Below are 57,671 nucleotides of genomic sequence, written 5' to 3'. Positions count from 1 at the left end.
TACTCCCATTTTGATATCCATATACAGTAGTTATTCACAGGGCGACATGATTTGATGGTAAACGTTGTTTATTTCAATTGTTATTAGGTGAAAATTGGCACGTTAAGGCTCTCACTTACCGCTAAACAGACTTTAATTACTGTTATTTTTGCATTCGGGCAGGGTAGGGCACCGTCAGCTAGACGGTTCTCTTAGAAGGGGGCTTAATGTGTTTTAGGTTGTGAGAATCCCTGCGAGAAGAACATATCAGGGGTAAAGCGTTGTTTGTTTGGCAGCTGGCGTTTGTATACTCGCCAAGTGAATGACAATCCCTTAGAAATAGCTCTTTGATATGCTTGTTTGATCTGCGCTCTTATCGTGTCAGAGTAGGCACCTATCGCTTGCAAAAAGCGTGAAGAAAGCCATTTGTAAGCGGCCACCGAACGAATAGTTTTTTCCTCGCCGGCTGCGCTGTTATCTTCGATTGCAATTTTAACTTCTTGTACAGTGAAAACACCTGACTTTTTAAGCATATCGATGTATCTATACCAAGTAGAGCTCGGGATCGCTTCACCCCAACGTTTAGCATGAGCTAACATCAGCGAGTCATGGCTAGTTGTATCGAAACCGATATTCTTGGCCATACCCACTTGGCCGGTCAGTAGATCGCACGTAGTAATCATAGTTACAACGATTTCAAACAGCTTGCGCTTAGTGCGTTCAGACATATTTCTAGATATGCCGCCGTCGTCAACTTCAAGCTTTCGGCTGTAAATCAATTTGCGGGCGTTATTGATCACTTCGTTAAAATAGCGAGGTAAGCGAGCACCTTTAGCCTTAAAGCCTTCAAGACTTGCTTTATAGGCATTTGAGCCAACCGCCGTTTTGTGCGTTTTAACGTGCAGTGCCGCTTCGCGTTTTACTGAACGTAACTTCTGGCGCTTGATTCGAGCTTTATCAGCTTTAGATTTTTGCATGACACATGCCCGCAATGCAGTACAGCTTCGGAGATCGAATGATCAAAGCATGACTTAAGCAAAGTGGTCGTATGTGTCTATAGATTAGGTGCTGCAAATGGCAGCCAAAAAAAATAAATGGCATTTTATAGGTTCCGAATGTTGTAGGTGTTTGGGTGACTAATCCAAACGATGGATCTAATGTAATGGAAACGATCGCAAAGATCAATGATCTTAATTTACTGAATTTTGGACACAAAAAAACCGCCCCATTCGGATAAGGCGGCTTTCTTGTCGAATGCTTCACGCCAAGAGGTCAGTCTCAGCACACTCTAATTCTTGGTGTAAACGTACACCACATAACTAACGTTAATGTGGTGATAGCAAGCTATGTGCTGCACTCTCACCTCAAGAACTGTATTTAGTCTATCTAACTCTTACTTGTTTTTCAAATCTTTTAGGTCAAAAAATTCCCTAAGTGTCAAATCATGGAGAGCTGGAATAGCATTCACACATTCACCAACAAACTCTATGGACGGAATAGAGCGATTTACGTTCAATCTATTCCTGAGAGTTTGTAGCTGTTCAATACTTGGCTCTTCACCATCATTCAGCAATTTATAGATATCACGTAGCTTTTGAGATTTCTTTATTTTATCCAATGCAGCTGTTGAATATATTTTTTGATTTGAATTCATTTTTTTCTTGACAAACCTCGTATTCAAAGGAACAATTCAAATCACATATGATTTGAATTGTTCCTCCTGTATTTTTTAACATTTATCTGCCCAACTTATACAAGGAGTATGTATGGCAGCATCACATACCAAGGATCTAATTACATATTTCAAAAAAAATCCACCTCAGAACGTATTTGAAATAGTTGAAAAACTATTCTCAGAACTATCAACAAAAGAAGCTCAAGCCTTATATTGGTTTGCATGTGGTATGCATACTGGTGAAGTATCTACATTAATGAGAGCAAACCACAATACAGTTAAAACCTATATAAGTAGATGTAAAATAAAACTAAATACTGAATCATCTACCGACTTACGAATAATTTTCCATAGTCGATTTCACAGTTTCACACTTGCGTCAGCATTCAATTACCAATTCCCTTACATAATTTAATGTGATCTAAGTCATGTGATTTTGTCACCTCTCAGGGTGACATACTTTTATAAATTTTTTACACACAATACATCTGCAGCACAAAAGACTCATAAAAAACATTTTTAGTTTGTTTATGAGCATAAAGGGGCTTGATTCCGTTATTCACCCATAAACAAGAGCACCGATACGAGGCGTTTATGCATGCCTAACCAATTAGTTCGAAAAACCTCTGAAGGTTTTCCATCTGTAAAGGTTACTGTGAAATTGTCAGGCCGAAATAACAGAAAAATTCAGGAATTTCAGTTAGATGGCAGTGGATTAGAGACTAAAGTGCAGATTGCAGAAAGATTATTAAACCAATATTTAGACACATTTCCGCTCAAATCGTAGGTCGCGGACTGACTACCCGTTAACCAACAGTCACTTGTCCGCGGAATGATTAAGTCTACTCATATCAATTTGACAGCCTCTACAAAAAATAATCGATAGTCAAACTCAAGCTCGATTAATCGACCATCTCAACCGCTTTGATGAGTTGAGAATGGGAACCAAGGACAAGGAGAAATCGTAAAAAATTTTTTCAACAACGATCCCAAAATAGGATCTCAGTACTAAGGAAGTAACTATGAATGCTAAACCCCTACAACCAAGTGCACAACAAGCTGAAGTTAACGAAGAGCTCTTACGACTCGCCAGACATATGCCAAGCGATCGATTCATCTTTTGGATGCGCGTCATTGGCCTGTTCATTATTTGTGTCGTTGCAACGTTAATTCTCTCCTGGGATGTACATGCAGCCGATCCATTTGCACCGGCTAAGTCCGAAATAGTTGACACCGTTGGTACAGGTTCTACCGCTCAATTCGCGCTATTAGTTGTTGGTCTCATTTCTGCCGCCATTGTCGGCTTCTTGACGAAGAACTGGGGCGCAGCCATTGGTGGATTCATCGTCGGTATGATCTTCATCAACGTAGCATTAAAGGTCGTGGGTTTATAAGACGTGGATAATCCCACTCAGTTTTATAGCATCCCCAAGCATCTCAATAACACCACCACGTTGTTAGGATTTGCCATTGATGAATTAGGCCCTGCGCTGGTGCTATTCGGGATCCTGTTTATGGCTAACCATGCCCTGATCGGTATGGCACTCGCGGCAATCTGGTTCTTGGGGATGCGCCGCATCAAATCCCAATACGGCATGTGTATTTTAAGGCTCACGGCCTATTGGTATGCACCCTCGGAATTTAGTTCGTCATTTCTAAAACGCACACCAGCGGCATGTCGCCGGTATTGGTTACGCTAAATGATGTGAGTTAGGGGGCAGGGCCCCCTTTTAGGAAGCCCCATGCTCAATCGCAACAAAATTGATTTTATCAGTCTCGCTAAGTCTCTCAACACACTACTACTCATTGGATTTGTGCTCGCAATGGTCGCTAACACCATTCTCGCGGGTGTCGCATGGATGGCCTATTTCAATAAGAGTCGCACGCTAGTACCTCCAACGATTAGTCAGAAATTTACTGTTTCAGATGGTGCGATTGATGAGCCCTATCTGCAACAGATGGCGGAATACTTTGTGTTTCTAAAACTCAATGTCACACCAGGTTCCGTTGACCATCAATACAAACAGCTGGCGAGTTACATCAATGAAGCCGATTGGCATCAGATGCAACCGCTGCTCGTTGATGATGCGATGACCATGAAAAAACAAAACATCAGTAGTCATTTTGCCATTGAACAAACACAAGTCGCGCTAGATGAGCGTCTCGTCAAAGTCACCGGCACGCTCAGTAAATATGTGGGAAAACGCCCACTCGAACCCGAAACCCTCAGTTACATCATCGATCTCGATTACACCCATGGCCAGTTATCGCTCAAAGCCATCAAGAAAGTGCCACAAAAGGAAGCTCAATCATGAAAAAAGCCCTCATAACAGCATGCGCGCTTTTGCCCATTAGTGGTGCGTTTGCTGCCAATACGCCGCCCAAATATTACGCATTCAATGACAGCGAAACTGTGCCCATTGAGCTATCCAGTGTCGATATCAACCGCTTAGTGGTCGAAGGGGATAAAATCACTTCAATAGACTGCCCTGAAGGATTTTGTGTGGTCACAGGCACTAAAACCGACAAGTCAGGCTCTGCCCGAGTCAATTTAAACCTTGCGATGCCTTTTACCGCGTATGTATCAACCGAAAAGGGCAGGCATTTTGGATTGTTCATCAATCCCAAAGCCATCCCCGCCGTCACCTCCATTTTTACGCCTGAACGTTATCGTGAAGAGCAACCCTCCGTGTTTGATAAGAAAACACCTTATCCGACGATGATCACCGAGTTCGTCGCACAAATGATCCGCTATCAAAACACCAGCAATCCGATAGACGGATATCGGGTGCATATGGTCAATGATGGCGCCGAAACAGCCAACATTGACAATGAGCCTAGAGGGACTGAATCGTCCATTGATGAGGCGATGTTTACGCACTTAAACGCACAAATGCCAAAGCCCACCGGACTAACAACAGAGCCCAGTATTGTGTTCAGTGGCAAATATTTCGACGGCATCATCTATCGCCTCACGAATCATTCATCAGCCCCCATCACCTTAACCACGGCCCAGTTTTATTCGCCTACCACTCGAGCTGCAGCACTCTCGACCTATGAACTGGCACCGAATCAAACTGGCCATCTCTTTATCGTGTCAGGCGGGGAGGTGATGTAATGAAAAACTTCTTGGATTACTTCAAAAAAGATCCTGAAGCTCACTTTGAAAACGGGCAATCCTTAAACGAAGCTAATAGCAAACGTAACTGGCTAGTCCTCGGTATCGTCACCACATTGGCGGGTATTACCTATTTGGCCGCAGATGCATATATGGCCAAACCAGCACCGAAACCCGCCACAGCCCTTGTCAACAATAACCATATCGACTTTGGCGCAGTCATCGATAGCGACTTTACCCTCAAAGACAATCAAAGCGCGTTAACCGTGCAACAACTTGCCCTGGATAAACAGCAAAAAACTATTGATAGGCTGCTCAAAACCATTGAGAGCCTAGAGCAGAGCAATGGAAACAACCAAAAGGAAATAAAACGCAATTTTGACAATATGCAGCAAGCGATTAATGACCGGATTGACGCCAAAATTGAGGAAGTCAGCGCCCAATGGCCTCAATCAAATGGGGATCAAGGCTATGATATGACGCCATCGGATAGTGATGCATCCGCGTATCCGGTTAGACAGGCGTCACGTTATCTCGGTGAGCAAACCTTACCACCTCGCCCAAGCGTCTCTGATGGACAAGGGTACTCATCCTATCAAGGCGGTGCTATCACGCCCCCTGCAACCCAAAATGGGATCGACTCTTTTGCCCTCAATTGGGAAACCCCTGAAGATAACTTACCGAAAAAACGTACCCCCGAGAACTATGTCCCCGCGGGTTCGTTTGTCACCGCAGTCGTCACCGGCGGCGCAGATGCGAATGCAGGGGTCAATGGCCAAGGCGATACCGTCCCGATGGTGTTTCAGACCATTAACCAAGGCATCCTCCCAAACGGCAAGCCCTCAAAGCTGAATAACTGCACCATATTAGGCGCGGCATACGGTGAGATTTCATCAAGCCGAGGCATTGTGCGTACCACTCGTCTTAGCTGCATTTTTGAAGATGAAATCATCGACATTCCAGTCGAGGCGACCGTGTTTAACTATGGCCGCAATGGTATTCGTGGTACCGCGATTATGAAAAACGGAAAAATCGTTCAAATGGCAGGTATTAGCGGCATTTTGACTGGACTTGGTGAGACTGGCCAAGCACTTAGCCAAACAACCTCTAACTCTGCACTCGGTTCCACATCAACGGTTAACGGCAGTGATGCACTGCTCAATCTTGCCGGTAGCGCCAGTGCCAGTGTCGGCAGCAAGCTTGCAGATTACTACATCAAATTAGCAGAGCAATATCACCCAATCATTGAGCTCAATCCTGGCAATACCGTCAACATTGTATTCTTAAAAGGCTTTCCGCTCGATCCGGTTGGTATTAAGGAGTACGAGGAAGCCCTCGCACAACAAGCACAAACACCCACCAGTGCGACCGCGCAAATACTCAATACCATTAGTAATCCACTGATGGAACAGATGCCCGCGAACATTGCGCCATCCTCGCCAAAGCCATCAGCTTCGCAGCAATATAACCAGCAAGGGCAACGCCCTCCAATGCCGGTAAATACCGATAATTCCCCCTTTGGCAGAGCTAACTAAGTCAGGAGTCCATTTTGAAAACACACATTCAAACCCCATTACGTCAGCTTATCAGTATCAGCCTATTGACAGGGTTGTTAGGCGGCTGCGCCGCTGGATTAGACGGTGATTACGCCTGTGATAAAGTGGGCGGCATCAATGGTTGCACCAATATGATGGAAGTCAGACAGTTGACTGACAGCGGGGCATTTAACCAACCGCAAACGGTGAGCCCCTCCGTGGCCGCCATCACCAATCAACGCACTGCGTTACCTAAACAGGCAAGTCCACAACACGATTTTATCCCTTTACCACGCCGTGACCGCCGAGGCGCACCGCAGCGCACCTCTGAGTCAGTCCAGAAGGTCACTATATTCCCTTATATCAACGAACGCGGGGATTATGTGGATATCAGCGATGTGTATATTGTCGTCGACAAGAGCCGTTGGACGGGCCGTCCTGCACAGTACATCAAGCAGGATTAAGCCATGACACAACCAACACATGACCTCAAACGCTTTTACGCCGCCAGTAAACAAAAACAGAATCACCTGCATCATGAATTGCCATACCGCTTTTTTGATGATGTTGAACAAGTGTTTGAGAACGCCAACTCTCGCGGGTTTGCGTTTTCCATTTCACTCTTTGGTGGTGCAAATGATGATTTGATTAAAACCCTCAATGCGCTGATTTGTACCCTGCCTGAGGGCGACAAATGGTGCTATCAATTCGTCATGGTCGGTAATAACCAAGTTGGCGAGCTCATCGAGCAGAACCAAGCATTGCTCACTGGCCGTAATGCGATTTGTGACAAATTTGCCTCTAATGAAGCCATTTATGCCAAACACTGCGCAACAAAAGGCTTTTCAACCAAACTCAGCAGCGCCTATCACTACGACTTAAAAAATGCCAAAGGCTTTTTCTTCGTATCAACGACGGAAGACATGACCGCACTGCTCGATATGCGCTTAAGTATCGAGTCAGAGCTGGCACAAACGGGCATGCACGTTCGGCGGATGTTTGCACAGGAGCTGATTGAACATTGCCGTGAACACCTGAATTTATCGCTAAGTCAGGACAGGGTAATTCCTGCAACCTATAACGAATATCAACCGCTCAATAGCCAAATTTTGAGCCCCGACAGTGAATTCATCATCAACCGTGATTCCGTCAATATTCGTCACACACCAATGGCGTCAGAGGAAAGTGTCGAAACCACCTTAGTCAATTTAGGCCTAAAAGGACTCCCACGCGATTTTAGGCTCTACAGCTTCCCCAACTGCATCGCCTCGCTCAGTTACACCATGAACAGCATTCCGTGTCCATACCGCGTGAGTGTCGCGTTTTACGTCAATAAAACGGGCGATCAAACTATTCGTAATGACAGTAAAATCTCCTCGCTCACCAAGACCGTAAACTCGCCCATGCGCTTACTCATTCCAAGTGCCGCAGAGGAACTGGAAGAGCGGCAACAGCTACAAAAAGGGCTGCGTGAACATGCCTTCAAAATCACCACCATGACATTAAATGTCACCCTATACACCACCACGAAGAAACAGCGTAATGATACCGCCAAAGCGGTGGCAACCTTTCGCACAGCGGGGATAGATCTCTTTCGAAATCACATGCTGCAAGGTCAATGCACCCTGTCTACCTTACCTTTTGCGATGAGCGAAGGGTTTATGAAAGATGTGCAGCATGCCGGCTTAAGCTTCATGATGACGTCATCCAATCTGGTGAACTTCTTACCGATTGTGTCCGACTATAAGCGCCTCTCAGCGGGCTTGTTGTTACCAACAATGCGCCATCAAATTAGCTATTTCGATCCGTTTAACTGCGGTAGTGATAACTACAACATGGCCATCACTGGCGGCTCTGGTGCGGGAAAGAGTTTCTTCATGCAAGCCTTAGTGAAATCCATTTTTGCTAAAGGCGGCAAAGCGTGGATTTTGGACAAAGGCCAAAGTTATAAAAAGCTCACTCAAACCCTTGGTGGGGTTTATCTCGATAGCACGCAAATATTCCTCAATCCCTTTACCCACTTGGGTAAAGTCCAAAGTGTTCGTGATGCCGGCACGTTTGGCCGAATTGTTGATAATGATGGCCATCTGATTGATCCAATCACCGAAGTGCTCGGCAATATCACCGCCCTGATTGCCACCATGGCATCACCCGATGAAAAACTCACCGGTTTTCAAACTGCACTGCTCGGTGATGCCATTTTACGCGCATGGAAAATGTGGGGAAATGACACCCTTATCGATCACGTGCAATCAGCGCTGTATGAGATTGCCCAAGAGAAAAGCAATGACACGCGCATCAGTGATATCGCGGCGCAGCTTAATAAGTTCTGCTCGACGGGTATTCATGGCGCCATTTTCAACAAGCCCTCGATGCTCGATCCCAATATCGATATCACTACCCTTGAACTCGATGGTTTTAAAGGCGAGCTACAACGTCCCGTCATCTTTGCGCTGATGGTGACGATTAGCCAACAAATGTACCTCTCTGGCCAACGCTCTACGCCGAAAATCTGTGTAATTGAGGAAGCCTGGTCACTGATGAGCGGCGCCAATGCGCAAAGTAAGGACTTCATTAACGAAGGCTATCGCACAGTACGAAAGTTTGGCGGCTCCTTTGCCACCGTCACCCAAGGGATGAACGACTTCTTTGCCAATGCCGAGGCAGAAGCGGCCCTCAACAGTTCCGATATTCATATCACCTTACGCCAAGGGGATGGATTCGGGGATTTTCTCGCGCGTCATCCTGATCATTTCACGCCATTTGAACAGCACATGATCAAGTCCTTCCCACGCGCCAATGATGCAGGGCACTCCTGCGTCATGCTCAAAGCCGGAGGACTGGTGTCATTTCACCGTATTTTTGCCGATCCATGGTCTCGCGCCATGCTCTCAACAGAGCCGAGGGAGTTTGAATATTGCGAAAACTTGATTAAAGGCGGCATGCCGTTACTCGATGCCATTGAGCAAACAGCCCAACATTTCTATCCCGATGATATGGTCCGTTTTGACGCCATATTAAAAGCTGCCACCCCCATGGAGACCGCATAAATGGCCAAATATTTACCCGCTATATTAGGAACCACACTGATATTGACCGTTGGGTTTGCTTTGTTTTCACCTGTCACACGTCAGCCAAGTATCGTTGAATATGACATGAATGAAACCGTAGCCCGATTTCATGAATCGATTGGCCAAAGTGAGTTAACCGATGACCAACGGGCACAAGAAATCGCACGATTTAGCCAAACACTTGATGACGTGGTACGTGAGTATGCGACAAATAACCATGTTGTCGTTTTCGTCAGCCCTGCCATCGTCAGCGGCGCGGTAAATGCCACTCAAGAGATTGAGCAGTTACTCCTGCAAGCACTGCAAGCCCAAAACGACGCAAAACGTGCCCAACTGAATGAGACCACGCAAAAATGAACAAATTCGCGCTGGCCTTGTTAACACTATGCCCGCTATTGCCGCTTAATGCGGCGTCACTTGGCACTGTTGGCCAAGTCTTTCCCATTGCCGAAATCGACATGTTGCAGTGGATAGAGAACCGTCTGCAAACATTTGAAAAAACGGGTGAGCTAGACAGTATGCGCGAGCAATTTCAAGAGAATGTCAAAGCTGGTGTTAAACGCCCTCGTCCAGTGGGACTTATCACTACGAAAAACCCAGAAGTGTTTCTTGTCGATCCGACCTTAACGCTGGCCAAAGATATTAATGATGCGAATGGCAACCTGATTTACCCCAAAGGCACACAGGTTAATCCATTTGATACAAAAACATGGCCAGCCTTACAAAAAGCCAACATCGGCACCTTTGCGTTTAGTAAAACATTGGTGTTTTTTGATGGGGATGATGTGCAGCAGGTGTTATGGGCCAAAGAGTTTGCAAAAGCCCATAAAGCACCCCACACCATCAAATGGATTTTAACCGGCGGCGAACCTGAAACCCTGCATCACCAATTACACGCTCGCATGTACTTTGACCAACAAGGCAACCTCAGTCGCGCCTTAACACTCAAGCGTGTTCCGAGTGTGGTTAAGCAAGAGGGCGTGATGTGGCAAGTCAGCGAAATCGATGTATCGCATTTTCCGGTATTCATGGAGGAAACCCACCATGTTGCGAATTAACTCAGAACGCCTCTTTGCCTTATTCATATGGATGGCAATGATGCCCTCACAAGCCAACGCACAGGCGGCGTGTACCGGAACATTCGTCAATCCCCTGACTGACATTTGTTGGTCCTGCATTTTCCCAATGACCATTGGCAGTGTACCGGTGATCCCTGGGAGCCTACCCGATACCCGCAACCCTGTATCCCCGATTTCATTTTGCCCCAAACCGCCGCCGATTTTTATGCAAATAGGCCTGAATATCGGCTACTGGGAGCCTGATACCTTAGTGGACGTGACACGCGTACCTTATTGCATGGTCAACATGGGCATGAAGCTCGACAACAGTAATTCACCTCAAATTGGTGGACGTGTGACTAACCGTGATAACGATGCCAGCGATGGTGCGTTCTATCATGGCCATTGGTACAAGTATCCGGTGATTTACTGGCTGCAACTCATGCAAAGCTCGGCATGTATGGCCACCGACAATTTTGACATTGCGTATTTAACTGAGATTGATCCGCTGTGGGATGACGATGAGTTGTCATTTATCCTCAACCCTGAAGCCATCCTCTTTGGCAATGTGACATCACAATTAGCCTGTGCGACAGAAGCCGTGGCCACGTCAACAAATAGCGTACTGCCCTTTGACGTGCTGTTTTGGTGTATGGGTTCACAAGGCAGCGCCTACCCGCTCACGGGCACCACCAATTACCGCGACACCCCAATTCAAGCGGGAACACTGATTTTAGAGCGTCTGAACTACAAATTGCATCGCCAGGGCATTGTATGGGAATCCCACGGTGAAGATGGCGCCATTTGCTATCAGACACCAATGCCCCTGATGCCCAAATCACGCTATCGCTACCAAATGACGAACACCATTCCTGATGCACTGTGGGCCCACCCCTACACCACCACTACGGTGATCTGGGAAAGTGGCCACGACAATCCCGTATCGGGTGACAACTTTGGTTTTATCAACTTCAAAAAACGCAATTGCGTGTTTTTGTAACCATAAGGACGGGGATTTTGATGAAAATATTTGAGACCAAATTATCAACAACATATACCGCTTTATGCACAAAAAATGTGGATAACCGTCTATTTTCACACCCATTCAAGAGCTTCGCCCTGCTAGTGAGTGTCTGGTGCTTTGGATCAATTTCACCGGTATTGGCTCAGGCGGATTACAGTGTTGATGAATTAAACGCGCTGTCGATGCGAGAGCGCCAGACATTATCACCGCTTAACCTCGGCCAAGCTGCGCTGCTTGATAAAGCCCGTCAGTTCGAGGCGCAAAGTAAAGGTCAATTAGCGGCCGCATTATCGCCATTACTGGATGCTAAACCCAATCCAAGCGCCAACGCGAATGGCGTGATGGTGTTTGTGTCGCTGGGGATGCCTGACACCAGTTTGCAACAACTATTGATGCAAAGCGCAGACTTACAAGTGCCGCTCATTGTGCGCGGGGTTCTACCGCAAGGCTTTACTGCCACGGTGAAAAAAATGAACCGCCTTATCGATAACAAAGGGCAAACCATTCAGAGCGGCTTTGCGATTAACCCCCAATGGTTTACGCAATTCGGTATTACCCAAGTGCCTGCCTTTGTCGCGGTAAGACCCAATAAATGCCAGGCAAAACAGCCTTGCAGCAGCGATGACTTTGACGTGATTTACGGCAACGTGTCGCTCTATGACGCGCTAAACCTGCTTGCACAACACGGCAGCATTCCCGATGTAGCGGCGAAGACATTAGCAAAGGGGGCAAAATGATACCGTTCACTAAAACGCGAATACTCAGCGCGCTCCTCACATTGATGGCCTTACCGGTGTTGGCCGCTAATAGCGAAAAAGACTATCGAGACAATGTGCAATGGGCCAAAGACAGTATCAAGCAGAATCAAAATAAAGCCGGTTTCACTGGGTTTGATGTTAACTCGCTCTGTAAAGACATAGCATGTCAGCAAGGCGTGACAGCTCCAGCACAAAGCCGCTACTACAACGATCCAAGCGCCATGAACAGCGACAAGATGCAAGGGATGAGCAGTGATGACCAAGCGCAAGCGGTGACAACGGGGTTTAATAATGGTCGCCCGACCATCGATGAAAATGATCTCGCGTACCGCACAGCGGTTGGCTATCAAAATGATGCATACAATATTAGCCACGGCATTTCCTCTAAATACCATGACTGTGAAAAAGGACTTGTCTGTGAGGTCGATTCTCTGCCGCGTTCTTGCACGTTACCCACCAACAATCCGGTGCAATGCTACCTGACACCCTTTGTTAAAAGCACCTCGACACGCGAAAAAGAACACTCGTTCAGATTGTCTGGCACGCCACCCTTTAGCATCACCTTGCCAGATCCCAATGCAAAAATTAAACGCATCCGATTCAACGGCGATTATATGAGTTGGAGTGGGCCGTACAAACTTGAAATCAAACTCAATGACTTCTTTATCGGCCATATTCCGACACAGCGCATCCCAGGGAACTGCGTAACCAATGGCATGTGTGCCTCAAGCGTCAATGCCACATTAAGCACAGAGGCCTATCAAGGCAGTACCTCACCACTTTCCGTCAATATTGGCAGCATATTCGGGGGCGACTGGGACTGGCCATTTTACTTACCCGTAGAAAATCTACCCATCACCTTTGTGACCACAGAAACACACGTTGAAATTGGCTACAACAATAGCTGTGGTGCAGTGCTGCCCGAATGCCAACAAGTCAAATCCCAATGCATTGAGGGTAAAGAAACCCGCGTCATCAATGGCATCTCCGTCACCTTAGATTGCTGGAAGGAGCAAACTACCTATCAATGCGCGTTTCCTAATACCTGTGCCGCCCTTGCAAATTGCAGCATTCAATCGACCAGTTGTGATACCCAACTTGGCGGTGTTTGCATCAAAAATAAACAGCAACGCTTATGCGAAACCCAGCAATGCAGAGATACGGGCCTCATCTGCGGTGAAGATAACTTTGCCTTAAGTGGCGACTATTACGAACCTACCGCCACCCGTACCACCGACTTTAATCAAGCCGCAGCGGGACTCGCTGCGGCAAGTGATGCCGCCAGTGATGTGAAAGATAAAGCCAACATCAACGAAAACAGCCCCATCATTTTCAAAGGCACTGTCATGGAATGCAGTGACAAGGCGCTTGGGATTAGCAATTGCTGTCAAGACAGCGGTTGGGGTAACAGCATTGGATTAACGTCCTGCACCGAAGAAGAAAAAGCACTGGGCACGGCCAAAGAGGACAAACTGACCGTTTCCTTGGGGGGATATTGTGCTGAATCCGTACTTGGCGCGTGTATTCGTAAAAAGAAAGCCTATTGCGCGTTCGATAGCAAACTGGCTCGCATCGTCCAAGTCGAAGGCCGAAAGCAGTTAGGAAAAAATTTCGGCAGTGCCAAACACCCTGATTGCAGCGCATTTTCACCCAATGAGCTGCAACGTATCGATATGTCATCCATGGATTTTTCCGACTTTTATGAGGATATGTACGACGCCATGGCATTACCAAGCACAGATGAAATTCAAAAACGCTTACAACAATCTGTCGGAGGAACCCAGCCGTGATAAAGACAACTCACTTCATCCGCTATTCTGACAATGGCGCTGCCAATACGCCGGTTTTTCGGTGGTTAATATCGGCGCTGTTTGCCGATTTATCCACAAAAACGGTGCGTATTAAAGCCAACAAGACCACGCTTTTTGTGGTCGCGTTAGGCTGTTTATCGGTGGCCGTTCCTGCTAGCACGTCCTTTGCGGCCGATGCACCTGGTTGGCGCTGGTATAACGATCCCATGTTACCCAAAAAGACGGCCCCTAAAAAAACGGATGCGCCCAGTGTGACACTGACGCGCACCCAAACACTGACGCCGACAGAGCAAATGGACTGGTTCCATCGTTATTATCAAGACACGCTCAATGACGCGGCCATTAACAGTCATGATGCAAAAAAAGTCGAAAAAGCCATGCTCCTCAATCAGTACGTCAGCAACAAATCGTCTGAATTTGGGATGACATTCAAAAAGGTGTTGCTCGATAACCCTGAGCTTTCCTACACCAAAGATAGGCCGACTGAACAAGCCGCAAGGAGTACCTATTTAGCGGCTGAGCGCACTAAGAAAGTCCGTGCAGTGCGCAGTCTGGCACAAAGTGGTTGGGGCTTATTTTTCGTCTATAAAGGGACGGAAGAAATCGATCAAACACTGGCGCCCAGTGTTCAACAATTTGCCACAGAGCACGGCGTCGAATTACTGGGAATAACCCTTGATGGCGTGGCCCTTCCCTCGATTATCCAAAACCGCCAAAACGAGCAACATATCAATGTGCCTTTTAGCCCCGCGTTGGTGTTAGTCAATCCTGGTACGGGTGAAATGAAACCGTTGGCCTACGGCTTTATTTCACAAGAGGACTTACTTGGCCGTTTCCTCAATGTTGCCACCAACTTTGCCCCAGACTTCTAACAAGGACTTTCCTATGACACGCATTATTACCCTATTGCTATTGACGACATTACTGGCATTTCAAACCCATGCCACTCCAGTCAGAACGCACAACGCCGCCAATCCTGCCGATTATGCCTTAGTGTTTTTCTTTCGTTCTGATTGCCCTTACTGCCATCAATTTGCGCCCAAATTGCAGCAACTCTCAATGCAAACAGGCACATTTACCTATGCCTTTTCGCTCGATAACAAGGGGATTGCAGGCTTTGAAGTCCCTATCCCATCGACACCCGATATTGCGGCAACCTTCTTTGAAAACCCGCGCAGCGTGACAGTACCCGCCACGTTTTTGATTAATGTTCACACGCGTAAGTTCGTGCGCTTAACGGTCGGAGATGTCACCACAGCCCAGCTCCAGCAAAGCTATTTTGAATCACTCAATGATCCCCAAGTCATTGCCAGCATGAACTAGGAGACCGTCATGGACACGATGTTAATTGTTAATCTGTTAATCGCGCTGAGCATTTTTAAGTTTGTTGTTACCCCCATACATACCCTGATAAGTCAGGCCATTCATCGCAGATTAATAAAACGAGCTGCGAAGCAAGGAGAGCGCACATGAACGGTTATGTACGCACGATGCTAAGTCTGACAATTGCCCTGACATTAACAACACCCGCTCATAGTGCAGGCGTTTCCGGCTCACTAAATGATTTTTTTAATGGTCTAGGTTATGGCACAAACGTGACCGATCCCGCGTCCTTTAAAGGCCAAAGCGCTAACTACTACAGTGGTGGCAATCTCTTTGTCCGTAGCCCAATCAGGGATGCACAATTGGTCAGCGTTCAAATGCCCCGTATCGCGGCAGGATGTGGTGGTATCGATATGTTCATGGGTGGCTTTAGTCACATCAACTCTGATGCGCTTGTGCAGCAAGGCAAAGCCATTATTGCTAACGCTGCGCCATTCGCGGTTGATTTGGCCCTGCAGACGTGGGCACCCCAAATTAAACAAATTAAAGACACACTCACTGCCATTGCCGACAAATATTTAAACCAGTCTATCAACTCCTGTGAAACGGCTCAGGCCAGTGTGTCGGCACTGGCGGGCTTTGCCGGCGTTGGCAGTCAAAAATACATCTGTGCCACGATGGGCACGCAGAATAACGCGTTTGCCGATTGGGTCTCTGGCCAGCAGGAATGCGGTGCGGGGGGACAAGCAGACAATCAACTCAATAACGCCAAAAATGATCCCGCGTTAAAAGAGATGGTGCGTAAAAACACCAATATTGTTTGGGCGGCAATCATGAAAAATAGCTTCTTGGCCACCGATCCCACCTTAGCTGAATTTCTCATGTCGATCTCAGGCACCTACATCTATGACGCCAGTGGCAACCCTCGGGGTTATGGCTCTTTGCTTACAGACAACAATAACCTGATCAATAGTCTGTTAGAAGGCGGCAAAGCCGAAAGCTATCAATGTACTAATCACGCCATTGATCAATGTCTTGCCCCCACACAACAAATGATCACGATCCAAAGTAATCATGGCTTGCAATATCGCGTGGAAACCCTACTCAGAGGGATTGCCAGCAAAATGCAAAATGACCAGCCGCTGAATGACAGTGATAAATCGCTATTGGAATATACCTCACTCCCCGTCATGACGTTTTTACGCACCGAACTCGAGGCAGGACTGGCGCCGCAGACAAAAACCTACGCCAAAATCATCAGTGTGCAATTTATTACGCTCTATCTGCAAAACATGCTGGCGATAGTGAAATCCTCCATCACGGCCACGAACAATGATCCCAAAGATATTGACCGCATAGAGAAAGACATTATCAACGCCAATCGCTTCCTTGATGGCTTGACGATGAAAGCGCAAGAAGAAGCGATCGCACAGCATCAGCTCATCATGCAAAACCAACAAATTAAGCAGCAAATCACCGGTACCATGAGTGCTAAGGCCAAGGCGAACCTAAACTTTGGAGGCAAGTAATATGGCCGTTGAGATTTTTACCTACAGCAACGGCGATGTTGCCATGCAAGTGTTGAACGCCATCGCCGTGTTTTTCAAAAGCGATAGTTTTGGCAGTATGGTAACCATTTGCGCACTCTTTGCCATTATCGCCACGGCGTTTCATTTCTTTATCAAACGCGATCACAACCACATTTTGAAATGGGGCGCGGTATATGTGCTTGTGCCGCTATTGGCCATCAACATCACCACATCGGTCCACATTACCGATTTAACCGATCCAACCGGTAACTACCATGTTGATAATGTCCCCGCAATTGTGGCCTATCCAGCGTCATGGTCGTCGTACTATATGTATGCCACCACGCGCACGGTGGAGGACATTTTCCATGTGCCAAATGATGAGCAGTACAGTAAAACGGGGATGATGTTTGGGGCAGAGTTATACAAGCTATCAAGACAAAGTGAGATTGAAAACTCGCAACTGAAGGGGTACTGGCAGCATTACATCAATAGCTGTATTCAGGGAGATATTTTGCTTAATGGCAAATATACCTGGCAAGAACTGGCTAACGCCCCTGATATATGGGCATTTTTGGAAACTCATTCCCCGTCACCACTGCGCGCCATCCAAATGGGGTTTGATGATTATCCAACCTGCAAAGAAGCACTGCCGCGCCTAAAACAGCTGTTCCAAGCCGACAGCGCGAAGAGCCTCAATTTATTGGGTAAGTGGGTTTATGGCAATAAAGCTACCAGTCAACAAAGCTTCATCAATTCCAGTATTACTAATGGATATCAGAAGTTCGCCAACATCAGTCAAAGCGCGTCACAAATCACCTTGCAGAATATGACCATTAACGCCCTGCGTAATGGCCTCGCTGACGATGCCGCGGTGAATAACAATACCGCCGCCGCATTCAACTATGCCTATACCCAAAACAAGATGCAGACCACGTCCATGTGGGCAGGGATGGCGCTTCAGGCGCGAGAATTTTTGCCCATGCTGCAATCGATTTTGTTTTTGCTGTTTAGCAGTGTGGCATTTTTAGTCGTTTGTATCGCGATGATCCCCTCATTTACCTTTATGGTGCTAGGAAACTACATCAAAGGCTTCATCTATCTTGGCACTTGGCCAGTGATGTTTGCGCTGATTAATTTCATCATGACGACCCGTCTATCCCTCAGTTCGACAGAGATTGCCAATATCTATCACGGGATCACCTTAAGTAATGTCGATGCGCTGCAAGAAATGCACTCACGCTATGCCGCGATGACAGGTTTTTTAATGATGAGCGTACCGACACTCATTGTCCCGCTCATTATGAAAGGCGGCGCAGCAGTCATGAGCAGTATGTCGCACCAGTTCGCCGGTATGATGAGCAGCGTCAACGCGCGCACCTCTGCGAGCGCCGCGAGTGGCGATATTAATTTGGGCAATGCGCAAGTCGATAACTACAGCTACAACAACACCAGCGGCAATAAGACCGATACCATGGGCGTTGAACGCATACACGGTTATACCCAGCAAGATGCAACGGGTTTTGAAACCACTACCTTTGCCGGTGGCAAACAAGTTATCACAGGTCAAAGCGCCCTTAGCCGCAACTTGCCCGTGAATGTGGCTGGTAGCGATACCATCTCCAATTCATTCACACAGTCGGCCTCCAATGCACTGACGGCAAGTAACACAACCATCGATCAAGTCGGTCAGACAGCGGCCTCATCGGTCAATGCCCTTAACACCTCAAGTCAAGGCGTCAATCAATCCAGCAGCTACGGCAGCAATAGTAATACCAGCGAAAGCGCCAATCATCGTAAATCCGTGGCAGACCTTAGTAGTCTTGTCGATTCTTACGCCAAAGACTTTGGCGTGACGAAAGACCAAGCATGGAGTGATGCGCTCAAATTGTACGGGGACGCCAAGGCAAACGTGAAGGTGGGCACACCTGGCGCGGGCTTATTTGGCTCTAGCGCATCAGCGTCTGTGAGTACCGGCGCTTCTGCATCTGCGGATGAATCGGATAGTACTCGCCTAAATGATAGCGAGCGCGTGAGCAAACTGCAAAGCTACCAATCGCAGTTTACTAGCAACCTCGACAAAGTTAAAAGTTACAGTAGCGGCGATCAAACCAGTGATACCCATAGTAAAACCGACAGTGATCTCAATAGCCTGACCAAAAGCATTAATGAAGCTGAAACCTTGGGTAAAACCTATCAGGCGCAGATCAGCGAAGCCCAAAGCTACACCGATGCGGCCAATAGCGTAAAAAGCGGCGCCATCACCGTTGGGCGCGATTTTACCCAAGATTTTGTGGCTTTTGCCCGCCAAGCACGAGAAACGGATGGCCATGATGATTACCTAGCCATCATCAAAGGTGAAACCCAAGAAGATAAAGAGATGAGGAGTCAACTGCTCGCCGCATTTACCAGCAGCCCCGAAGTCAAGGCCATGGCGGAGCAATATCGACATAACGAGCTACCTCAAAGCCGTGAAGACATCCTGCTTGCCCAGCAGCAATACAGTGAGGCGATAGACGAGCGCAAGCAACAGAGCGCGATTTATGCCCCTTCCCCGTTAAATGACAGTCTCTATGATCATAGCCAATACCAGCGCATCCAAGGTCATGCCGCCCAAGGAAATAGTGAGATCATGCATGACGTCTGGCGCGGCGAAGATAAACACGTCCCCGCCAATCTGCCAACCCTCGATATGGAGCAAGCCAAAGCAGATGCCGAAGCGGCCCATGCGCTTATTCAGCCCGAGGCGCCACAACTTGGCAAGGCACAAAGTGACGATGAAAAAATGGCTGAGACCGTACGAAAATCAAGCGCCTTTAATAGTGGGCCAAAGATGTGATAATAACCATGACATTCATTTAACAAGAGATAACCCTATGAAATTTATCACAGCATTGGTATTGGCACTCTGTCTATTAAGCACCGCCGCTCAGGCTGAGACCATCTTATTTGGTCTCACCTTGGGTAAATCCACCTTGGAGGAAGTGCAAAAAACGTACACACTCCACGGCAAAAGTGCCTCGGCAAAATGGCTTGATGGGTGGAATTATTATCGCGTCACTGGCAATCAATTTAATGTGTCACAGTTGAATGAGGCCACCTTGTATTTTGATGGAAATCAAGTGCTAGGCGTTATTAGTTTTTATTTCCCGCCCTCATTGGAGCAATACATCGCCTTGCGCGCGGAGATGGACAAGCAATACCCGCGCATCAAGATGGCGCCCTTCGAATCCGAGCCTTTGCTACGGGATAAAACCGAGTACCAAAACACCACCACCAAGGTACGCCTTGATCACAGCGATTACGGCACATGGCTGATATTTACCGACCTCAAATATTTTGAGACTGTCCAAAAACTCAAAGCACAACAAGCGCTCCCACCCCAGAAGGAAGCCCAAACATGACATTGAGTCCTAAACGCACCAAGAGCAGTAACTACACCCGTGGTGGACAAATTCTGTTCCACAACCTACGGATGTTTATTCAGGTCAACGCCGTACTCATCCGTTGGACATGCTTTGGCGTCATCTTACTCACGGCATTACTTGCCTATCTTTTTATGGATAAAGAGACCATTGCCGGCACGTATTACTACTGGATTAATAACACCGTCAGCGTGTTTAGACCTGAAGACCATATTATTCATACCGAGTGGCAGGGCCGCGTTTATACCAGTACGTTGGGTGAGCAACTTCGTAATCCGGTCCTGATTGATGCCAATTTTCGCTTTTGGCTATGGCTGCAAATTTACTTTTTGATTAGCAGCGTCATCGGTATGGCATTCTTGATCTCTGCCATGTGGTATTTCAAGAAAAAAGGCGATGAGCAAACCGATGAGCATTTCATCCGTGGCATGCAAAAAGCCACGCCAGAGGAACTGGCTAAGCAGCTTAAAAAAGCCAAAAACCAATCTGATTTCAAACTCGATGGTCTCGCCATCTTTAAGCAGAAGTTCGAAGTCCAACACATGCTCATCGATGGGACAACCGGTGCAGGAAAGTCCGTTGCCCTGCGTAAAATGCTGACATGGATAAAAGCCCGAGGCGATAAGGCCATCATTTACGACAAGGGCTGTACCTTTGTGAGTAAATTTTATAACCCTGCAACGGATGTATTACTTAACCCGTTTGATGAGCGTTGTGCGTACTGGGATGTATGGTGTGATGCGCACGAACCCGCTGATTTTGAAAACATGGCCAGCGCACTTATCCCACAGCATGGCGAAGGCGATCCATTTTGGGTACAGTCCGCCCGTACCATATTTTCCTCAACCGCCTTTAAGATGCTCGGCGAACCCGAAAAAAATCGTACAACTGAGCGCCTATTGGAGCTGATGTTAACCAGTGAGTTGGAATCCTTAAGCGAATACCTTAAAGGCACTGAGTCGGCCTCACTCGTATCTGACAAAATCCAAAAAACGGCCATTTCAATTAAATCAGTATTGGCCGCTTATATAAAATCACTGCGTTTTCTTGCTGGACTCGATGAAACCTCTGAATCCGGTCAAATGCTTCGTCGCCGCTTTTCTATTCGTGAATGGGTCAGAAATGACGCAGAAAAGGGATTCTTATTTCTCTCCAGTAACGCACAGCAACATGCCTCATTGCGCCCCTTAATTTCAATGTGGTTGTCCATTGCTTCAACGGCCATCTTAGAACAAGAGGAAAACCCCGACCGCAGAATTTGGGTGATCATGGACGAAGCCCCCAGTTTGCATAAATTACCCGAGCTTGCCGAAACCATCGCCGAAGTGCGTAAATTCGGCGGCTGTTACGTCATTGGCATTCAATCATTTGCCCAGCTTAAAAAAGTCTATGGCGAAAACGCGGCGCTTGAAATGTTCGACTTGCTTAACACTCGTCTTTTTTTCCGCTCACCTTCAGATGCAATGGCCAAGATTTCATCCAAAGACCTCGGGGAGCAAGAAGTCGATGTATCAAAAGAGCAATACAGCTACGGTGCGAATGAACTCAGGGACGGTGTGTCGTTAGGGCACCAAACGATCACCCGCCCTGTCGTTACCGCATCAGAAATTATGCAGTTAGAGGATTTACAATTTTGGTTACGTACACCAGGTAATTATCCCGTTGTTCGAGTGGATATGGTGTTTGATCAAATGCGCTCCCTATGCCCCCCCTTTATCAAGCGTTCGTATGAACCCTCTGAAAAAATGAAACAGTTGGAGTGGAACCTCAATTATCACCAATTCAGTGCCGTTCAGTTTATTGATAAAGCGGACAAATCGAAGCTGCAAAGCATCCACGACACGATGTATGAAGGGGATGACAACGAAGAAGAACGCAAAATGGAAGTGATGCGCATGACCGCGCTTGCAGAAAAAACCGATGCGGTCGCCCAACAGTTAATCGATGCAAAAAAATCCAAGCCGTCACAGCAATCCCGCTCTGAAGCCGATGAGAAAAAAGCCCTCAAAGAGAAGGAAGCCGCGGATCAGCACATTGAAGCGGCAAGAAGGACCGAAGAAATGCAAATCATGAAACATGAACCAGCAGAACTCGAGTTGGATTAAGGAGGATACGCCATGAAAACGATGAAATTTAATAAGACGCCCAGAGATCAAGACAACGCATCCGTGCGTTCAGGACGCAAGCCTACCCCAAACCCAGATAAAACACTCACCATGCGCCGTATTGAAGCCATCCGAGATTTGAAAGAGATGGGATTTACCCAAGAAGAAATCCAACAGTTAGCGCAAGAGTAACGAAGAAAAGATTGAGTGTGTTAGCATAGTCGCGGGTGCTCTTGGCTGTTTGGCAAGAGCATAGATTTGTAAAGGCCAGATAGACGAAAGCCCCGTAGTTAATCCATTAACCAACGAGGCAATCTAATGCACATAGCAATGCAGATAGTAGCCTCTTTACTTTTAAGGGGCAAGTTATGCCAAAGAAAAATACCACCATCTTGAGTCTGACGATAATGTGCGTCACTTTAATCGTCGCACTGGCATTGGTTCGAAATGACCTTTGTGAGGTGGAGTACCGTAACGGTACGGCGTTATTCAAGGCGGTACTTGCCTACGAAGTAAGAGACTAGCGAACATAGGGGAGGCATCCGAACCCTCCCCTATTTTTGGATTGTGATGTGATTGGCCATGAGCACCCAACTCATTTCCCCCGCTGCAATGCTTGACACACGCCTTTAGACAGACCAAAGGAGTGCCACCATGCTTTCAATCAGCCCTATTGCTTCAAGTGCCAACGGCGCTGCCAGCTACTACCTCAGTGAAGAAAAGAACCTCAATTTACCCGATGTATCGCTGGAGAAAACACCCTCTGCCAATGACGGTGAAGCGAACTATTACTTGAAAGAACAAAGCGCAGAACCTAACACCCAATGGTTTGGCAAACTCGCTGAGCTTGAGGGCATGCTAGGTAAGCCAGTGGAAGAGTTCCAACTCAAAGATGTGCTAGCCGGTAGCCTGAACGACCAAACGCTTAAAACCCAAAACAGTAACGCCCGCAACGGTTTTGACTTTACTTTTTCAGCGCCTAAATCGGTCAGTCTACTCGCGCTCGTTGGCGGCGATAAACGCTTAATGACAGCGCACGATGACGCGGTAAAATTTGCGCTATCACATATTGAGCAAGATGCAGCACAAGCCAGACAAACAGACCCGGGGACAAAAGAAACGTCTTTTGAAAATACGGGCAATTTACTCTTTGCCATGGTGCGCCATAAAACCAGCCGTGAAGAAGATCCGCAGTTACACACTCACTCATTAACCGCCAACATGACGAAGGACAGCGAGGGCACATTGCGTGCCTTGGCCAGCAGCTTTAAACAAAAAGGCGGCATCATCAATGGTACGGGTGAACGGGTTTATAACCATCAAAAATACTATACCTCCCTTTACCAAAGTGCTTTAGCGCGCAGTGTTGAACAGATGGGATACCAGACACGCGCCATCGGCAATAACTTGTTTGAAATTGCCGGTATTCCTCAAACGCTGCTCGATACGTTTTCAACGCGTAGCCAGCAAATCAACGAACAGACACAAAGTCTAGGCTTAGATTCACAAGCCGCACGGGACGTAGCGGCAAAAGACACCCGTAAAAGTAAAGCTTACACCAGCGAAGCCACGTTATTCGAGCAATGGAAATCCAAGGTCAATGACAGTGGATTTAATCTGACCGCGTTTGTCACTGACAGTATGTCACGCCAAGGTCCATCTCAATCCACCGCCCTCAAACCTGCCGCCATTGACGCGATTAATCGTGCGATTAGTCACGCCAGCAATACGCAAAACAGTTTGAATTACGCCAAATTAGTTGAATCTGCTACACAGCAATTTACCCAAGGGCAAAAGCTCGACGCGCTCGATATCAAGCTGGCCCTCGATAAGCAAATTGAAGATGGGGTATTGATCCCCCTCGATAAGGAGGGCGCCACGTTTACCAGCGTTGCTCAAATCAACGCAGAAACGGCACTGCTAGAGACCATCAAACCTAAAGTGACCAACATGCGCCAAGTGATTGATCTCAACTCACTGCAGGACAAGGGATTGAATACCGACAATCAAAAGAAAGTTTCTGAACTATTCGCCAGTACCAAACAAGTAAACCTCGTCAATGTCTTTGGTAGCAGTGAACAACTCGCCACGGCCCTGCTTAATGTCGGTGAAGCCAACGGTAAACGCATTCATATTATTACGCCTGATCTTCAAACCAAACAGCAAACCAGTGAACGGGTACAACGTGACTCATCGACCGTGGTGAAGTGGATAATGAACCACTTTAAACCCGATCATACCCATACCCTAAACAGCTTTATCAAGGATGCACATAACACCAATCGCGATATTCTCGTGGTTGAAAATGCAAACAAACTTGGCCTAAATGATATTCAAGCCTTGGTTGATCAAGCCAAAGCCGGCAACAGTAAACTCATTTTGCTCAACCATGCTAACGCCAAGCAAGGCATGAAAGCCGGTAACGCTATCGAAGTGCTCAAAAAAGGTAACGTAGCCGAAAGTCATTGGGTCGCCACCAAGCAAAGCAACACTTTGATGCGATTGCACGAAAGTAAGGATGATGACAGGGTGACATTAATTGCCAAAACCTATGCCCAGTTATCCGACAAACAACATACCCAAGTTATCGCGCTTACCCATAAGGACGTGAAACAGCTTAACAGCGCCATTCGCACAGAACTGCAAAATCAAGGTGATGTATCGCGCCTTGGCCTCAATATCCCCACATTAAACCCTGTGTATCTCTCCAATGAGCAGCGGGAAGTTGTTGGCCAGTACACCAAAGGCATGGTATTGACGCAATGGCAAAAAGTCGGCGGGGGCAATCAACAGCAGCAGTTTACGGTGGAGAACATCAACCGTGATAACAACACCCTGACACTCGTAGACAAGAACGGCAAGTCCTCAGTCGTTAATCCAAACAGCAAAGCCTTTAAAACCGCAGAGTTTGCGATCGCTAAACCAGACAATTTACACATTGCCAAAGGTGACAAACTCATTATGGCCGCTAACCATCAAGACAGTGGCTTACCCAAACAAACCTATACCATCGACGCGCTTACAAAAGAATGGGTCACACTCAAAGATGAAGCGGGCAAACAGCACAGTATTAAAGCCAGTTCCTTGCACCACGCCCCACTTAACCATGGATATGCAACGACGCCCAAAAATGTCAGTCCAATAGCGACTCACCAAATCGTCAACATTAAAGCCTACAGCGCCTCAAAAGAGTGGTTACATGACACCCTGACACAAGGTGTAAAACACATCGATATCTTTACCGATAAGGCTCAACAATTTGATGACCGGTTAGAAAAAAGTGAGATAAAACCTTCCAGTATTCAGCGCATTTTACAAGCGGCTGATGCCCCAGAAAAGTTTGTAAATAGCCAAACCACATCGCTACTTGTCCAGGACGTCACCGCGGCATTAAATCGCATTACCCAGCAGCATGAAGATAAGGGGTTAATCCATAATGCCGTTAATTTTGCGATTGAGCATATTAGTGAAAAGGAAGCCGGTTACTCACAAAAAGAGCTTATCGTGACCGCGATTAAATATGCCTTTGAAGAAAAAGGCGTCAGCATTACCCAAGATGAAATCACCAACACCCTAAAGCAAATGGCGACCAGCAGCACAGATAAAAGTGCGCCGCCGCTCCTGAGCGCCGAGTACCATGATGGCACCCGCTGGACAACCCAAGCCGCCATCGATACCGAAATGCGTATTTTAGACAGACTGCAAGCAGGTAAAGACCAACTTGCGCCCCTAACCAGCGTAGAACACGCCGCGCAGGTACTCAGTCAAAATCAAAACCTGACCGATGGCCAAAAAGACGCGACCTTGCTTATCACCACCACCAAAGACCGATTTGTAGGTGTTAAAGGGTTAGCAGGAACAGGTAAATCGACCATGCTTGAAACGGGTATCGATCTTGTTAAACAAAGCGAATCCATTCTCAACACACAACCCAATAAGACACCGACACAATTCATAGGTCTAGCGCCGACACACGCCGCCGTTAACGAACTCAAAGATAAGAACGTCGAAAGCCAAACGGTGCAATCACTCCTAAGCAACTTTTTAAGCCAAGATGCGAAACCGGACCAATACGCCAACACCGTGTTCTTGCTCGATGAAAGCTCAATGACCAGTAACGCGCAAATGGATAAATTTACCCAGTTAATTGAAACCACAGGGGCAAGGGCGGTATTTCTCGGTGATACAAAACAGCTCACATCACAAGAAGCAGGTAAACCCTTTGAACTCGCACTAAGTAAAGGCGCAATCAATAGCGTCACCATGAAAGATATTGTGCGGCAACAAAACAGCACGCTACTGAATGCCGTACACAACATTGTCGATCGCCAAGGCGAAAGCGCTATTGATAAAATCCAACAGCAATTACCCTTTGACCAGTACATCACAACGCCAGCAAACAATGGAGCTACTGCCGAAAATACTGACAACGCAGTCAATCAAAGCTTGAATGTCATTTCCACCTTAAAACCGCTCACAGACAACCCAAAGAAAAACCAACAATTGGCAACCGAAGCGCTCCCCGCTGCCGTTGCATTGGAGTACTTATCAAGAACCCCTAAGGCCCGTGAAAACACCCTTATCATTGCCTACACCAATAAAGAACGTGACGATATTGCGCATGAGATAAGACTCGGTTTGCAGCAACAAGCGTCACTCAGTAAGGAGGAATTTTCAGTACCGAGGTTACGCGGCGTTCATACCAGTAAAGCAGAACTAGCGACGATGTTGCCATACCAACAAGGGTTAATCCTGACGACCGGTAAAGACAGTTACTATGAAATCATGAAGGTCGATAAACTCAATAACATGCTTACCCTTGCGGATATGAAAACCGGTGAGGAAAAGCATTTCTTCCCCAAAAATCATGGTCACAAATTCACAAACCTATGGGCTAAAAGTGAGCAACCTCTCGCTCAAGGCGACAGTATCATGCTGCGCAAAAGCGACATTGACCGAGAGATGCAAGGCAACAAAACCTATACCGTTAGCAGTATTGATGATAAACAGATGCACCTTAAATCCGCTGACAACCACACGCTAACCCTTTCAACTCAAGAGCTAAAAGATGCCCATTGGGATTACGCCTACACTCGCACTGCGGATATGGCCCAGGGAGCAACCTTTGAAAACGTCATCACCGCCATTAAGGGCCAAGGCGCGCTAACCAATGTAAGGCGGGCTTACATTGATATCACTCGTGCCAGCAAGCACGTTAAAATCATTACCGATAACCCACAAAAAATGATGCTCTCTTGGGTAAACAATGATCCCAATAAAGTGTCTGCAATTGAAACGCGGGATAAGCACTATCCTGAAAATACCCCATTGTTTAACAACAAACCGCTCCCACATGAGAATCCTGAGTACCTCGATATCAATGGTTCTCTCGATATCAAGCGCATGGCCACAGCGTTAAATACGAAATTACCCGCCTATAGCGAATCGCTGGCAACACAGCTTCTAGGTCAACCCAATCCTGAAAAATCGGACAAAGATAGCCTCAACTTTGGCAAGGATGGTAATGTGACATTGACCACCACGGGGCAATATCGGGGCTATTTTAAGGACTGGAAAACCGGCGACAAAGGCACACTCATTAATCTGATTATGGTCGCAGAAAAGTGCAGTTATAAGGACGCACTTTATAAAGCAGATAAAATGATGAACGAACCAGAGAAATATAACCTAGAAAAAAATCCACAACACGACGAATTACTCAATGCTATTCCGGTAAAGCAAAGTCAGTTAGAAGCGCGTGCCAAACAATACTTTAATGAGGCAAAGCCCATTAATGAATCCCCTGCACAAACCTATTTAGCCAAGCAGGGAATTGACCTCGCACAACACGAAAACATCCGTTTTCATCCTGCGGTATTTTCATCCGAATCACGCCAAACTCATCCAGCATTAATCACAAACATTACCAATGAAAAGAATGAAACTAAGGCCGTAGAAATTACTTACCTTGATAAATCCAGCGGTGACATTGCAGCACTTAAAATAAACAAACGCATACTCGGTTCTAAATCAGGGAACAGTACAATTATCAGCAAAGGGAATAATTCAGACTATAGCATTGTTGCTGTCGGCGTAGAAAGTGCGCTTAAAATAAACACCGATAACAAAAACGGTGCTGATATTATTGCACTAAACAACAATAACGATACCAAAACCATCAACAGTCATGAATTACGTGAAAACGTCATTGTGGTACTTGACAGTAACAATGCACAAGACACAGCTAAACTATCAAACGAATTAACTGACAAGTTTAGCAAAGACAATAAACACGCTATAATTATTGAACCAAACTCAATCCCCGAAGGACTTAATAAAGATGAAACGATTAAACAATTAGTGAGTGAAGCCGTTCATAACATCACGAAAAAAGACACCACAATATCTAAAATGTTCCAATCATTAAATAACGATATTGCAGGTTCGAGAAACATAATGCCTAAAGAGGACGGCGATAACGTATCGGCAAGTAGAATTAAGCATGATGAACACTATCAACATTTAGCAATGGATAGTGACCGTTATCCAACAAAAGAAGTCACTCACAATATCGACAATGCCAATTTAATAATTGGTGAAAAAACGAGATAATAAAATATAAAGAGGACACTTAGTCCTCTTTATTTTCTCCCGCTAAAATCTGTTCAACTTTTTCTTCAGCCTTTCTCATTGTCTCTTTATGCTTAATACCTGCGCTCTGTATATCAACTGGTGCACCATTGTATGTCTGGTAATAGACAAGACTGCTAGTATGTTGCGCCTTGACTGTATAGGTCAGAATAACCTCTAACAGTTCGCGAGTAGATAACCCCTCAGCATCATCTTTATGCTCAAGAATACGCAGAGCAAACAAGATCAAATCTCGAGCGGCCGCAGCATCTTTTTCTAAACCCTTCTCATCTCGATAAGCAACAATCTTGGCATAGAGATCTGCATCGCAGGGGACTTGCACAACCTTACTTCTGGCCATAGTGACATTACCTAATGTATTAAAAGTGTATTAATAACCTATAGATTTACATTATAACCGCATTAGTCAGTGTATTAAAGTTTAATACACCACATTATCGACAAACGAATAAAACCAATTACAAACATGACGTTAATATCTTTTAATACACACAGTATTAATACTGTATTAATTCGCTTAAAACCATTGGTACACGGGCTTTTAATACGATTATATTATTTTGATAATACAGTTTTAATACGATTTTGAGTAAATTTGAAATGAATTTTTAAAAATTTATTTTTGCTCATCATTTAAATTAAATCATTTATTTTCAGCATTTTAAACAACAGACAACCATAAGAATTGATTTATCAATTCTTGCGTGGGGTGTGGTCCTTTTCTTGGGGTTCTGAGTAAGTCATTTTGCCAGGATTTTTCGGATTTCAATTTTTGGGGATTTTGGGCGGGGATTTCGTTTTTGCTAGGCCGCTGCCGTATGAAGCACTAAAGGTATCGCGTGAATTTTGGCCAAAAAAAAACGCACTCAGTGAGTGCGTTTTCTGCCAGCCTTGCGGCTTAATATTCGCTTGGCAGTAAAATGGTGCTGCTACTTCTATCAGCTTCGGTCACTATCCAGATTTTACCCTGTGGCAAATGATATGCAGACATCAAGCGTCCACCATTTTTTAATGCGTCATCGTTTGCCTGTTTATCTTCTTCGGGGAGATCACCCCACTGACCGCTAACATGCTTCATTAAAAATGGATGCAATAAACTATGATCACCATTGACCAGTTTATTGACACCATGAGTCAATGCGATTTCACCTAACATAAATAAATGCGCCATTTAAAATTATCTCCATATATCGCTAAGAATGCGCCTAATTATCATCAGGCGCTTATCGTAAAAATTGCGCTTGTGTATTCATTAAAAACTGATGCGCTTTGCTTGCGCTGCTTGAGGCTTTAAAAATCCATTTTTTATCGTTACGCAATGCTGTTAACCATGATGCGATATAGTTTTCATGCTGGACATTGCCAAACAAATTAAACTCGGCCATTAAAAAGGCGCTTCCTAATTCTGCGATTAATTCTTCAAAGGCAACTTCTTCAATGATGTTCGGATTTTTTTCGCGGTTTAATCTGCTTGGGTGACGTGTCCAGTGTGTTAATTCATGGAACACCGTTGCATAGTAATCTTCAATCCGATTAAAAAGGACTTTACGCGGCATAGTTATCGCATCGGTTACAATGTAATAAAATGCCCTGTCGCCTGCCTCTTGAATTACTGCACCTGTATTTTTTAAAAACTGCTCAACGTCATCTAACATCACGCAAGGCTCATTAGCTGATTGGGGTTGATTGATTTCAATATTTAACCCGTCAATTTGTTCTACGTTAAACACGGTAAAGCTTTTTAACATTGGAATAATTTCTTTTTCGCCTTGTTCGTTTTCTTTTTCCCAATTGGTGTAATAAATAATGGTTGTTCCTTTCTCCCCTTTTCTCACCTGAGCCCCTAATGCTTGAGCTTGCTTATATGTTAAAAATTGATTTGATGAATAACCCGCTTCACTTGATGCAGCCCATAGCAATAAAACATTAATACCGCTGTAAGCCTTTTTCGTTTCAAAATTAATCGGCAAACCTTCACCTAATGTATTTTTTTGCCAAGGACACACCCAAGGTTTTACGCCTTTATCTAATGCCGCAATGATTTGTTCTGTGACGACCTGATACATATCTACTTTTTTAAAAGCTTTTGCATTTTTGCTTTTTGTTTTGCTTTTAGAGATATCGTCTTTGGAGAGCCTGCTTGTCGCTTGTAAGCTGGCTTGCTCGCTGAAAGGCTTAGTGTGGCTTACTGGGGTAGTGATTGAGTGTGTCATGGCTGCTTGCTCCGTTTGGGGTCTATCATCTTCGTTTTCGCCTGACGTCCTGCTCGCTCGCCATCGTTCTGATTGACAAGGGCGCGCAGCGGCGAAGCGAACCCTTGGCAAGCGGGTTGTGGTGAGCGACAGATTAAGACGGAAGCGTAAACGAAAGGGATAGCACCAGGAGCGGCCACCATGGTGAAATGAACGACCAGCTTAGCCACACTTGCCGCGCAGTGAGTAAGACTGTGCTCGGTGGTTTTGCTTTGATGTTGCGTTAGGGATTGGCAAGCAGGAACTTAGGGCCACGGCAAGCTTGCTTGCCACCAGTGGACCAAGTTATCGCGGGAGCGAAGCGAAAAGCCCGACCGAAGGGAACGCCCAAGGGCATCATTAGCTTTTCAATTACATTGGCCAGAGCACAAAACCCCACCCTAAAAACGAATAAATGAGCCGCCAAGCCACTTTGACTTAAACGCTAAGGGGTATTGTCAGATAAACGCAAAAGGGCGGCGAAGCCGCCGCTTGTTTCGCGTTTTGCGGGGAGCTAACAGGGGAATCACATGGCTCAGGCTGATATTAAGCGATCCCTTCCAAGGCTTTCTCTGGCGGAATGTCATGCTGAGCACAATCAGCAAGATAAGCGTTAATCGCCTCTTGAAATGCTTGCTCTAACCCTTTGGCTGTTTCAGCCTCATAGTTGATCAACGGTGAAATGAATAACACCTGCCCAAACAGAATATTATCCTCTTGGCTGATTTCTACTGAGCCATGATGTCCCTTAAATGTCATTGCATTTTGCATCATAGTTTCCCTCGCTCTGTGAATATTCCTATTATTTATCAGGCTATTGGCAAAACAGTATCAACAATGAACCGCTCATTTAAAGCGGTTTCATCATCACTAAATTTAAATTATTTTACTCATTTTTTAATGTTCAGCTTCTTTCAACATCGCTTTAGCGTGGGCCAATGTCATCATAAGTTTCAAATAATTATCAGGGAAGGATACAAATCCAAACTCACTATAAAAACGTCTAGCAGCTTCGTTCTTTGCTTGAACAATAATCATAGGGATGGGTATAGCACTCGAAGCTTGGATAATTCGTTTGATTGCGTCTATAAGCAATATTGAACCAAGCCCTTGTCTTTGACAGGTATGGTTAACAGCCATTCGACCTATCAAGCTGCACGTTATTTCAGATGGATATTTTTTAGCTATTTCGGTTGGTAACTCGCAAAGTGATACCTGAGCTACAGCAATAGAATAATAACCTTTTATATGTGAAGGATTCAACTCAGAAGTAAGAACATATGTTCTTGAAATATCTTTCTTTTCATGCTGACCTGAAATACATTTCAGGTAGTTGTTTAGCTCTGTATTCCCACAATCAAAACCCTTACGGTCATGCTTATTTTTATCAAATGGGGTAATTTTCATTGTCTACCGTTTCCTTATGCTTGCGAGCGGCATTAAGAAACCGACTGTTACTTTTAACGGGTGCATCTAAAGCGTTCACAAAAGCTAAAGCATCGTTTTTTGATAACACCAGAAAATGCTCTTGTGTGATCAATCTTTTCGCTTCTGAAATCATTGTATTCGCAATAAAGCTGTTAATACTGGCATAACCAGCGAGCGCAGCCGCTTTCTCTAACAGTTCTTTTGACTCAATGCTTACCCGAGTGGTAATGCGTTCATTTGTCATACTTTTCATCTGCTTATTTCCTATTTAGCATCAAGAGATGCACTCACTTTTAATAGCCACTATTCTGGCACTCAGTGCTGAACTAGCGGAACATATTGCGGTGAAATATAAGGCATAACCTCATTTACTATACTACCTTTATAATTAACAAAAAGCAATTAAGGTGACAAAATGGCACCTTAATTCAGTTGTTTTCAAAAGTGCCAACTCCAATGCATCAAGCATAAATGCGCTTCATTCTATAGTTCAAACGCTTGCAGTTAACGGGGGAGTTGGTTTTTGAGTCAGTACCCTTCCATCACAAACCAAAGGGCATGATGTGTATACGAATCGCATATCTCCCCGTCAGCCTCCACCGACACATAAACCGTTGATGTGATCCCCGAGGGTAAAGACCACATGATTGAAACGTGCTTATTTCGATAGTTCTGACTTAACGCCCTCGTTAGTTCATCGACTGAGAGGCATTGCGTATCGTTGCCAAAATGCTTGATCACGACAGGGAAACGAACCGAAACCCGTTTTTTGTCAGTGCTAAACACATTGAAACGCACGCGATAATCAATACTTGCGCCATTGCGTCGAGGTTGATCGATTGATACGACATTTTGAGCCACTTTTGCCGCGACCAAGAACCGTTCAACCGCTTCAAACAACACCCCCTGTGAGTAGGGATACCATGCTTCATTTGCCACCCCTTCCAGTCCGAGGCCGCAGAAGTGAAAGAAATTCATTTCAGTTAAAACAATAATCGTCAACTCGCCCCTTTTTTGCTGTTGAATATCGTCTTTGGAGAGCCTGCTTGTCGCTTGTAAGCTGGCTTGCTCGCTGAAAGGCTTAGTGTGGCTTACTGGGGTAGTGATTGAGTGTGTCATGGCTGCTTGCTCCGTTTGGGGTCTATCATCTTCGTTTTCGCCTGACGTCCTGCTCGCTCGCCATCGTTCTGATTGACAAGGGCGCGCAGCGGCGAAGCGAACCCTTGGCAAGCGGGTTGTGGTGAGCGACAGATTAAGACGGAAGCGTAAACGAAAGGGATAGCACCAGGAGCGGCCACCATGGTGAAATGAACGACCAGCTTAGCCACACTTGCCGCGCAGTGAGTAAGACTGTGCTCGGTGGTTTTGCTTTGATGTTGCGTTAGGGATTGGCAAGCAGGAACTTAGGGCCACGGCAAGCTTGCTTGCCACCAGTGGACCAAGTTATCGCGGGAGCGAAGCGAAAAGCCCGACCGAAGGGAACGCCTAAGGGCATCATTGGCTTTTCAATTACATTGGCCAGAGCACAAAACCCCACCCTAAAAACGAATAAATGAGCCGCCAACTCACGTTGACTTAAACGCTAAGGGGTATTGTCAGATAAACTCAAAAGGGCGGCGTAGCCGCCGCTTGAATCGTTTTTTCGGGGGAATATGGGGAAATACTGAAAGTCTACTGACGGCCAACAAAAACGAGCCTGAATGCGGCAGCAACGAAATAGATTGCTGAAATGGCGATAAACAGCCAACAAATCACTAATAATGCGTTATTTAACAAAGCCATCATATTGTCCTTTCACTTAATGAGCTTAAACACTTTGCTCTTGGCTGCGGTTTTAGTGCTGTTGGCCAGCGGCCAAATTTCCCAAGGAGCAGTCGCGCTGGCGCGACTTCTAAGGAAATTATCCCCCTGACGCCATTGAAATTCCTCGTAATCGATACACCATTCAAACACATCCCCTTGTTTAATGGATTTGAGATCACCAATTTTCACTATCTCTATCGCACGTTGAGACATAATGCCATTTCTCCCTCAGACTTCATCATCTTCCCGCTCAATGATGCGATATTTTTGAAACTCAGGATGCTCTTGAAGCTGTTCGTGAACATCGGCAGGAATATAAAAACCTAGCTCACCGGCTTCTATTGAGTATTTCAGACTCGCTAAGTCCTCTGGCTCAATGCCAGACTCATCGATGACACGTTGCACTTGATTGGCTTGGCATCGATACTGTGCCCCACCGACAACGACATTCACCGCGCCAGAGGGCATAAAAATCATCGTCACGGGATAATTGTGGCCAGCAAACAGATTCACAAAGGAAAAATATACGTGTTGCCCCTCACGAGAACAGCTCACGATATTGTTGATTGGCATGATAACGCCCTCACTGTGTTGCACTGGAATAATGTGGATCGGTTCATCGGCTAGTTCTGCTTGGTCATAGGCTGCGACAACCTCGGGATTATCCATAAGCTGCGCTTTCACCTGTGAAAATGGAATACCGGTTACTTTGCCCATATCAATCTCCCACTTTTGAACACGATCTTATTGACTCTGCGCTGTTCATTAACTTATCAGCCGCCTTGGCCAAGAAGTCAGAACGGTCTTTAAACTCGCTATGAAACGCCACAAAGCTGTCAATTCGAGCAAGCTGTGATTCAGATAGCGTGATATTGAGGCGTTTTTGTTTCGCTTTAAGCGCCTCTAGCGGCACCTCTAAGGCCAGCCATTGGTCGAACTTGGGATGCAATGCCTGATAGTCGCGATACCCTTCATTCAAGCTATCAACTAAATGACCATCGTTAATCACTTCCTCGGCCATTAATAAAATGGCTTCCTTAGCCTTAAACAAGATTTCTTCTTGGCTATCCGCCGCCGAAAAACAGCCATAGCCTAATTGTTCAAACACGGGGATAACGATACCAAACGCCTGAGTTTCATCAGCAGGGCTTTCGATCCCGACCATAAATAGCATTGTAATACCTCTGCATTAACCGTTGAATCACTATACACACGCATACACATACAAAGCAATTTATTGAGTTAATTTTTGCTCAGATTTACCCTGAATTAACAAGGTAAATCTGCATCAATATGCGGCTTAAAAACCTGTTGGCATCAAGGTATCAAAGTAAGCTTTTTGGGCATCATCTAGCCCTTTTCGCTCACCGTTCACTAAGCTATCAAGCTGGATGGCCAAATCTTTTTTCTTAAGCGCAGCGGCTTGTAATACCCATTGTTCGCCCATGACAGGTTTGGCCATGTCAATTAAACAAGTCGCACTCACCCGCTTAAAGAAAGTGTCAGCCGTTGGGCGCCAGTAGTTAGACCATTTCACATCGAGTTTTGAAATCACCGCCTCTGCTGCGGCATGACTACTATCAATAGATGCCTCGAGCATCGAGGCCGTAGCGAACGCCACCTGTTTTTCTTTCTCTTTAACATCGAGGGCGCAAAAGGCATTAAGCCGTTCAGTTACCGTTGGCAGACTAACCCACGCTAAATTAAGGCTGGCTTTAACCCCCTCAATCAGTTGCACCGCTTTGTTATCAGTAAGCGTTCCAGCTTTAGGGTGACACGTAGTGTCATTAATGCTCAAATGTAGTGGACGACCGCCATAATGAGCGTCCGAGAACACACTCACACAGACAGAGAAATGCAATGTATCAAGCGCAACGCTTGGCGCACTCATTAACGCATGTTTGGCGATAATCAGGCGCTGTGCGCGTAAATCGTCATTGAGTGCAGCGGAATAGCCGCTCACGTCCTTCAGTTCAATTTTTTTGACTTCACCATCGTTATTGCCTGATTGCACACTGGATTGGAATTGCGCCAGCGCTTTTTTATCGTCTTTATGTACTAAGCCCTTATAGATACTCACAGGCCTTGAGTTATATCTCTCCAGCACTAACAGACACCCTGCAAACGCCATTTCAGCGGCATCATACTCCCCTTCTTTTAAGGTAAGACGGCCAAACCCTGCAATATCATCAAATTCAGAAACCAACTTAATCTGTGTCCACTTCCAGCCCTGTGCGATTAGCTTTGCCGCTTCAATCTCCAATTTCGCGGTCGCTAAGGACTCAAGCAACGCTTTATCATCAAGATAGACTTCATCACTGAATAAATCCGTGGTTATCACCCCTCCCGCCTTTTCATATTCATCTTGGCCAACAAACTGAGCCAAATAGTGCTCGGCATCGACAGCGGTCTCTTTGAGCATATTGCGGAATTGGTTTTCGTTGTAGCGTCTATCACCAACCATTTCCCACACTTCAACTTGTTTTTCGAGGCTAGCAATCGTGAATACTATCACGATATCAAGCGACACTTTCCCTGCTTTATATGCCTCGAGCACGACAGGCGCGACCATGCTTAACTTCATACGTTGTTGGACAAATTTAGCCTTTACGCCAAACCTTGCCGCAACCTCGTCAATGCTAGCGCCCTTATTCACCATGTTAGCAAAGGCGTAAAATTCATCGACTGGATGCATATTGGCACGCATAAAGTTTTCAGTGAGTGATAGCTCCGTGGCAAATTTGGCGACTTCTTCCTCCGTGAGCAACTTAACAGGCACCAGCGTTGTCGGTTTGAGCTTATTATTTTTGACCGCTTTAATGAGCTGTTTAAGTCTGCGCCCCCCGCCCAATACCGGATATAAACCTTGTGCATTTTGGGGTTCGACTAACAAGTTTTGTAAAACGCCATGCGCCAAAATGGAGGCATATAACTGTTCATCATCAGCCGTTGATGCACCCTCTTTACGCACGTTCAAATCAGATAACACCAGTTGGTTGATTTGCAACTGCATTAGTACAGGCTTCGTTGTTGTCGCCAACGCCACCACGGAATTAGCCGCAGTAGCCGATTTTTGGGCGATATCGGGCTTGGGAGAGCCTGCTTTAGTCTTTTGGCTGGCGGGTGAATGGATGGCTTTAGTGTGAGTTGCTTGCGCTTGGATTGAGTTTGTCATTGCTTGTTTCCCCTGTCGTTTAAATATCGTTCTCGTCTTCGCCTAACTTCCTGACTCATTTCATGTTCTGACAGACAAGGGCGCGCAGCGGCGAAGCTTCCCTTGGCGGGCAGGTTGTGAAATGAGACAGATGAGAAGTGACAGCGCAGACGAGAACGGTATTGACAGGAAAACGATGACAAGCGATAGAGAAGCGCAGGCTTACTCACACTTTAGCCAGCAATGAACCGGACAGTGCTTTAGGACGTTGATATTTGCTTTTGTTTGGGGCTTTTTTTGGTGTTGCGTTAGGGATTGGCAAGCAGGAACGTAGGGCCACGGCAAGCTTGCTTGCCGCCAGTGGACCAAGTTATCGTGGGGAGCGAAGCGAAAAGCCCGCCCGAAGGGAACGCCCAGGGCTAAGACCACTCGCCGGTAAGCTGTTTAACTTCCATTTCGCGAATGCAAAACGCCGTATTAATTGAGGTCAGATTTTCAAACTTTTGAGCATGATTTAGTGCTGGATTTTCTTCAATTTTACGTTCAGCGCCAGTCACTTGGATTAACAACGTATCTAAACATTTACTGGCCTTAAACTTTCTAAGCCAAAAGAAATCGAGCTCTGACAAGGTGTTATTATCAATATAATTCATAGTTTCTCGAGGATATTTACCAAATATTGGCTTGCTGACAGCGACTTTTAACAATTTCATTATCATTGAGTTGAATAGCGGCAATTTTTTTAGCTCGCTGACACTCTTGGACACTTACTGGATATTGCTTATCCCAGGCACTCATTAACTGCCGTTGCTGCTTACTCATCGAATAGGTCGAATATGCTTGTTCCATGTATAAATAACTCCGAGCTATGCGCCCTCTGGCCGCTTCAGGCGGTTGTGCTTTGCTTCCCTCGATACGCATATCACAGCTTCCGAAATCCGATTTTGCCGACGGTAACAGGGCAAAATTGTAATTGCTACGCAGCGCGTTAACCGCGCCAATAGCCGGAAACAGGTTGTGCATATCGGCTTGCATATATCGATATTCAATATTCATTTTTTCGGCACAGTTACGGCCCTTGAATGATTTACCTTTACTATCTACACATTGCGGATGGCCATCACGCCACTCAGAAAATGCCTTGCCAAAATTTTCGGCAGGAACCACATGCTCCCACTCAATTTTTTTAGCGCGGGCAACGTGCGTTTGAGTGGTAAAGCCTAGCGGTGGAGTCACCAGTCCTTTTGCGTCAAATATCGCCCCACAATAGAGGGTTTCACGATGGTTTTGATAGACGGATAACAACTGTTTTTTAGCCTGATAAAACGACTGAATAGTCGTATTGGAAGCAACAGCAAAGAAAGGTGAAAGTACAACAATAAAAGTGAATAAGCGCTTCAAATATCTTTCCTTTTTTCAAGCAAATACCAATATTCGCTAGCTCGCAAATCAATGTCAATAATGCGACTAGGCCAAATCTTCTTCAACTTAATCCAGAAACCTAACCCATTATGGATAACATGAACGGGTTGTATCATTTCAGTCGAGTTCGACACCAACCAACAGACTATAGCCGTACCATTTTTTACCCTAGTATTAGAGGCTCTAATATTATGAACTAACAACAGGTTATCCTCTTTCCATAGTTCAGTTCTAACCGAACCTATATATATGGAATTGGCGTAAAAACGATAGTCCGTTACGGGGCCTTGGTGTTGGGGATTGTAAAGTTGAAGCTCTTCGGAAACTCTATCTATAACGGGGATAGGGATCTGCGGTTTTCTTCTAAAGAAATTGAACATTCAACTTATCCCGTTCTAATCGAAGCGCCCTTTGAGGCTATTAATGTTTAAAATTGAATATTCTTTATGCTCACCACATCAGGAATGTCATCATTTTCCGTATAACTTTAGCCGTGGCCACAACTCATACAATGAGTGGTATAAGCAGGCTCGCCGTTTGGAACTTTATGTATACGAGATTCCGCTCTATCACCAAACTTGAAGTGCAATACAGTTTTCATCGGCGTCATACAAATGGTCGCTAGGCAACCGTAGCTCGCGCACCGAAACTCCCGCAATATCAACTGGCGGATTACGGTCTATATCTGCTTGAGTGACAGTTAAAACAATCTCCGCAGTATCAGGATATTTGCTTAGCAACTGAATTAATTCAGCTTTTTTAGCATTTTTCTATTTGTCATTCTGATTTTCCGTTGGTTACTGTACCCAATCCTCAAAAACGAGTCCGTCTACACGTTGAAACTCGCGCACGTTATTGGTTACTACTACACTGTCTGTCGAGATGGCGTGTCCAGCGATAGCAGCATCATTGCTGCCGATTGACGTTCCCTTGGCCGCTAGATCAATTCTTACCGCTGTTGCTGCATCCACCGCTGCTTTATCCCACGGAACGATTTCATCAACACGCTTCAAGAACTCAGCGACCAACCGAGCATGTTTGGGAGATGCTTTTTTACCAATCAGGCCAAATTGCATTTCTTGGTATGTGATAGTCGAGATCACAACACGGTGTTGCTTATTCACTGCCTCTTGCAGCTTAAGCAACACAGATACAGGCTGTTCGCGCATAATGAATGAGCAAATACACGTATCGAGCATGTAAGTAATTTTTTTACTCAAAATTAAAGCGTCCTTCATCAGTTACTACGTCCTGACGCTCGATCATGAAGTCATCATCAGCTTTTTCCTGACCTGCAAACGAAAGCCAATCAGGGCGAATTGGGCGCAAGGTAATAACATCACCATCTTTATGAATTTCTAGTTCGTTAACGCCATCAAAGGCCATATCTTTTGGCAATCGAACCGCTTGGTTCTGACCATTTTTAAAAATTGATACTGTTCTCATCGCTACCACCCATTAGCATATGTTTACCATATGTACAGTATATAAACCGAAAGCATATGTCAACCATATGCAGACACTTAAACCCAGTCAATCTCACACATTTGTTTTATGCGATTAGATTGGATCACTACATAATCAATAGTAGTTTCCGAGTTCGGCCAGCCTACGGCTATGCCCCACGAAAAACTGTTACGCTTTAACAGTCGGTATATCAGACCATTTAGTGGTGTATTGCGGCGACAGAAACTCGCGGCGCATAGCCCAATGCTGATCATTCCCCTGCGCTGCAATAAACAACACATCACAGCCATAGCGATTATTCAGACTATCAGAGATTTTCATCAAGTTAGGGTTAGTCTTTGGCGCAGTAAATTAAGTCATATTGCAGTGACGTTTTAGGACAAAGATCAATCAGGCCCACAGCAATGCGATAATAGGGATTTGAAGTCCAATGGAACGAAAACGTACGCTAACCTTCTTGTTGGATAATATTAAAGTATCATACTAGTTGTAACTCGCTTTTGTTCAAACTCGTGTCAGGCCGATCAGTTCTGACACGTTTCAGGGTTCTGTTACAAATTTGACAAAGCAGATTAACATGTTGATCATGTACTGACGTTGTTTTACTGCATCTACTTCATGACACTCAATTTTTCTGACTGGCATTATCCATCGGATAACTCTTATTGCTCTGTGGATAAATTCGCGCTGTGACTGATTTTTATTTGAGTGAAACTCGTGACGAGCCAGCTGCTCTGGCATTTTTTAATAAAGCCATCAACCAACACGGTTTGTTTTACCTGAAAGAGGGGCATTGATAAAAGTGGGGCATATGCTGCAGCATTAGATACCATTTATGTCTGATTTTGGTTGTCTAGCTGCATGCTATTTATGATTGAAGTGATTGCCTTTAAACATTTAAATCATATAGTCGAGCAAAAACACAGGAAAGTGAAAGGCAAAATGCATCAATGCCTAGGTTGGAAGTCCTGAGAAGGGGCTGAGTCGACACTCGCTGTGATAGAGCTTTGCTCCATGATTAAGTTGGGGAAAATGGACACAACTGAAAAGATGGCTCCATGGGAACAGTTTTATTCTTTAGCGGCATAATTGTATCTAAGGGAGGCTGTGGCCTCAATTTGCTGTGGCAAAAACTCGCTTTGCGACAGAATCTAGCATGCTCACTCACAGTTACGCGGGAGCTGTCGACTGTTGTGCCCTGAGCCAACGTGCGGGGCTCAATCCAAACTCCCGATAAAACGCCCTACTGAAAGCAATGCTACCACTGTATCCCGCCCCCAATGCAACCTGAGTAATTGACTCCCCTGTCAACAATTGCTGACAGGCCAACAACATTCGCCACTGTGTTAAATAGCCTAGAGGAGGTAATCCTGTCTGTGCCTGAAAGTGTGCGGCAAAGCGAGCCCGGGACATCCCTGCTTCTTTTGCTAATGTTGCAACCGTCCACGCTTCCTCTGAACGTAAATGCATTGCTGAAATCGCACGAGCCAACCGCGGGTCCGATAGGCCAGCCAACATACCTTCTTGGCAAAGACCACTATCCACCATATGGCGTAGCAATAAGATCAGTAAGGTTTCCAAAAGCCGAGTAAGGACAGGTTCTTGACCATAGCGGTTAGCAAATGCCTCATCGAACAACATGCTTAGTAAGGGTGCCAGTGTTGGCATGTCATTCAGTGGCAGCACTAACACATCAGGCAGCGCCAGTTGTAATGGTGATGTACTTCCTTGGCCAAAAGATACAGAGGCACACACGAGGTCACATCCACCCAGTTGGCGGGGTTTCATACGGTGGGGAAGCCCTCTTGGAAAGAGGATCAGTGTTTGTTCTGTAAGTAAGCGCGGTTCTGCCCCTTCATGATAAAGAGTGATCTCACCGCTTCGTAACAAATGAAGATGTCCACCCGCCGGATAGTCCTGGCTATTGGAGTTCTGGCACAAGTTGCCAGCGAAAAACAGTTGGGCTCGTGGGGTGGTATGTGTCAGGAGAACGGAAAGAGGATCCATATTTGAGACGAATAGTAAGTTTTTAGAGATTATGAGCGATAAATCATATCACGATGCGCGGCAAAATACCTCTCGTATTTTAATAAGCATACAGGAACACTACTATTATGAGTCGTATTAATCCCGTAACCCAACCCACTACGTCAGTTTCCCCAAACTTCGCCGCCATGAAGCGTAACTTGGGTATGGTCCCCAATCTTTATGCAACACTGGCCCATTCACCTGCCCTATTTAACGGCTTCTTAGCATTCGCTGATGCACTGAGCAAAGGACGATTGACCGTACGCCAACGTGAACTGCTAGCTCTTGCTATAGGTCAAGCCAACAAATGCCAATACTGCTTATCCGCACATACACTGCTGGCCGACAAGGTTGGTTTCACCCCTGAAGACATTAAAGAAGCTCGCCAAGGCAACGCGTCAGATCCTGTCGATCATGCCATGTTGCAGTTTGCGGTTTTGCTGGTCACTCAACGGGGTATTGTCAGTGACGAGCAACTGCACAATGCCTATAACGCCGGTCTGGATGATGAGTTAGTGCTGGAGGTGCTAGGTCAAGTAGTAGTCAATACCATGACTAACTACGGTAATCACCTTGCAAGTACCGAGATCGATTTCCCGATCGTTTCCCTTATCCCCTAAGGAGTGACTATGCAACGATACGACAAAGGTTTTCTGGTTGCCCTTGGTGGTGTAGTACTTACTCTGCTCTGGATTGGCGTATTCAAATTTACGCCAACTGAAGCCGCAGCTATTCGTCCTCTGGTAGCAAGCCATCCTTTGATGAATTGGCTCTACAGCCTTTTTTCAGAGCAAGGTGTATCCAATCTAATAGGCCTGGTGGAGATAGTTATCGCCACAGGGTTGGTGGTTGGACTCTGGCAGCCACGCATTGGTTATTGGAGCAGTTGGGGTGCTGTGGTTACTTTCGTGGCGACCCTAAGTTTCTTGTTGACCATGCCGAGTGTCTGGAAATTGGTTGATGGTGTCCCCGTTACTGAATTTTTCATCCTTAAGGATATCGTGTTTCTTGGTGTGAGTTGGTACTACTTGAACCAATGCCGAGCATTGCTCACCACTCAATAGTACTGATGCCTTTGCGCCCTACAGGGCGCATTTTTTAGCGATTAATTCCAGAAAAAATTTTCTTTGAAAGATAATACTCGTCAGTCAGGTCTATATAGAGGCGAGTCATAACATCTAGAAACGTGAGGTTAGAAGATGAAGAAATCTATACAGACAATTTTCATGACATTTGTTTTTGGCCTTTTCTTTAATGCTGCTCATGCAATGGGTAGCGCAGAAAGTATGGCCTTTACTGAACAAGCTTGGAAAGAAGCACAACGTCAAAACCAAGTGACACTATTAATAGTACATGCTGACTGGTGCCCAACATGTAAAGCACAACATAAAATCCTTAGCTCATACTTTCAGGAAAACCCTAATAGCAAAATAAATCAACTAATTATCGATTTCGATACTCAGAAAGATTGGGTCACTCATTTCAAAGCGCCTCGCCAATCGACTTTGGTGTTGTATGAAGGCGATAAACAGATATGGTTTAGCGTGGCGGAAACCCGTAAAGATACAATATTCAAAGCCCTGAAAAATGCTGAGAATGCAATGTAATGGATATATCATCCATTCCTCTGGCTTTTCTTGCCGGGATACTCAGTCTGCTATCGCCTTGTGTCTTACCTATGATACCTGCAGTAGCTAGCTCAGCCATGCAGGCTTCACGTACGGGGCTTATTCTGCTGGCAGTAGGGATCAGTGTTACCTTCGCCGTTGCTGGTAGCCTGATCACCTTTATTCTGCTCAGCTTAGGTATTTCACCAGAGATATTGAGATACTTCTCGGCGAGCTTGATGTTGTTGATGGGTATCGTGTTACTTACACCAGTACTGAACGACCGCATGTCCTACTGGTTATCCTTGCTTGTAAGCAGGATGCCGGGAGGCAATGTGCAAGGCTCTGGGGCAGCCTTTCAATTGGTCGTCGGAATGTCTCTTGGTTTGGTGTGGTTACCTTGCGTTGGGCCAACCCTCGGTACAGCCATAGCCTTGGCATCTACCGGGCAGAATATGGTGATGGCTTTTTTTGTAATGCTGTCCTTTGGATTTGGTTGTGCGCTTCCTTTGGTGGGGATAGGTTACGCCTCTGGTGTACAGCTCAAAAAGATAGGTAATAGTGCGAAATATGGAAAATATATTCTGGCTATCGCTCTGATTTTGTTGAGCACAATGATATTAACCGGATTCGATAAAGTAATAGAGATCTGGGCACTTGATTGGTTACCTGATTGGATTACATCTATATAAAAAAGTATTGGATACCACGCGGCTCTGTCGCAAACTGAGTTTTTGACACAGCAAATTGAGGCCACAGCCTCCTTCAATTTAGAGCACAAAGATCTCGGTTTGCAACAGAACATAGCTCCTGCCTTATGTCATATCGAATGGCTTTAATCTTTAAAACAAATTGTACAAATCTAGTTTAATCGTTTTATCAGCTTTTCTTATTCCCTTATGCTTTCTTCATCGACAACAGGTCGTCAGCCAAGGGAGACCAACCATGGCCACTCTTCATGATTTAATTGAACTCTGGTTAGCAAATAACCAGAAATAAGGAGCAGGATATGAGTCAACAGTATTTAACCAGCCAGAGCGGTTCCCCCATTGCAGACGATCAAAACTCGTTGTCTGCGGGAGAACGTGGTCCTTTACTCCTCCAAGATTGGCATTTAATTGAAAAGCTAGCTCATTTTAACCGTGAGCGCATTCCTGAGCGTGTGGTACATGCTAAAGGGACAGGGGTTTACGGGACTTTTACTCTGACCAAAGACTTAAGCGAATACACCATTGCCGATCACTTCAATGGTGTGGGTAAGCAAACTGAAACTTTCGTGCGTTTCTCCACCGTGGGCGGTGAAATGGGCTCTGCCGATGCTGAGCGTGATCCACGTGGTTTTGGTCTGCGCTTCTATACCGCTCGCGGTAATCACGACATCGTGGGTAACAACACGCCGACCTTCTTCCTGCGTGATGGTATCAAGTTCCCAGACTTTATCCATACCCAAAAACGTAACCCATTGACCAACCTTAAAGATCCGCAGGCGATGTGGGACTTTTGGTCGCTCAACCCTGAAGCTATGCATCAGGTGACAATTTTGATGTCAGACCGAGGTATTCCGGCAAACTATCGCCAAATGCACGGTTATGGTTCGCATACCTTCTCTTTGTGGAATGCTAAAGGCGAGCGTTTCTGGGTGAAGTTTCACTTTAAATCGCAGCAGGGCGTAGTGAACTTAACCAACGAACAGGCCGATAAGTTAAAAGGCATCGATCCTGATTCGTCCCAGCGCGATATGGTGGTAGCTATCACTGATGGTAACTTCCCACGTTGGACGGTGAATGTGCAGATCATGCCTGAGGCCGATGCTAATACTTACCATATCAATCCATTTGATTTAACTAAGGTTTGGCCACATGGCGATTATCCGTTAATTGAGATTGGTGTATTAGAACTGAACCGTTTACCGCAAAACTACTTTGCGGAAGTGGAGCAAGTGGCCTTAGCACCGAGCAACTTAGTACCTGGTGTGGGTGCATCGCCCGATAAGATGCTACAAGCGCGTCTGTTTGCCTATGCCGATGCGCAGCGTTATCGTATTGGCGCGAACTACAACCAATTGCCAGTTAACTGCCCACATGCGGCTAGAGCCAACCATCATCAACGTGCTGGTGCTATGGCAGGAACCCAATGCCCTTACAATGGCAGCCAAACAGGTGGCGATGCTTCTGCCAACTATGGCCCCAATAGCACGGCGGGCGCTTTGGTAGAACCGGCAAACTTTGCCGAGCCACCACTGCGTTTAGAGGGCGAGGCGGCGCGTTACAGCCGTTACAGTCAGGATGATTACACTCAAGCGGGTAATTTGTACCGCATTTTCAGCGAAGATGAAAAAGAGCGCTTAGTGGCAACCATCTCAGGTTCGTTGCGTCAGGCAAGCATGGATGTACAGCAACGTATGCTGGCACATTTCCAAAAAGCTGATGCAGATTACGGCAAACGGATCAAAACGGCGCTGGGGTTATAATTTAAGCGGTTAATCCAATCAAAAGGCCTGTCAAATCACAGGCCTTTTAATTTATTTAAATTCAATCAACGAGTTGATTATGTACAGATGTTATTTTACTGCATCTACTTCATGACACTCAATTTTTCTGACCGGCATTATCCATCGGATAACTCTTATCGCACAGTGGATAAATTCGCTGCTGTGATTGATTTTTATTTGAGTGAAACTCGTGACAAGCCAGCTGCTCTGGCATTTTTTAACAAAGCCATCAACCAACACAGTTTGGTTTACCTGAAAAGGGGGGAATTGATAAAAGTGGAGCGAATGCTGCAGCACTAAATACCATTTATGTTCGATTTTGGTTGTCTAGCTGCATGTTATTTATGATTAAAATGATTGCTTTTAAATATTTAAATCATATAGTCGAGCAAAACCACCGAAAAGTGAAAGGCAAAATACATCAATGCCTAGATTGGAAGTCCTGAGAAGGAGCTAAGTCGACACTCGCTGGGATAGTGCTTTGGTCCATGATTAAGTTGAGGGGAAAATCAACACAACTGAAAAGATGGTTCCATGGGAACAGTTTTATTCTTTAGCGGCATAATTGTATCTAAGGGAGGCTGCAGCCTCAATTTGCTGTGGCAAAAACTCAGTTTGCGGCAAAATCGCAAAGCCTGCTGCTGGGACAACGCCTGTGCAGAAAGCTTTTTTCATTCACTGAAAGTTTAGGCTATTCAGTGCGAACCAATCATGGACTGGAAAACCATGAAATAAACCGTGTTTGAGTACATAGAAGTTGACAGTTAACTTGGCTATTTTAACCCTGAAAATTTTGAACTGAAGAATAATGCTTAGTTAAGTGTCCAGACTTAGCGGATCAGATAATCTTCTACACTTCGATTAAACTGTCACAGTTGTTATCTGAATTCTGGTTTAAATTACATTATTCATGAAGATTAGGCAGTTTTGATTAAAAATATTTTGTATAATCTCATTCAAAATATCTTAACCTAATAATCTTAAGTGTTGTGTGGTTTGTGTTGATTTACTAAAAGCTAAAATAGCATGGTAAATTTTAAATGTGGATTCATCTCTCATGTGTTTATGGGTACTTACAAGATGGTATGCAGGAGACCTATGTTCTGGCATATAAATATTTAAAGGTTGAACTAAACGTCCATTAGATAGCTCTTCAGCAACTAAAATTCTATTAACATAAGCGATACCAGCACCTTGAATTGCAGCTTCAATTGCTTGTATTGAATTTTGGAAAAAAAGTTTATTATGATTTGACTTACGTTGAAATCCAAAATTTTGCATTACAATATCCCATTGAACTAAGCGATTGTTAGTATATATCATAGTGTTTAGATCAAAAAAATTTTGATCTAGATTAAAGTTTTTATCTTTACAATAAACGGGGCTACATACTGCAATCATGTCTTCATGGAACATATATTTAGAGTGCATGTTATCCCAGGAATCATAACCATACCGTATTGCAAGATCTAAATCACACTTAGAAAAATCAAGATAATCTAATGTATCTATAAATTCTATGTTTCTATTTAGCCCTATCAATGAACTGTCGATAATTCTAGGTAAAAGCCAGTTTTTTAATAATGAAGGGGGAACCGCTATTTTTACTTTAGGCCTAACATTTGCAATACCTAAATCAGTAGTTGCTTCTTCAATGTCTTGTATAATTAACGACACCCTTGAAAAATATCTTAAACCACAGTTAGTTAGCTTAATTTGTCTGCAGCCGCGCTCAAACAACTTTTTGCCAATAAAGCTTTCTAAAGTTATGATTTGCTGGCTTATAGCTCCAGACGTTACATTTAATTCAATTGCTGCAAGTTTAAAACTTTGTAACCGAGCAGCCGCTTCAAAGTAAATAATCGATTTAATCGGTGGGATAACTCTCATAGGTATACCTTATAAGTTAACTTTTCTATTCTGATAAGTGAGTTTAAATGGTTTGTTGTTTCGTATGACTATGATGATATTAGGAAGTTCAAAAACAACAGGGGATAAGATATGTTAAAGTTAAAGCTATTACCGTTAGCTATGTCAGTTTTTTTTATTTCGGCTTCAAGTTATGGAGAAACGTTAGCAGATTTTCATAAGGTTCAAGGAAATAATTGTCAAAGTTGTCACACTAAGCCCATCAAAGTGGATGATGCTGAAAGCCATGAAAATAAATCTTGTGAAGGTTGCCATGGGACTCTTGCAGAATTAACTAAAAAAAGTAAGAAGAATCTTTCACCACACCATAGCCATCTTATTGATCTATCATGTACTAGTTGTCACTCGGGACATAATCAACCTGTTCTTGTTTGTCAGGCTTGTCATGATACTTTTAAAACAGAATCAAAGATCCCATTTTCTAATGATTCCCCTGTTTTAGATAACTATGAATTTCAATCAATCACTCAAGATATGATTGAAAAAGCATTAGCTTTGGGGCCAACTGAACAGCACGAGTTAATTATCATTGGTGCAGGAGCCGCTGGCCATGCTTCAGCGGTTTCGGCTCGTCAAAATGGTGTGAAGGATGTCATTATTCTTGAAAAACAATCCTATATTGGCGGCAACGGTATGCTTGCTGCGGGGGGGATGTCTGCTGCTCAAAGTTTGACTCAAGCTACAAATGGGTATAATGATAGTAAAGAATCTTGGTATCAAGATACTATGAAAGGTGGCCGCAATATTAATAACCCTGAACTAGTCAAAACGTTAACGGAAAATGGAAGTGCTGGTGTTGATTGGTTACAAGCTATGGGAGCCGATTTAAGTTCTGCTGCGAGTGCAGGAGGACATAGTGCTGAACGTTTACATAGACCGGCCGGAGGGGCAAAATCAGGACCAGAAATTATACGTACACTGAAAGATACCGCAAAAAAACTTGGTGTTGAAACTCGTATCAATAGTAAAGTTATTCAACTTGTTCAAGATAAACAAGGACGTATCACAGGTGTTTTAGTTCAGGGTAAACATTCAAAATTACATGTACTTGGTGCAAAAGCTGTGATTATTGCATCGGGTGGCTTTGCGCGAAACAATGAATTAGTCGCTAAATATCGCCCTGATTTAAAAGGAGTGGATGCAACAAACAATCCAGGTAACGTAGGAGATGCACTAACCTTTGCAACTAAAGTAGGGGCTGCAACTGTTGATATTAAAGAAATACAAGCATTTCCAACTGCTGCTGCTGGTAAAATGGTGATTTCAGAAACTGCTCGTGGTGCTGGTGCTATTTTGTTAAATAATCAAGGTAAACGTTTTTGTAATGAAATGGACACAAGAGATAAAGTGTCAGCTTGTGTGTGGTCACAAGAAAATAAAGAAGCTTGGTTAGTATTTGATGAAACAGTATTAGATCGACTTGGGCAACTACGTGGAATGCTAACTCTAGGTCTTATTTTTAAAGGTGAAACAGCTAGTGATATTGCAAAACTATCGGGAATTGATGCAGAGTCTTTTGAGCAATCAATAAATCGTTATAATGACTTTAAAAATAAAGGGGTAGATAGTGATTTCGGACGTAAAAATATGGCTGATGATTTCCAATATCCAATATATGTGGTAAAGGTAAAACCAGCAATACACCACACAATGGGGGGCTTAAAAATAAACACGAAAGCTCAAGTCCTTAATGAAAAGGATCAACCAATCGATGGGTTGTATGCAGCTGGAGAGGTAACAGGAGGGGTTCATGGAGGCAACAGACTTGCTGGTAATGCTATTGCAGATACGATAGTGTTTGGACGAATAGCAGGCGAACAAGTTGCAAGTTCAATAAAGTAAATACTTTCTGATGATAACCATAACTGTAATCGTAAAAATGTTTTTGCAGTTATGGTTAAATCTAGTCATAACATTCCAAAATTAAGTGAGCTTGATAACAAATTCTGAATTTAAAGCCTGAATATACAGTTCAGATGTGTTTTCACACAAAATTTAAGTGAATGATTTTGGAACAGTATTTGATATTTATATGTTGAGAATTATAAGATAAGTATTGGATTGGTATAAGTAACATATAAGAGTATATAGTTCTTCAAACTGTGAAAATTTGTTTTTATATGAGGCTTTGTGGTTAGCATGTTTTTGATGTTGGTCTGATGTAATGTTTTGATAATACTTGAGCATTATCTGTAGATTAAGTCTATAAATTGTTTTGAAATGAATGTATGGTGGATTTGTGACGATTGTATTTAAAGAGCAATAGTAAAAGTCAAATATTTTAGAGAGAAATAAAATGAAAAATATAATAAAATTTATACCATTTTTAATTTTTTTGTTCGTCATTCAAACTGAAGCGGATGAGCTGATACAGTTGGAAACAAGAGCTGGTGTTACCCAGCCAGTTTTACTCTGGGATGTAAAAAGTCATACTCCTGATTTTTTGATTGTTTTTTTCCCTTCCGGTAATGGTAATATTGGGTTTAAGGAAAATAATGGAAAGATTGAAGGGAAGTTTTATTTTTTAGAGAAACAACGTGAGCTTTTTAACTCATCTAGCTTTGCTGTGGCAATAATTGATACACCATCAGATCGTAAAGGTCTTGGTGAGTCATTTAGACAGTCCGAAGCACATTTTACTGATATGAAAAAAGTTATATCAGAATTGAAGTTACGATTTCCAAAATCTAAAATTGTATTGATGGGACATAGTCGCGGTACAGTTTCTGCGGGCTATGTATCGAAAGCACTGGAAAATGAAATCGATGCAACAGTATTGCTCAGTGCTCGCTATAAAATAGCTGAGAGACCAATCGATGCTCCTCAAGAAGCTCCCGGTGGGTCAGGCTTATCAAATTTAGATTTTAATGAACTAAGTAATCCTACCTTACTTGTTCATCACTTAAATGATGGTTGCCCATCAACTCTTTATACTGATGCAAAAGAAAGTGCACAATCTATCCCTTTGGTGACAATCAATGGGATTGTTGATGATACTCCAAAAATTTCTAGTGAATTTGCATTATGCTCGTCGGGTACTAACCATTGGTTTGCCGGTCAAGAAAAATTAGTTGGAGAGAAAGTTATTGAGTGGCTAAATGAAATTAAGTAATACTAAAGTGTGTGATTCATAGAGATCGTTTCAATCTTCTCAGCTCCGATTCAAGCCTGTAGTTTTGTTCTTGAAGGGGTTCTTTTGCTGGTTCGTAAAGCTCCTGAACCTCTTCAGAATAAGGCGTTTGCTCAACCATTTCGAAGTATCGCTCCATGGGTGTTTTCCCATGGTGTGCGCTATGAGACCTCTCCCGGTTGTAGTAATGCTGCCACTCAGCAAGCAGGTTATCTAAATCGTCTGATGCTAAGTCTACCGTTGCATAAAACTCAGCTTTATCCGTTTTCTGCGAGCGCTCTACTTTGCCATTTAGGTGAGGTGAAGCAGGTTTATTTGGTCTGAATTTGATTCCATGGTTCTTCAATTTCTCTTGGACTTTAAAGGCAAAGAACTCGCGGCCACGATCTGTTTGAATACGCTGAATTGGAAATGGCATTTCATCAATATCGCAATCAATGAAATCCAGTGTGTTAGCAGCAGTTCTGCGGTTATATAGCCTTAAAATCCTATAGCGGGTGCAATCGTCAATCGAGGTGTATTGATAGATATTCGGCCCTATCTTGCAGGTATCCATTTGTATTCTATCGCCAGGAACTGAGCGAACATACTTGATGTAATCTGGTTTCCTACGATAGGTAACAACAGGCTTTACCTCATTCCGCGTCAAAATTTTATGAATAGTTGCAATTCCAAGAGAGAGTCTATGTAGGCGACCAAGTTCACTTTGAATACGCCTAGCTCCAAGGTTTCGAGAGCATCGCAAAGATAATTCTGTCCCACCAACCTTGGTTGAAGGTGAACTCTTAGGACGTCTGCTTTGGCTGACCAGACCATCTACACCGTCTTTCTGATAACGCTGCCACCATTTTCTTAAGGTAGGTCTGGATATGCCACAACGACGACAGACAAAGCCCGCATCACGGGTCTCTTCGAATAGCTTAATCCACTGTAAACGCTGTTGTATTTCTCTGTTCATAGACACCCATTATATTGAAATGATGTCTATGAATCACACATTAATTAACCTCACTGTACCGTCAATAAACCCCACTTCCATCAGTTTGAGGCTTTAAATTCTTGTGTATGGATCTTGTGAGGTTTCTTTGTTGACATACTTCACTTCAATAAGCGAGTTTACTCACTTGGCGAGATGCCCAAAAGTATCGGATCAGATTACTTACTGACAAGTACTAAATAGGCAACTCAGGTCGCTGAAGCAACCATCGGAGCTGGACAAATAGACTTAGCGTACGTTTTGTTCCGTTGGACTTCACACCTCGATAATGCTGGCCAGAAAAATTGAGTGTCATGGAGTAGACGCAGTAAAATAACGCCAGTACCCAGTACCCAGTACCCAGTACCCAGTACCCAGTACCCAGTACCCAGTACCCAGTACCCAGTACCCAGTACCCAGTACCCAGTACCCAGTACCCAGTACATAATCAACACGTTAATCTACTTCGTCAAATTTGCGACAGGAACGATTGATTTAGACAACAATGTCAATAAGAAATATACAATAATTATGTTTTATTGTATATTGTGACTGAATGAATAAAAGCACATTTACTCACTATAATTTGGTATACGGCTTATGCCTAAAATTGGACTTTTAATAGTCTTAGTTTTTTCCTTATCACCCAAGTAATGGGTAGTACCATTGAATTATCAATGGGGGATAGGCTTTGTGATAATAATATTAATGTTGAAGTAAGTTGTACTCAATCTGAATGTTTATCATCTGACTGCTTGCAACATGGCCAAACTAATTTATCTAGTCATTGTCAAGTACATTGCTTATCACCGCTTTATATTAAACCCTCTGATTTTGAGTTTCCCTTATCTTTTCAAACAAAACAATCTATTGCTACTCAAGCTTGGACAAGTCAAACGGTCATCCTCAGTCTAACCACTCCCCCTCCAAATACTATTTTTCTGTAACATTTTCAGTCTTTTATATCAAATAGATACATTGTGATTGCGCTATTTCATATCGCCGTCGTGATGAAGTACAGATTATTTTTGGAGCTTGTTATGAAAACAATTTTATTAAGAAAAGCATTAATTTTTTTAACCCTAAGCGTTAGTGTCTTATTAAGTATCTCCACCGTTATGGCGGCTACTCTAGAAAGTGCAAGCGCTAGAGAATCGTTATAACACGGCTCTATTTTATATATCAGATCATGGTGAATCTCTTGGGGAAGATGGATTATTTTTACATGGAATCCCATATACTTTCGCTCCAGAGTACCAAACAAAAGTTCCGATGGTTCTCTGGACTTCAAACGGTTACGACACCGATAAATCATTGGATAAACTTTGTTTGAAGAAATTAGCCAAAGAAAAGAGATTTTCACACGATAATGTGTTTTACTCAATATTAGGGATTGTGAATGTACATGCAGAAGTTTATAATCCTAGGCTAGACATTTTTGCTACATGTCGATATTAGTTTAACTTAATCTCGAGGTGTGGGTTCCACCAATTTGCAGGAATTGGTGTTAACAAACTGAGTGTTTGAGAGTGAGATTGCTCGGGGATGTGATATTTGGGTTCTGTCGCAAATTTGGCGAAGTAGATTAACGTGTTGATGGGTAATCACCCCTCAATTTAGAGCGCAAAGATCTTAGTTTGCGGCAGAACCATTTAGCTCTCAATCTTCCGAAATGGCTTATCATGGCCTTTTAGACTTAATATAAATTTGCCGTTATGAAACTAGAACTATAGTTTATAACTTGTAAGTGCGAACTTTATATTTTTGGCGCATTTGGCAAATTTAGCTAAGATTGATTTAGGCAACAACGCCGATAGGCTATGCCGATCAGAACTACGGTTACGGTTTTAGTTCAACCGATTTAGGAAATAAAACTCCGAACAGGATTAATGCAAGCCGCTATATTTATGATTTACCTTAAGCGTAATATTGATGTTATTCCACTTTTGATTAAAAGTGAGGTGTTGTATTTCTAATGTAGTTTGCGAATTATAAAATTTAAATTTCATAAATTTCAGAATCTAAATTTGTGATCTATAAAATATTAACTATAGCTAATTTATCTTTAACAAAAAGCGCAATTTAATTACATTTAATTAACTATTGTATCTTTGTTTTTTTATAAATTTATATTTCAATGTATTACGCTATATTTGAGAATGATTGTTATTTGTACTTGTTGGTGATTAAGGGCACGTTACTAATCAATTCTTTGAGGCTAGTCAACTTGCTTGCAAATAATCATTAACAATTGTTAACCTTTGTTGTTTTGTGGTTATTATGGTTATGGATTTTTCATTGCTAAGTCATGTTAACCATAAGGCATTAAATATGAGATGGCGTAAAATTAAAACTCTGATAATGGGGGCGAGCCTGTTCCTTATATTATCTCCATCTGTTAAAGCGCAAGATATTCCATCAACTCATGAAACGGGAGAACAAATAGAAAAGGTACTCACAGATAAGTTTGCTGAAGGGAAATATTCCGCTAAAGGCGCAGATACTTGTTTAATGTGCCATCGTAAAAATAACACCGTTATGGCTATTTTTGATGGAGTGCATGGCGATATCAATAATAGCAAATCCCCAATGGCTGGATTGCAATGTGAGGCATGCCATGGGCCGCTTGGGCAGCATAATAAAGGAGGCAAGGAACCAATGATTAGCTTTGGTTCTGACAGTCCATTGTCAGCACCGAGCCAAAATACCGTTTGTTTAGGTTGCCATCAAAAAACTGAGCAAAGTGGCTGGCATAGCAGCTTACATAACATGGAAGAAATTGCCTGTGCGGATTGCCATAAAGTCCATGCAGCTAAAGATCCGGTACTACAAAAGCAGCAGGTGAGCCAAGTGTGTACTTCTTGTCATACTCGGCAGAAATCCGATATGAATAAGCGTTCATCTCACCCATTAAAGTGGAATGACATGACCTGCATCGATTGTCATAACCCCCACGGCTCATTTAACGAGAGTGCCTTAAAAAAGGCCTCGGTCAATGACACTTGCTATAGCTGTCATGCGGAAAAACGCGGTCCTTTCCTGTGGGAACATGCCCCCGTGACCGAAAACTGCTCCACTTGCCATAACCCCCACGGTAGCGTGAATGATGCCCTCGTCAAGCAGCGAGTCCCTCAGCTTTGCCAACAATGTCATGCCGATGATGGACATGCTAGTCGGGTGGTGACTCAGCCGGGTACTGACGCGTTTGGTGCTGGCATGGGGTGCCTCAATTGTCATAGCCAAATCCATGGCTCCAACCACCCTAGCGGCAGCAATTTTGCCCGTTGATTAAGGAGTCTGCCATGTCTTTTAAACTTAATATCATTACCTTGGGATTACTTGCTGCTACCAGTGGTGTGAGTGCTGCAGACTTTTCTGTGCACAAAGCTAATCTGCAAGGGCTAAAGTTGGATGCTTATCAGTGTAAAAGCTGCATAGGAGAGAAGCGCTACCAAGGTGAGCTGCAGTTAAGTGCAGGCTGGGCCGAGAATGATGATATTCATGCGGGGAATGCCTTTGGCGATGCCAGCGATGGATTGCGCGCGGCTATGGATGCGGACGTACGTTATCGCAATGCGGGTTATCAAGCGAATGTTCAAGCATATCAATTGGGACTAGAGAACAGCTATGCCCACCTTGATGCGGGTCGAGCTGGACTGTATGCCCTGAACCTTGATTATCAATTATTGACTCGATACGACAGCCGGGCGCAAACGCAATTGTGGCACAACAATGGCGTGCTATTGCCAGACACTGCGACTCGAGATGTCGATTTACAGCTGGAACGCGAAAAGGTGGGCTTGGGATTAGCTGCGCAATATGGCGTCATGCAGGCGTTTATTAACTACGACCACGAACAAAAAACGGGTAATCGTCGCAGTAGTTTAGTCATTCCTCGCCCTGTTAACTTTGCACTGCCTGTTGATGCTAACACTGAAAACCTCAATGCGGGCCTGAATATTTCGGGTGAAAATTGGTTAAGCGAGCTGGCTTACCATGGCAGTTTTTACCGAAATAATATTGATAACTTAAGCTTACCTTATTTGCCCGATGTTTATGCTGCTACGCCTGATAATGATGCCCATCAAGTCTCGTTATCTGGCCAATATATGCTTGGACGTGGCACTGTGAATGGCCGTGTCGCCGCAGGACGGATGCTACAAGATGGCGATTTAATCCAAGTCAGTGGCAATCCGTTACAGAGCTGGGATGGTCAGGTTGATACCTTAGATGCGCGGCTTGGCTTTAGCAATATGCTAAGCCCGCGCTGGCGTGTTAACGGTCAGGTTGACTATAGCGAACGCGATAATAAAAGCTCTGTATGGGAGTTTGCGCAATTAGAGTTTGATAATGTCAGTGGTGCGTTTAAGCAAAATGTTCCCATGGACATCGAAAGGCTGACATACAAACTCCACAGCAGTTACCGTTTTAACAGTGAGTATCGCCTCATGGGAGGCTACGACCGTAAAGAGGTTGAACGCAGTTACCTTGAGCGAGAACAAACCCATGATGACGCATTTTGGGCCAAGCTGAATATCAGATCCTTGGCAAACACTGTGATTGATTTTGGTGGGCGTTACGAGAACCGCAGCGGCTCGGTCTACAACGCCGTCGAAAATACCTCGATTGAAGAAAATCCACTATTACGTAAGTTTTACCTCGCAGACCGTGAACGTCAGGCGGTTGATCTAAAGGTGAATTATGTACCACTTTCGTGGTTGACTCTTGATTTAAATGGATATTATGCCAAGGATGATTACGCCAAGACCATTATAGGCCTTACCGAATCAACCGATTATGGTTATGACCTGCAGCTGGGGATGCAACTCTCTGAGCAATTGCACCTCTATGCCTCTGCAAGCCAACAATGGATAGACTCCGCCATCGCGGGTAGCCAATCGTTTTCCTCACCAGACTGGTATAGCGATGTTGCTGATGAATTT

General features: G+C 44.5%; 53 protein-coding genes and 3 pseudogenes. 35 read left to right on the top strand and 21 right to left on the bottom strand.

All coding sequences use genetic code 11. The features are described from left to right. Positions 1 to 203: 203 nt before the first annotated feature. Entirely contained in the window at positions 204 to 956 is a 753-nt protein-coding gene (locus H9J30_RS19360) for a hypothetical protein (protein ID WP_240132503.1), read from the bottom strand. 416 nt (positions 957 to 1,372) lie between these two features. After that, complete coding sequence (locus H9J30_RS19355) at positions 1,373 to 1,633, bottom strand: hypothetical protein (RefSeq protein WP_240132502.1); 261 nt, start codon at positions 1,631 to 1,633, stop codon at positions 1,373 to 1,375. 112 nt (positions 1,634 to 1,745) lie between these two features. Here H9J30_RS19355 and H9J30_RS19350 point away from each other — a divergent pair, with 112 nt between their 5' ends. From H9J30_RS19350 to traI, 22 genes are all read left to right on the top strand, one after another. Next, positions 1,746 to 2,069, top strand: coding sequence for a LuxR C-terminal-related transcriptional regulator (locus tag H9J30_RS19350; RefSeq protein ID WP_240132501.1), 324 nt, complete (start codon positions 1,746 to 1,748; stop codon positions 2,067 to 2,069). A 607-nt stretch (positions 2,070 to 2,676) separates the two neighbouring features. Beyond that, entirely contained in the window at positions 2,677 to 3,048 is a 372-nt protein-coding gene (locus H9J30_RS19345) for a hypothetical protein (protein WP_240132500.1), read from the top strand. A 3-nt stretch (positions 3,049 to 3,051) separates the two neighbouring features. Beyond that, on the top strand, positions 3,052 to 3,354 hold the full coding sequence (traL, locus tag H9J30_RS19340) for a type IV conjugative transfer system protein TraL (protein WP_240132499.1): 303 nt from the start codon (positions 3,052 to 3,054) through the stop codon (positions 3,352 to 3,354). 42 nt (positions 3,355 to 3,396) lie between these two features. Then, a complete protein-coding gene (traE, locus tag H9J30_RS19335; RefSeq protein WP_240132498.1) occupies positions 3,397 to 3,969 on the top strand; it encodes a type IV conjugative transfer system protein TraE in 573 nt (190 codons plus the stop codon). Further along, positions 3,966 to 4,772: a type-F conjugative transfer system secretin TraK gene (traK, locus tag H9J30_RS19330; protein ID WP_240132497.1), complete on the top strand. Its 807-nt coding sequence runs from the start codon at positions 3,966 to 3,968 to the stop codon at positions 4,770 to 4,772. Before traE ends, traK begins: the two co-directional genes overlap by 4 nt. After that, positions 4,772 to 6,307: a TraB/TrbI/VirB10 family type IV secretion system protein gene (locus H9J30_RS19325; RefSeq protein ID WP_240132496.1), complete on the top strand. Its 1,536-nt coding sequence runs from the start codon at positions 4,772 to 4,774 to the stop codon at positions 6,305 to 6,307. The genes traK and H9J30_RS19325 overlap by 1 nt, the downstream gene beginning before the upstream one ends. A 14-nt stretch (positions 6,308 to 6,321) precedes the next feature. Further along, positions 6,322 to 6,771 carry a type IV conjugative transfer system lipoprotein TraV gene (gene traV, locus H9J30_RS19320; RefSeq protein ID WP_240132495.1) on the top strand — a complete coding sequence of 150 codons (450 nt, stop codon included), beginning with the start codon at positions 6,322 to 6,324 and terminating at the stop codon, positions 6,769 to 6,771. 3 nt (positions 6,772 to 6,774) lie between these two features. Beyond that, complete coding sequence (gene traC / locus H9J30_RS19315; RefSeq protein WP_240132494.1) at positions 6,775 to 9,357, top strand: type IV secretion system protein TraC; 2,583 nt, start codon at positions 6,775 to 6,777, stop codon at positions 9,355 to 9,357. Further along, complete coding sequence (locus H9J30_RS19310; protein WP_240132493.1) at positions 9,358 to 9,735, top strand: TrbI F-type domain-containing protein; 378 nt, start codon at positions 9,358 to 9,360, stop codon at positions 9,733 to 9,735. It begins immediately after the preceding gene. Beyond that, positions 9,732 to 10,436: a type-F conjugative transfer system protein TraW gene (gene traW, locus H9J30_RS19305; RefSeq protein WP_240132492.1), complete on the top strand. Its 705-nt coding sequence runs from the start codon at positions 9,732 to 9,734 to the stop codon at positions 10,434 to 10,436. Before H9J30_RS19310 ends, traW begins: the two co-directional genes overlap by 4 nt. Then, a complete protein-coding gene (gene traU / locus H9J30_RS19300) occupies positions 10,423 to 11,436 on the top strand; it encodes a conjugal transfer pilus assembly protein TraU (protein ID WP_240132491.1) in 1,014 nt (337 codons plus the stop codon). Before traW ends, traU begins: the two co-directional genes overlap by 14 nt. A 20-nt stretch (positions 11,437 to 11,456) precedes the next feature. Beyond that, positions 11,457 to 12,197 carry a type-F conjugative transfer system pilin assembly protein TrbC gene (trbC, locus tag H9J30_RS19295; protein ID WP_240132490.1) on the top strand — a complete coding sequence of 247 codons (741 nt, stop codon included), beginning with the start codon at positions 11,457 to 11,459 and terminating at the stop codon, positions 12,195 to 12,197. After that, complete coding sequence (gene traN, locus H9J30_RS19290) at positions 12,194 to 14,008, top strand: type-F conjugative transfer system mating-pair stabilization protein TraN (protein WP_240132489.1); 1,815 nt, start codon at positions 12,194 to 12,196, stop codon at positions 14,006 to 14,008. Before trbC ends, traN begins: the two co-directional genes overlap by 4 nt. After that, the gene (traF, locus tag H9J30_RS19285; protein ID WP_240132488.1) at positions 14,005 to 14,901 is read left to right on the top strand and encodes a type-F conjugative transfer system pilin assembly protein TraF; all 897 of its coding nucleotides are present in this window, start codon (positions 14,005 to 14,007) and stop codon (positions 14,899 to 14,901) included. Before traN ends, traF begins: the two co-directional genes overlap by 4 nt. A gap of 13 nt (positions 14,902 to 14,914) precedes the next feature. Further along, complete coding sequence (gene trbB, locus H9J30_RS19280) at positions 14,915 to 15,352, top strand: type-F conjugative transfer system pilin assembly thiol-disulfide isomerase TrbB (RefSeq protein ID WP_240132487.1); 438 nt, start codon at positions 14,915 to 14,917, stop codon at positions 15,350 to 15,352. Between the two features lie 146 nt (positions 15,353 to 15,498). Further along, positions 15,499 to 16,881, top strand: a complete 1,383-nt coding sequence (locus H9J30_RS19275; protein WP_240132486.1) for a conjugal transfer protein TraH — start codon at positions 15,499 to 15,501, stop codon at positions 16,879 to 16,881. Between the two features lies 1 nt (position 16,882). Further along, positions 16,883 to 19,720 (top strand): conjugal transfer mating-pair stabilization protein TraG, encoded by a 2,838-nt coding sequence (gene traG / locus H9J30_RS19270; RefSeq protein ID WP_240132485.1) that lies wholly within the window; start codon positions 16,883 to 16,885, stop codon positions 19,718 to 19,720. A gap of 37 nt (positions 19,721 to 19,757) precedes the next feature. Beyond that, on the top strand, positions 19,758 to 20,285 hold the full coding sequence (locus H9J30_RS19265) for a hypothetical protein (protein WP_240132484.1): 528 nt from the start codon (positions 19,758 to 19,760) through the stop codon (positions 20,283 to 20,285). Next, on the top strand, positions 20,282 to 22,411 hold the full coding sequence (gene traD / locus H9J30_RS19260) for a type IV conjugative transfer system coupling protein TraD (RefSeq protein ID WP_240132483.1): 2,130 nt from the start codon (positions 20,282 to 20,284) through the stop codon (positions 22,409 to 22,411). The genes H9J30_RS19265 and traD overlap by 4 nt, the downstream gene beginning before the upstream one ends. A gap of 12 nt (positions 22,412 to 22,423) precedes the next feature. Continuing rightward, positions 22,424 to 22,603: a thyroid hormone receptor interactor 11-like protein gene (locus H9J30_RS19255; protein ID WP_240132482.1), complete on the top strand. Its 180-nt coding sequence runs from the start codon at positions 22,424 to 22,426 to the stop codon at positions 22,601 to 22,603. 176 nt (positions 22,604 to 22,779) lie between these two features. Further along, a complete protein-coding gene (locus tag H9J30_RS19250; RefSeq protein WP_240132481.1) occupies positions 22,780 to 22,935 on the top strand; it encodes a Hok/Gef family protein in 156 nt (51 codons plus the stop codon). Positions 22,936 to 23,065: 130 nt separating this feature from the next. Beyond that, positions 23,066 to 29,023, top strand: a complete 5,958-nt coding sequence (gene traI / locus H9J30_RS19245; RefSeq protein ID WP_240132480.1) for a conjugative transfer relaxase/helicase TraI — start codon at positions 23,066 to 23,068, stop codon at positions 29,021 to 29,023. Between the two features lie 19 nt (positions 29,024 to 29,042). On the opposite strand, the gene H9J30_RS19240 is transcribed toward traI, so the two are convergent. The 16 genes from H9J30_RS19240 to H9J30_RS19165 all read right to left on the bottom strand — a co-directional run bounded on the left by H9J30_RS19240 (position 29,043) and on the right by H9J30_RS19165 (position 40,888). Then, positions 29,043 to 29,402: a hypothetical protein gene (locus tag H9J30_RS19240; RefSeq protein ID WP_240132479.1), complete on the bottom strand. Its 360-nt coding sequence runs from the start codon at positions 29,400 to 29,402 to the stop codon at positions 29,043 to 29,045. 558 nt (positions 29,403 to 29,960) lie between these two features. After that, positions 29,961 to 30,233, bottom strand: a complete 273-nt coding sequence (locus H9J30_RS19235; RefSeq protein ID WP_240132478.1) for a hypothetical protein — start codon at positions 30,231 to 30,233, stop codon at positions 29,961 to 29,963. Between the two features lie 52 nt (positions 30,234 to 30,285). Beyond that, positions 30,286 to 31,275, bottom strand: coding sequence for an ArdC family protein (locus H9J30_RS19230; protein ID WP_240132477.1), 990 nt, complete (start codon positions 31,273 to 31,275; stop codon positions 30,286 to 30,288). A 564-nt stretch (positions 31,276 to 31,839) separates the two neighbouring features. After that, positions 31,840 to 32,067: a type II toxin-antitoxin system HicB family antitoxin gene (locus H9J30_RS19225; protein ID WP_240132476.1), complete on the bottom strand. Its 228-nt coding sequence runs from the start codon at positions 32,065 to 32,067 to the stop codon at positions 31,840 to 31,842. Positions 32,068 to 32,190: 123 nt separating this feature from the next. After that, positions 32,191 to 32,700 carry a GNAT family N-acetyltransferase gene (locus H9J30_RS19220; protein ID WP_240132475.1) on the bottom strand — a complete coding sequence of 170 codons (510 nt, stop codon included), beginning with the start codon at positions 32,698 to 32,700 and terminating at the stop codon, positions 32,191 to 32,193. Further along, positions 32,681 to 32,974 (bottom strand): type II toxin-antitoxin system TacA family antitoxin, encoded by a 294-nt coding sequence (locus H9J30_RS19215; protein ID WP_240132474.1) that lies wholly within the window; start codon positions 32,972 to 32,974, stop codon positions 32,681 to 32,683. Before H9J30_RS19215 ends, H9J30_RS19220 begins: the two co-directional genes overlap by 20 nt. 275 nt (positions 32,975 to 33,249) lie before the next feature. After that, a complete protein-coding gene (locus H9J30_RS19210; RefSeq protein WP_240132473.1) occupies positions 33,250 to 33,840 on the bottom strand; it encodes a hypothetical protein in 591 nt (196 codons plus the stop codon). Positions 33,841 to 34,515: 675 nt separating this feature from the next. After that, positions 34,516 to 34,737, bottom strand: a complete 222-nt coding sequence (locus tag H9J30_RS19205) for a hypothetical protein (RefSeq protein ID WP_240132472.1) — start codon at positions 34,735 to 34,737, stop codon at positions 34,516 to 34,518. 15 nt (positions 34,738 to 34,752) lie between these two features. Further along, positions 34,753 to 35,241 carry a hypothetical protein gene (locus H9J30_RS19200; RefSeq protein ID WP_240132471.1) on the bottom strand — a complete coding sequence of 163 codons (489 nt, stop codon included), beginning with the start codon at positions 35,239 to 35,241 and terminating at the stop codon, positions 34,753 to 34,755. A gap of 1 nt (position 35,242) precedes the next feature. Continuing rightward, complete coding sequence (locus tag H9J30_RS19195) at positions 35,243 to 35,698, bottom strand: type II toxin-antitoxin system HicB family antitoxin (protein ID WP_240132470.1); 456 nt, start codon at positions 35,696 to 35,698, stop codon at positions 35,243 to 35,245. Between the two features lie 126 nt (positions 35,699 to 35,824). Next, complete coding sequence (locus tag H9J30_RS19190) at positions 35,825 to 37,699, bottom strand: ParB/RepB/Spo0J family partition protein (protein ID WP_240132469.1); 1,875 nt, start codon at positions 37,697 to 37,699, stop codon at positions 35,825 to 35,827. 398 nt (positions 37,700 to 38,097) lie between these two features. Beyond that, the gene (locus H9J30_RS19185) at positions 38,098 to 38,331 is read right to left on the bottom strand and encodes a hypothetical protein (protein ID WP_240132468.1); all 234 of its coding nucleotides are present in this window, start codon (positions 38,329 to 38,331) and stop codon (positions 38,098 to 38,100) included. A 16-nt stretch (positions 38,332 to 38,347) separates the two neighbouring features. Then, positions 38,348 to 39,079, bottom strand: a complete 732-nt coding sequence (locus tag H9J30_RS19180) for an endonuclease (protein ID WP_240132467.1) — start codon at positions 39,077 to 39,079, stop codon at positions 38,348 to 38,350. Between the two features lie 818 nt (positions 39,080 to 39,897). Further along, on the bottom strand, positions 39,898 to 40,320 hold the full coding sequence (locus tag H9J30_RS19175) for a type II toxin-antitoxin system VapC family toxin (protein WP_240132466.1): 423 nt from the start codon (positions 40,318 to 40,320) through the stop codon (positions 39,898 to 39,900). Beyond that, on the bottom strand, positions 40,313 to 40,546 hold the full coding sequence (gene vapB / locus H9J30_RS19170; RefSeq protein WP_115014249.1) for a type II toxin-antitoxin system VapB family antitoxin: 234 nt from the start codon (positions 40,544 to 40,546) through the stop codon (positions 40,313 to 40,315). The genes H9J30_RS19175 and vapB overlap by 8 nt, the downstream gene beginning before the upstream one ends. Positions 40,547 to 40,735: 189 nt before the next feature. Further along, entirely contained in the window at positions 40,736 to 40,888 is a 153-nt protein-coding gene (locus tag H9J30_RS19165; protein ID WP_240132465.1) for a DUF4113 domain-containing protein, read from the bottom strand. Between the two features lie 365 nt (positions 40,889 to 41,253). Here H9J30_RS19165 and H9J30_RS19160 point away from each other — a divergent pair. Next, positions 41,254 to 41,656: pseudogene (locus H9J30_RS19160) on the top strand (DDE-type integrase/transposase/recombinase); the annotation flags it as partial. 81 nt (positions 41,657 to 41,737) lie between these two features. On the opposite strand, the gene H9J30_RS19155 reads toward H9J30_RS19160, so the two are convergent. Continuing rightward, positions 41,738 to 42,574: an AraC family transcriptional regulator gene (locus tag H9J30_RS19155; protein WP_240132464.1), complete on the bottom strand. Its 837-nt coding sequence runs from the start codon at positions 42,572 to 42,574 to the stop codon at positions 41,738 to 41,740. A gap of 107 nt (positions 42,575 to 42,681) precedes the next feature. On the opposite strand from H9J30_RS19155, the gene H9J30_RS19150 reads away from it, so the two are divergent. From H9J30_RS19150 to H9J30_RS19120, 7 genes and pseudogenes are all read left to right on the top strand, one after another. Then, complete coding sequence (locus tag H9J30_RS19150) at positions 42,682 to 43,215, top strand: carboxymuconolactone decarboxylase family protein (RefSeq protein WP_240132463.1); 534 nt, start codon at positions 42,682 to 42,684, stop codon at positions 43,213 to 43,215. Positions 43,216 to 43,224: 9 nt separating this feature from the next. Then, a complete protein-coding gene (locus H9J30_RS19145; RefSeq protein WP_240132462.1) occupies positions 43,225 to 43,659 on the top strand; it encodes a DUF417 family protein in 435 nt (144 codons plus the stop codon). Between the two features lie 135 nt (positions 43,660 to 43,794). After that, the gene (locus H9J30_RS19140) at positions 43,795 to 44,202 is read left to right on the top strand and encodes a thioredoxin family protein (RefSeq protein WP_240132461.1); all 408 of its coding nucleotides are present in this window, start codon (positions 43,795 to 43,797) and stop codon (positions 44,200 to 44,202) included. Further along, on the top strand, positions 44,202 to 44,894 hold the full coding sequence (locus H9J30_RS19135) for a cytochrome c biogenesis CcdA family protein (protein WP_240132460.1): 693 nt from the start codon (positions 44,202 to 44,204) through the stop codon (positions 44,892 to 44,894). Before H9J30_RS19140 ends, H9J30_RS19135 begins: the two co-directional genes overlap by 1 nt. A 317-nt stretch (positions 44,895 to 45,211) precedes the next feature. Continuing rightward, a complete protein-coding gene (gene katB, locus H9J30_RS19130) occupies positions 45,212 to 46,672 on the top strand; it encodes a catalase KatB (RefSeq protein ID WP_240132459.1) in 1,461 nt (486 codons plus the stop codon). 156 nt (positions 46,673 to 46,828) lie between these two features. Continuing rightward, positions 46,829 to 47,258 (top strand): annotated as a pseudogene (locus H9J30_RS19125) (DDE-type integrase/transposase/recombinase); the annotation flags it as partial. Between the two features lie 47 nt (positions 47,259 to 47,305). Then, positions 47,306 to 47,461 (top strand): annotated as a pseudogene (locus H9J30_RS19120) (IS3 family transposase); the annotation flags it as partial. Positions 47,462 to 47,659: 198 nt separating this feature from the next. Here H9J30_RS19120 and H9J30_RS19115 read toward each other — a convergent pair. Further along, positions 47,660 to 48,583, bottom strand: a complete 924-nt coding sequence (locus H9J30_RS19115) for a LysR family transcriptional regulator (RefSeq protein WP_240132458.1) — start codon at positions 48,581 to 48,583, stop codon at positions 47,660 to 47,662. A 111-nt stretch (positions 48,584 to 48,694) separates the two neighbouring features. Here H9J30_RS19115 and H9J30_RS19110 point away from each other — a divergent pair, with 111 nt between their 5' ends. Next, positions 48,695 to 50,464 (top strand): flavocytochrome c, encoded by a 1,770-nt coding sequence (locus H9J30_RS19110; protein WP_240132457.1) that lies wholly within the window; start codon positions 48,695 to 48,697, stop codon positions 50,462 to 50,464. Positions 50,465 to 50,918: 454 nt separating this feature from the next. Continuing rightward, the gene (locus H9J30_RS19105; RefSeq protein WP_240132456.1) at positions 50,919 to 51,734 is read left to right on the top strand and encodes an alpha/beta fold hydrolase; all 816 of its coding nucleotides are present in this window, start codon (positions 50,919 to 50,921) and stop codon (positions 51,732 to 51,734) included. Positions 51,735 to 51,750: 16 nt separating this feature from the next. Here H9J30_RS19105 and H9J30_RS19100 read toward each other — a convergent pair whose 3' ends face one another. Continuing rightward, a complete protein-coding gene (locus tag H9J30_RS19100) occupies positions 51,751 to 52,710 on the bottom strand; it encodes an IS481 family transposase (RefSeq protein WP_240132455.1) in 960 nt (319 codons plus the stop codon). Positions 52,711 to 53,865: 1,155 nt separating this feature from the next. Between H9J30_RS19100 and H9J30_RS21770 the strand changes: the two genes are divergently transcribed. The 3 genes from H9J30_RS21770 to H9J30_RS19090 form a co-directional block, all read left to right on the top strand. Next, positions 53,866 to 54,186 (top strand): sulfatase-like hydrolase/transferase, encoded by a 321-nt coding sequence (locus H9J30_RS21770; protein ID WP_427915939.1) that lies wholly within the window; start codon positions 53,866 to 53,868, stop codon positions 54,184 to 54,186. Positions 54,187 to 55,059: 873 nt separating this feature from the next. Further along, positions 55,060 to 56,016 carry a DmsE family decaheme c-type cytochrome gene (locus H9J30_RS19095; RefSeq protein WP_240132454.1) on the top strand — a complete coding sequence of 319 codons (957 nt, stop codon included), beginning with the start codon at positions 55,060 to 55,062 and terminating at the stop codon, positions 56,014 to 56,016. Positions 56,017 to 56,030: 14 nt separating this feature from the next. Further along, the coding region (locus H9J30_RS19090) for an MtrB/PioB family decaheme-associated outer membrane protein (RefSeq protein ID WP_240132453.1) at positions 56,031 to 57,671 on the top strand (1,641 nt) is incomplete at its 3' end.

This window comes from Shewanella cutis (genome assembly GCF_022410515.1).
In the GTDB taxonomy this organism is placed as follows: domain Bacteria; phylum Pseudomonadota; class Gammaproteobacteria; order Enterobacterales; family Shewanellaceae; genus Shewanella; species Shewanella cutis.
This window is presented reverse-complemented; position numbering and strand designations above follow the sequence as displayed.

What these genes read in the sequence shown, in the direction of transcription:
- H9J30_RS19360 (WP_240132503.1), bottom strand. Translation starts at nt 956, where the DNA reads ATGCAAAAATCTAAAGCTGATAAAGCTCGAATCAAGCGCCAGAAGTTA.
- H9J30_RS19355 (WP_240132502.1), bottom strand. Translation starts at nt 1,633, where the DNA reads ATGAATTCAAATCAAAAAATATATTCAACAGCTGCATTGGATAAAATA.
- H9J30_RS19350 (WP_240132501.1), top strand. Translation starts at nt 1,746, where the DNA reads ATGGCAGCATCACATACCAAGGATCTAATTACATATTTCAAAAAAAAT.
- H9J30_RS19345 (WP_240132500.1), top strand. Translation starts at nt 2,677, where the DNA reads ATGAATGCTAAACCCCTACAACCAAGTGCACAACAAGCTGAAGTTAAC.
- traE (WP_240132498.1), top strand. Translation starts at nt 3,397, where the DNA reads ATGCTCAATCGCAACAAAATTGATTTTATCAGTCTCGCTAAGTCTCTC.
- traK (WP_240132497.1), top strand. Translation starts at nt 3,966, where the DNA reads ATGAAAAAAGCCCTCATAACAGCATGCGCGCTTTTGCCCATTAGTGGT.
- H9J30_RS19325 (WP_240132496.1), top strand. Translation starts at nt 4,772, where the DNA reads ATGAAAAACTTCTTGGATTACTTCAAAAAAGATCCTGAAGCTCACTTT.
- traC (WP_240132494.1), top strand. Translation starts at nt 6,775, where the DNA reads ATGACACAACCAACACATGACCTCAAACGCTTTTACGCCGCCAGTAAA.
- H9J30_RS19310 (WP_240132493.1), top strand. Translation starts at nt 9,358, where the DNA reads ATGGCCAAATATTTACCCGCTATATTAGGAACCACACTGATATTGACC.
- traW (WP_240132492.1), top strand. Translation starts at nt 9,732, where the DNA reads ATGAACAAATTCGCGCTGGCCTTGTTAACACTATGCCCGCTATTGCCG.
- traU (WP_240132491.1), top strand. Translation starts at nt 10,423, where the DNA reads ATGTTGCGAATTAACTCAGAACGCCTCTTTGCCTTATTCATATGGATG.
- trbC (WP_240132490.1), top strand. Translation starts at nt 11,457, where the DNA reads ATGAAAATATTTGAGACCAAATTATCAACAACATATACCGCTTTATGC.
- traN (WP_240132489.1), top strand. Translation starts at nt 12,194, where the DNA reads ATGATACCGTTCACTAAAACGCGAATACTCAGCGCGCTCCTCACATTG.
- trbB (WP_240132487.1), top strand. Translation starts at nt 14,915, where the DNA reads ATGACACGCATTATTACCCTATTGCTATTGACGACATTACTGGCATTT.
- H9J30_RS19275 (WP_240132486.1), top strand. Translation starts at nt 15,499, where the DNA reads ATGAACGGTTATGTACGCACGATGCTAAGTCTGACAATTGCCCTGACA.
- traG (WP_240132485.1), top strand. Translation starts at nt 16,883, where the DNA reads ATGGCCGTTGAGATTTTTACCTACAGCAACGGCGATGTTGCCATGCAA.
- H9J30_RS19265 (WP_240132484.1), top strand. Translation starts at nt 19,758, where the DNA reads ATGAAATTTATCACAGCATTGGTATTGGCACTCTGTCTATTAAGCACC.
- traD (WP_240132483.1), top strand. Translation starts at nt 20,282, where the DNA reads ATGACATTGAGTCCTAAACGCACCAAGAGCAGTAACTACACCCGTGGT.
- H9J30_RS19255 (WP_240132482.1), top strand. Translation starts at nt 22,424, where the DNA reads ATGAAAACGATGAAATTTAATAAGACGCCCAGAGATCAAGACAACGCA.
- H9J30_RS19250 (WP_240132481.1), top strand. Translation starts at nt 22,780, where the DNA reads ATGCCAAAGAAAAATACCACCATCTTGAGTCTGACGATAATGTGCGTC.
- traI (WP_240132480.1), top strand. Translation starts at nt 23,066, where the DNA reads ATGCTTTCAATCAGCCCTATTGCTTCAAGTGCCAACGGCGCTGCCAGC.
- H9J30_RS19240 (WP_240132479.1), bottom strand. Translation starts at nt 29,402, where the DNA reads ATGGCCAGAAGTAAGGTTGTGCAAGTCCCCTGCGATGCAGATCTCTAT.
- H9J30_RS19235 (WP_240132478.1), bottom strand. Translation starts at nt 30,233, where the DNA reads ATGGCGCATTTATTTATGTTAGGTGAAATCGCATTGACTCATGGTGTC.
- H9J30_RS19230 (WP_240132477.1), bottom strand. Translation starts at nt 31,275, where the DNA reads ATGACACACTCAATCACTACCCCAGTAAGCCACACTAAGCCTTTCAGC.
- H9J30_RS19225 (WP_240132476.1), bottom strand. Translation starts at nt 32,067, where the DNA reads ATGATGCAAAATGCAATGACATTTAAGGGACATCATGGCTCAGTAGAA.
- H9J30_RS19220 (WP_240132475.1), bottom strand. Translation starts at nt 32,700, where the DNA reads ATGAAAATTACCCCATTTGATAAAAATAAGCATGACCGTAAGGGTTTT.
- H9J30_RS19215 (WP_240132474.1), bottom strand. Translation starts at nt 32,974, where the DNA reads ATGAAAAGTATGACAAATGAACGCATTACCACTCGGGTAAGCATTGAG.
- H9J30_RS19210 (WP_240132473.1), bottom strand. Translation starts at nt 33,840, where the DNA reads ATGACACACTCAATCACTACCCCAGTAAGCCACACTAAGCCTTTCAGC.
- H9J30_RS19205 (WP_240132472.1), bottom strand. Translation starts at nt 34,737, where the DNA reads ATGTCTCAACGTGCGATAGAGATAGTGAAAATTGGTGATCTCAAATCC.
- H9J30_RS19200 (WP_240132471.1), bottom strand. Translation starts at nt 35,241, where the DNA reads ATGGGCAAAGTAACCGGTATTCCATTTTCACAGGTGAAAGCGCAGCTT.
- H9J30_RS19195 (WP_240132470.1), bottom strand. Translation starts at nt 35,698, where the DNA reads ATGCTATTTATGGTCGGGATCGAAAGCCCTGCTGATGAAACTCAGGCG.
- H9J30_RS19190 (WP_240132469.1), bottom strand. Translation starts at nt 37,699, where the DNA reads ATGACAAACTCAATCCAAGCGCAAGCAACTCACACTAAAGCCATCCAT.
- H9J30_RS19185 (WP_240132468.1), bottom strand. Translation starts at nt 38,331, where the DNA reads ATGAATTATATTGATAATAACACCTTGTCAGAGCTCGATTTCTTTTGG.
- vapB (WP_115014249.1), bottom strand. Translation starts at nt 40,546, where the DNA reads ATGAGAACAGTATCAATTTTTAAAAATGGTCAGAACCAAGCGGTTCGA.
- H9J30_RS19165 (WP_240132465.1), bottom strand. Translation starts at nt 40,888, where the DNA reads ATGAAAATCTCTGATAGTCTGAATAATCGCTATGGCTGTGATGTGTTG.
- H9J30_RS19155 (WP_240132464.1), bottom strand. Translation starts at nt 42,574, where the DNA reads ATGGATCCTCTTTCCGTTCTCCTGACACATACCACCCCACGAGCCCAA.
- H9J30_RS19150 (WP_240132463.1), top strand. Translation starts at nt 42,682, where the DNA reads ATGAGTCGTATTAATCCCGTAACCCAACCCACTACGTCAGTTTCCCCA.
- H9J30_RS19145 (WP_240132462.1), top strand. Translation starts at nt 43,225, where the DNA reads ATGCAACGATACGACAAAGGTTTTCTGGTTGCCCTTGGTGGTGTAGTA.
- H9J30_RS19140 (WP_240132461.1), top strand. Translation starts at nt 43,795, where the DNA reads ATGAAGAAATCTATACAGACAATTTTCATGACATTTGTTTTTGGCCTT.
- H9J30_RS19135 (WP_240132460.1), top strand. Translation starts at nt 44,202, where the DNA reads ATGGATATATCATCCATTCCTCTGGCTTTTCTTGCCGGGATACTCAGT.
- katB (WP_240132459.1), top strand. Translation starts at nt 45,212, where the DNA reads ATGAGTCAACAGTATTTAACCAGCCAGAGCGGTTCCCCCATTGCAGAC.
- H9J30_RS19115 (WP_240132458.1), bottom strand. Translation starts at nt 48,583, where the DNA reads ATGAGAGTTATCCCACCGATTAAATCGATTATTTACTTTGAAGCGGCT.
- H9J30_RS19110 (WP_240132457.1), top strand. Translation starts at nt 48,695, where the DNA reads ATGTTAAAGTTAAAGCTATTACCGTTAGCTATGTCAGTTTTTTTTATT.
- H9J30_RS19105 (WP_240132456.1), top strand. Translation starts at nt 50,919, where the DNA reads ATGAAAAATATAATAAAATTTATACCATTTTTAATTTTTTTGTTCGTC.
- H9J30_RS19100 (WP_240132455.1), bottom strand. Translation starts at nt 52,710, where the DNA reads ATGAACAGAGAAATACAACAGCGTTTACAGTGGATTAAGCTATTCGAA.
- H9J30_RS19095 (WP_240132454.1), top strand. Translation starts at nt 55,060, where the DNA reads ATGAGATGGCGTAAAATTAAAACTCTGATAATGGGGGCGAGCCTGTTC.